At 61.8% G+C, this 56,863-nt stretch carries 52 protein-coding genes and 1 other RNA gene (2 of these 53 only partly in view); 34 read left to right on the top strand and 19 right to left on the bottom strand.

Features of this window, described 5'->3' with window-relative positions; translation table 11 throughout:
- A protein-coding gene (locus tag WH87_RS16545) for a thymidine kinase (RefSeq protein WP_046140632.1) crosses the window boundary here: on the bottom strand, positions 1–266 show its start. 334 nt of this gene lie to the left of the window's left edge; 266 of the gene's 600 nt are visible here — the first part of the coding sequence; the start codon lies at positions 264–266; its stop codon lies off the left edge, out of view.
- A gap of 110 nt (positions 267–376) precedes the next feature.
- Between WH87_RS16545 and WH87_RS19145 the strand changes: the two genes are divergently transcribed.
- The 3 genes from WH87_RS19145 (at position 377) to WH87_RS16530 (ending at position 1,864) form a co-directional block, all read left to right on the top strand.
- Positions 377–832 (top strand): GNAT family N-acetyltransferase, encoded by a 456-nt coding sequence (locus tag WH87_RS19145; RefSeq protein ID WP_052726621.1) that lies wholly within the window; start codon positions 377–379, stop codon positions 830–832.
- Between the two features lie 256 nt (positions 833–1,088).
- Positions 1,089–1,478 carry a DUF2147 domain-containing protein gene (locus WH87_RS16535; protein ID WP_156458266.1) on the top strand — a complete coding sequence of 130 codons (390 nt, stop codon included), beginning with the start codon at positions 1,089–1,091 and terminating at the stop codon, positions 1,476–1,478.
- Positions 1,478–1,864 (top strand): DUF2147 domain-containing protein, encoded by a 387-nt coding sequence (locus tag WH87_RS16530; protein ID WP_046140464.1) that lies wholly within the window; start codon positions 1,478–1,480, stop codon positions 1,862–1,864. Before WH87_RS16535 ends, WH87_RS16530 begins: the two co-directional genes overlap by 1 nt.
- A gap of 3 nt (positions 1,865–1,867) precedes the next feature.
- Here the strand turns inward: WH87_RS16530 and WH87_RS16525 are convergent, their stop codons facing one another.
- From WH87_RS16525 to WH87_RS19140, 3 genes are all read right to left on the bottom strand, one after another.
- On the bottom strand, positions 1,868–2,773 hold the full coding sequence (locus WH87_RS16525; protein WP_046140634.1) for a DMT family transporter: 906 nt from the start codon (positions 2,771–2,773) through the stop codon (positions 1,868–1,870).
- A gap of 161 nt (positions 2,774–2,934) precedes the next feature.
- Complete coding sequence (locus WH87_RS16520) at positions 2,935–4,167, bottom strand: aminotransferase class V-fold PLP-dependent enzyme (protein ID WP_156458265.1); 1,233 nt, start codon at positions 4,165–4,167, stop codon at positions 2,935–2,937.
- A 162-nt stretch (positions 4,168–4,329) separates the two neighbouring features.
- Positions 4,330–5,028 carry a Spy/CpxP family protein refolding chaperone gene (locus tag WH87_RS19140; protein WP_052726623.1) on the bottom strand — a complete coding sequence of 233 codons (699 nt, stop codon included), beginning with the start codon at positions 5,026–5,028 and terminating at the stop codon, positions 4,330–4,332.
- A gap of 120 nt (positions 5,029–5,148) precedes the next feature.
- Between WH87_RS19140 and WH87_RS16500 the strand changes: the two genes are divergently transcribed.
- Complete coding sequence (locus WH87_RS16500; protein WP_046140468.1) at positions 5,149–5,535, top strand: GNAT family N-acetyltransferase; 387 nt, start codon at positions 5,149–5,151, stop codon at positions 5,533–5,535.
- Here WH87_RS16500 and WH87_RS16495 read toward each other — a convergent pair.
- From WH87_RS16495 to WH87_RS16485, 3 genes are all read right to left on the bottom strand, one after another.
- Positions 5,532–5,987, bottom strand: a complete 456-nt coding sequence (locus WH87_RS16495) for a CBS domain-containing protein (protein ID WP_046140469.1) — start codon at positions 5,985–5,987, stop codon at positions 5,532–5,534. The two genes, WH87_RS16500 and WH87_RS16495, sit on opposite strands and share 4 nt — an antisense overlap.
- 99 nt (positions 5,988–6,086) lie before the next feature.
- Entirely contained in the window at positions 6,087–6,386 is a 300-nt protein-coding gene (locus tag WH87_RS16490) for a hypothetical protein (protein ID WP_046140470.1), read from the bottom strand.
- 180 nt (positions 6,387–6,566) lie between these two features.
- Positions 6,567–6,752, bottom strand: a complete 186-nt coding sequence (locus tag WH87_RS16485) for a hypothetical protein (RefSeq protein WP_046140471.1) — start codon at positions 6,750–6,752, stop codon at positions 6,567–6,569.
- Between the two features lie 137 nt (positions 6,753–6,889).
- Between WH87_RS16485 and WH87_RS16480 the strand changes: the two genes are divergently transcribed.
- Positions 6,890–7,951 (top strand): LacI family DNA-binding transcriptional regulator, encoded by a 1,062-nt coding sequence (locus WH87_RS16480; protein ID WP_245622457.1) that lies wholly within the window; start codon positions 6,890–6,892, stop codon positions 7,949–7,951.
- A gap of 57 nt (positions 7,952–8,008) precedes the next feature.
- The gene (locus WH87_RS16475) at positions 8,009–9,211 is read left to right on the top strand and encodes a pyridoxal phosphate-dependent aminotransferase (RefSeq protein WP_046140473.1); all 1,203 of its coding nucleotides are present in this window, start codon (positions 8,009–8,011) and stop codon (positions 9,209–9,211) included.
- Between the two features lie 604 nt (positions 9,212–9,815).
- Here the strand turns inward: WH87_RS16475 and WH87_RS16470 are convergent.
- The 7 genes from WH87_RS16470 to greA form a co-directional block, all read right to left on the bottom strand.
- Positions 9,816–10,916, bottom strand: coding sequence for a hypothetical protein (locus WH87_RS16470; RefSeq protein WP_046140474.1), 1,101 nt, complete (start codon positions 10,914–10,916; stop codon positions 9,816–9,818).
- 770 nt (positions 10,917–11,686) lie between these two features.
- A complete protein-coding gene (locus WH87_RS19885; protein WP_197410834.1) occupies positions 11,687–11,854 on the bottom strand; it encodes a Thivi_2564 family membrane protein in 168 nt (55 codons plus the stop codon).
- A gap of 673 nt (positions 11,855–12,527) precedes the next feature.
- Positions 12,528–13,520 carry a magnesium transporter CorA family protein gene (locus WH87_RS16465; RefSeq protein ID WP_046140475.1) on the bottom strand — a complete coding sequence of 331 codons (993 nt, stop codon included), beginning with the start codon at positions 13,518–13,520 and terminating at the stop codon, positions 12,528–12,530.
- Positions 13,521–13,693: 173 nt separating this feature from the next.
- Positions 13,694–14,194, bottom strand: a complete 501-nt coding sequence (locus WH87_RS16460; RefSeq protein WP_046140476.1) for a hypothetical protein — start codon at positions 14,192–14,194, stop codon at positions 13,694–13,696.
- A 17-nt stretch (positions 14,195–14,211) separates the two neighbouring features.
- Positions 14,212–15,105, bottom strand: a complete 894-nt coding sequence (locus WH87_RS16455) for a LysR family transcriptional regulator (RefSeq protein WP_046140477.1) — start codon at positions 15,103–15,105, stop codon at positions 14,212–14,214.
- 115 nt (positions 15,106–15,220) lie between these two features.
- The gene (gene trxB, locus WH87_RS16450; protein WP_046140478.1) at positions 15,221–16,171 is read right to left on the bottom strand and encodes a thioredoxin-disulfide reductase; all 951 of its coding nucleotides are present in this window, start codon (positions 16,169–16,171) and stop codon (positions 15,221–15,223) included.
- 154 nt (positions 16,172–16,325) lie between these two features.
- Positions 16,326–16,799 carry a transcription elongation factor GreA gene (greA, locus tag WH87_RS16445; RefSeq protein ID WP_046140636.1) on the bottom strand — a complete coding sequence of 158 codons (474 nt, stop codon included), beginning with the start codon at positions 16,797–16,799 and terminating at the stop codon, positions 16,326–16,328.
- Positions 16,800–17,002: 203 nt separating this feature from the next.
- Here greA and WH87_RS16440 point away from each other — a divergent pair, with 203 nt between their 5' ends.
- The 4 genes from WH87_RS16440 to WH87_RS16425 all read left to right on the top strand — a co-directional run bounded on the left by WH87_RS16440 (position 17,003) and on the right by WH87_RS16425 (position 23,432).
- Positions 17,003–18,142 (top strand): PQQ-dependent sugar dehydrogenase, encoded by a 1,140-nt coding sequence (locus WH87_RS16440; RefSeq protein ID WP_046140637.1) that lies wholly within the window; start codon positions 17,003–17,005, stop codon positions 18,140–18,142.
- Between the two features lie 213 nt (positions 18,143–18,355).
- On the top strand, positions 18,356–19,270 hold the full coding sequence (ppk2, locus tag WH87_RS16435; RefSeq protein ID WP_046140479.1) for a polyphosphate kinase 2: 915 nt from the start codon (positions 18,356–18,358) through the stop codon (positions 19,268–19,270).
- Positions 19,271–19,522: 252 nt separating this feature from the next.
- Complete coding sequence (locus WH87_RS16430) at positions 19,523–21,724, top strand: FdhF/YdeP family oxidoreductase (RefSeq protein WP_046140480.1); 2,202 nt, start codon at positions 19,523–19,525, stop codon at positions 21,722–21,724.
- Between the two features lie 139 nt (positions 21,725–21,863).
- A complete protein-coding gene (locus WH87_RS16425) occupies positions 21,864–23,432 on the top strand; it encodes a tetratricopeptide repeat-containing diguanylate cyclase (RefSeq protein WP_197410833.1) in 1,569 nt (522 codons plus the stop codon).
- On the opposite strand, the gene WH87_RS16420 is transcribed toward WH87_RS16425, so the two are convergent.
- Both WH87_RS16420 and WH87_RS16415 read right to left on the bottom strand, forming a co-directional pair.
- Positions 23,377–24,750, bottom strand: coding sequence for a M16 family metallopeptidase (locus tag WH87_RS16420; RefSeq protein ID WP_046140482.1), 1,374 nt, complete (start codon positions 24,748–24,750; stop codon positions 23,377–23,379). The two genes, WH87_RS16425 and WH87_RS16420, sit on opposite strands and share 56 nt — an antisense overlap.
- A 4-nt stretch (positions 24,751–24,754) precedes the next feature.
- Positions 24,755–26,110 carry a M16 family metallopeptidase gene (locus tag WH87_RS16415; protein ID WP_052726624.1) on the bottom strand — a complete coding sequence of 452 codons (1,356 nt, stop codon included), beginning with the start codon at positions 26,108–26,110 and terminating at the stop codon, positions 24,755–24,757.
- Positions 26,111–26,419: 309 nt separating this feature from the next.
- Here WH87_RS16415 and ettA point away from each other — a divergent pair, with 309 nt between their 5' ends.
- The 3 genes from ettA to WH87_RS16400 are packed head-to-tail and all read left to right on the top strand — an operon-like array spanning position 26,420 to position 29,336.
- On the top strand, positions 26,420–28,075 hold the full coding sequence (gene ettA / locus WH87_RS16410) for an energy-dependent translational throttle protein EttA (RefSeq protein ID WP_046140484.1): 1,656 nt from the start codon (positions 26,420–26,422) through the stop codon (positions 28,073–28,075).
- Between the two features lie 48 nt (positions 28,076–28,123).
- The gene (locus tag WH87_RS19685; protein WP_046140485.1) at positions 28,124–28,450 is read left to right on the top strand and encodes a hypothetical protein; all 327 of its coding nucleotides are present in this window, start codon (positions 28,124–28,126) and stop codon (positions 28,448–28,450) included.
- Positions 28,451–28,481: 31 nt separating this feature from the next.
- A complete protein-coding gene (locus WH87_RS16400; RefSeq protein WP_046140486.1) occupies positions 28,482–29,336 on the top strand; it encodes an alpha/beta fold hydrolase in 855 nt (284 codons plus the stop codon).
- Positions 29,337–29,473: 137 nt separating this feature from the next.
- Here WH87_RS16400 and WH87_RS16395 read toward each other — a convergent pair whose 3' ends face one another.
- Positions 29,474–29,923, bottom strand: a complete 450-nt coding sequence (locus WH87_RS16395; protein WP_046140638.1) for a host attachment protein — start codon at positions 29,921–29,923, stop codon at positions 29,474–29,476.
- Between the two features lie 187 nt (positions 29,924–30,110).
- Between WH87_RS16395 and rarD the strand changes: the two genes are divergently transcribed.
- Positions 30,111–31,058: an EamA family transporter RarD gene (gene rarD / locus WH87_RS16390; protein WP_052952334.1), complete on the top strand. Its 948-nt coding sequence runs from the start codon at positions 30,111–30,113 to the stop codon at positions 31,056–31,058.
- Here the strand turns inward: rarD and WH87_RS16385 are convergent.
- Complete coding sequence (locus WH87_RS16385; protein ID WP_046140487.1) at positions 31,018–31,926, bottom strand: hydrogen peroxide-inducible genes activator; 909 nt, start codon at positions 31,924–31,926, stop codon at positions 31,018–31,020. The genes rarD and WH87_RS16385 overlap by 41 nt on opposite strands.
- 104 nt (positions 31,927–32,030) lie before the next feature.
- Between WH87_RS16385 and katG the strand changes: the two genes are divergently transcribed.
- From katG to rnpB, 8 genes are all read left to right on the top strand, one after another.
- A complete protein-coding gene (katG, locus tag WH87_RS16380; protein ID WP_046140488.1) occupies positions 32,031–34,244 on the top strand; it encodes a catalase/peroxidase HPI in 2,214 nt (737 codons plus the stop codon).
- A 184-nt stretch (positions 34,245–34,428) separates the two neighbouring features.
- A complete protein-coding gene (locus tag WH87_RS19135) occupies positions 34,429–35,559 on the top strand; it encodes a DUF2336 domain-containing protein (protein ID WP_197410832.1) in 1,131 nt (376 codons plus the stop codon).
- Between the two features lie 436 nt (positions 35,560–35,995).
- A complete protein-coding gene (locus WH87_RS16370) occupies positions 35,996–36,925 on the top strand; it encodes an ArsR/SmtB family transcription factor (protein ID WP_046140641.1) in 930 nt (309 codons plus the stop codon).
- Positions 36,926–36,937: 12 nt separating this feature from the next.
- Positions 36,938–37,843: a methylenetetrahydrofolate reductase [NAD(P)H] gene (gene metF, locus WH87_RS16365; protein WP_046140489.1), complete on the top strand. Its 906-nt coding sequence runs from the start codon at positions 36,938–36,940 to the stop codon at positions 37,841–37,843.
- Positions 37,844–37,845: 2 nt separating this feature from the next.
- Positions 37,846–38,202 (top strand): GFA family protein, encoded by a 357-nt coding sequence (locus WH87_RS16360; protein ID WP_046140490.1) that lies wholly within the window; start codon positions 37,846–37,848, stop codon positions 38,200–38,202.
- Positions 38,203–38,388: 186 nt separating this feature from the next.
- Positions 38,389–39,180 (top strand): hypothetical protein, encoded by a 792-nt coding sequence (locus tag WH87_RS16355; RefSeq protein ID WP_156458264.1) that lies wholly within the window; start codon positions 38,389–38,391, stop codon positions 39,178–39,180.
- 159 nt (positions 39,181–39,339) lie between these two features.
- Positions 39,340–40,035: a J domain-containing protein gene (locus WH87_RS16350; RefSeq protein WP_245622455.1), complete on the top strand. Its 696-nt coding sequence runs from the start codon at positions 39,340–39,342 to the stop codon at positions 40,033–40,035.
- Positions 40,036–40,068: 33 nt separating this feature from the next.
- Positions 40,069–40,454: RNase P RNA component class A (gene rnpB / locus WH87_RS19160), an RNA gene on the top strand.
- 645 nt (positions 40,455–41,099) lie between these two features.
- Here the strand turns inward: rnpB and WH87_RS16345 are convergent.
- Positions 41,100–42,026, bottom strand: coding sequence for an ABC transporter substrate-binding protein (locus WH87_RS16345; RefSeq protein WP_046140492.1), 927 nt, complete (start codon positions 42,024–42,026; stop codon positions 41,100–41,102).
- A 184-nt stretch (positions 42,027–42,210) separates the two neighbouring features.
- Between WH87_RS16345 and rsmH the strand changes: the two genes are divergently transcribed.
- The 12 genes from rsmH to ftsA form a co-directional block, all read left to right on the top strand.
- Positions 42,211–43,212, top strand: a complete 1,002-nt coding sequence (rsmH, locus tag WH87_RS16340; protein ID WP_245622453.1) for a 16S rRNA (cytosine(1402)-N(4))-methyltransferase RsmH — start codon at positions 42,211–42,213, stop codon at positions 43,210–43,212.
- A complete protein-coding gene (ftsL, locus tag WH87_RS16335) occupies positions 43,209–43,592 on the top strand; it encodes a cell division protein FtsL (protein WP_046140493.1) in 384 nt (127 codons plus the stop codon). Before rsmH ends, ftsL begins: the two co-directional genes overlap by 4 nt.
- The gene (locus WH87_RS16330) at positions 43,592–45,307 is read left to right on the top strand and encodes a peptidoglycan D,D-transpeptidase FtsI family protein (RefSeq protein ID WP_046140494.1); all 1,716 of its coding nucleotides are present in this window, start codon (positions 43,592–43,594) and stop codon (positions 45,305–45,307) included. Before ftsL ends, WH87_RS16330 begins: the two co-directional genes overlap by 1 nt.
- 24 nt (positions 45,308–45,331) lie before the next feature.
- Entirely contained in the window at positions 45,332–46,777 is a 1,446-nt protein-coding gene (locus tag WH87_RS16325; RefSeq protein WP_046140495.1) for a UDP-N-acetylmuramoyl-L-alanyl-D-glutamate--2,6-diaminopimelate ligase, read from the top strand.
- Entirely contained in the window at positions 46,777–48,165 is a 1,389-nt protein-coding gene (locus tag WH87_RS16320) for a UDP-N-acetylmuramoyl-tripeptide--D-alanyl-D-alanine ligase (protein WP_046140496.1), read from the top strand. Before WH87_RS16325 ends, WH87_RS16320 begins: the two co-directional genes overlap by 1 nt.
- 27 nt (positions 48,166–48,192) lie before the next feature.
- On the top strand, positions 48,193–49,278 hold the full coding sequence (gene mraY / locus WH87_RS16315; protein ID WP_046140497.1) for a phospho-N-acetylmuramoyl-pentapeptide-transferase: 1,086 nt from the start codon (positions 48,193–48,195) through the stop codon (positions 49,276–49,278).
- A 583-nt stretch (positions 49,279–49,861) separates the two neighbouring features.
- Positions 49,862–51,031, top strand: a complete 1,170-nt coding sequence (locus WH87_RS16310) for an FtsW/RodA/SpoVE family cell cycle protein (protein WP_046140644.1) — start codon at positions 49,862–49,864, stop codon at positions 51,029–51,031.
- A complete protein-coding gene (gene murG, locus WH87_RS16305) occupies positions 51,028–52,137 on the top strand; it encodes an undecaprenyldiphospho-muramoylpentapeptide beta-N-acetylglucosaminyltransferase (protein WP_046140498.1) in 1,110 nt (369 codons plus the stop codon). The genes WH87_RS16310 and murG overlap by 4 nt, the downstream gene beginning before the upstream one ends.
- Positions 52,134–53,552 (top strand): UDP-N-acetylmuramate--L-alanine ligase, encoded by a 1,419-nt coding sequence (gene murC / locus WH87_RS16300; RefSeq protein WP_046140499.1) that lies wholly within the window; start codon positions 52,134–52,136, stop codon positions 53,550–53,552. Before murG ends, murC begins: the two co-directional genes overlap by 4 nt.
- Positions 53,553–53,718: 166 nt before the next feature.
- On the top strand, positions 53,719–54,639 hold the full coding sequence (locus WH87_RS16295; protein ID WP_046140500.1) for a D-alanine--D-alanine ligase: 921 nt from the start codon (positions 53,719–53,721) through the stop codon (positions 54,637–54,639).
- Entirely contained in the window at positions 54,627–55,622 is a 996-nt protein-coding gene (locus tag WH87_RS19130) for a cell division protein FtsQ/DivIB (RefSeq protein WP_052952333.1), read from the top strand. Before WH87_RS16295 ends, WH87_RS19130 begins: the two co-directional genes overlap by 13 nt.
- A gap of 11 nt (positions 55,623–55,633) precedes the next feature.
- Positions 55,634–56,863 carry the 5' portion of a cell division protein FtsA gene (gene ftsA, locus WH87_RS16285; RefSeq protein ID WP_245622451.1) on the top strand. 69 nt of this gene lie beyond the right edge of the window, so 1,230 of the gene's 1,299 nt are visible here — the first part of the coding sequence; it begins with the start codon at positions 55,634–55,636; the stop codon falls past the right edge of the window.

Genomic DNA, 56,863 nt, shown 5'->3' with positions numbered 1-56,863 from the left:
GCTTCATCGACGAAGACGCAATCAACCTTACCCACCTCGGTCTGCTCGTGAATGGAGTGGTAGAGATCGTCCTCGGCGGAGTAGAGATCGGCGGCCTCGGAAATGCCGATGCGCGAGGAAATCAGCCCGACGCCGTTTTCGACATAGAGCGAGGACGTGTAGAGCAGGGGGCGCATGCCCCGCTCGCGGTAATTGTAGGCGGCCTGCAGCAGCAGGGTGGACTTGCCCGCGTTCATGGCGGCATAGGAAAAGTAAAGCTTGGCCATGATCTGCGCTTTCGCGTTTGCGGCAATGCGGGTGAACAAGCCAATAGACCTTGCGGCGGTGAGCTTGAAGCGCTGCCGCGCTGACATCAACAGTTCATTGCGGGATCGCCATGTCTGACATCATCATTCGCAGGGCCGAGGCCACCGACGTTGTGCCACTGGGCAATTTGCTCGAGGCGTCATGGTTCACCCATTGGGGCCCCCATGTCAGTGCGGAGTCACGGGCGCGGTTTGTGCGGGAACATCCCGCGCGCGGCTATGCCGAGGCGTGCTGGCCCGACCTGATGGTGGCCGAGCAGGATGGCGCCGTGGTGGGTATGTATCACCGCGATGGCGAGTTCCTGCATTCGATCCATGTGGCGGTAGATCATATCGGCAGCGGCGTTGGGCGCGCGCTGATGGATCATGCCGAGGGACAGGGCGCGCGGCGGCTTGAGGTGCGGGCGTTCAATGAGCGGGCGCGGCACTTTTATGAGCGGCGCGGCTGGCAGGCGATCGGCCAGAAGCACGACAGCGAAATGGGCACGCCGGTGGTGACCGTTCAAATGGCGCTGGCCGAGGCCTAAAAAAATGGCCGCCCCGAAGGGCGGCCTAATTGTTGCCGGGAAGCGGCAGGAAAATCGGTGTTGGCGGCCGATCTTCCAAGTGGCCGGGCGCGACGTGGGGACGTGGGGCGCGGCAGTGCCGACCTGGGGTTGGCCAGCACATGAGCGAGGCTAGCGGCCTTGTGTGACGCGCGCGTGACGGGCGCTGTTCAGGCAGCGTTCAGCCTTGGATGGCCATGTTTGGATCAACCTCAATGCTTCTGGAGATCGATAAGTGATGCGTAACATTCTCGGTGGAGCAGCTGGTTTGCTGATGTTGGCAGCGGGTATGGGCGTGGCCCATGCATCGCCCAATGGCGTATGGGAGCTGGATTCCCGCGACACCCGCATCAAGCTCGAATTGTGCGGCGATGGCACCCAGCTGTGCGGCACCCTGGTGTGGCTGTCGGACGCTGACTACAACAAGCAATACGAGCAGTTTTTGAACCAGCCCGTGGCCAACAAGATTTCCCAGAATGGGGCTAACCGCTGGAAGGGCGCGATGCGTCTGTTCGGCCAGAACATCACCGGCACCGTTACCCAGCGCAGCGACACGCAGATGACACTGCAGGGCTGCGCACTGCTGGTGCTGTGCAAGTCCTATGAAATGTTCAAGGTTTCCAAGTGATGCGGCGCGTAGCGCTCGCGCTGCTGGGCACGCTGCTGCTGGTGCCGATGGCGCAGGCGGCGTCGCCTGCGGGTACCTGGGAAATCGAAATGCGGGATTCCCGCTACAAGGTGGAGCTGTGCGGCGATAGCGGTACGGCGCTGTGTGGCACGCTGATCTGGCTGGGCAATGGCGCGGACTCGCCGGAAAACCTGCCCTATCTCAACACGCTGATGATCGACCATGCGGCGCAGACTGCGCCAAACGAATGGCGCGGCACGCTGCACCTTTATGGGCAGTCAGCGGGTGGAACGATCACGCAGGTCAGCGACAACCAGATCACCCTCAAAGGGTGCCTGCTGGGGATATTCTGCAAGACCTACCAGCTGTACCGCTACAATCCTTAAGCGCTAATTGGTGGTGCGGGGCACATGCACGCGCCGCCGTGACCACAGGGGCGGCACGGCCTCGACCGCGAGAATGGCCACAAACATCAGCGCAGCCCCGGCATAGCCCACCAGCGGCAAGCGTTCGCCCAGCAGCAGTGCGCCACCGATGGCCGCGAAGAGGCTTTCGGCAGACAGGATGATCGCGGCATTGGCGGGCGGCACATATTGCTGGCCGATGGCCTGGAAGGTGAAGGCCACAGCAGTCGAGAAAATGCCCGCATAGGCGATTTCGAGCCAGCCGCCCATGATGCCGTCAATGGTCGGGGTTTCGAGCACGAAGCCGAGGGCCAGCGCGACGGCACCAACGAGCAGGAAGCTGATGGCCGACACGAAGATCGGCATGCCGGTGGCGCGCGAAATCTGGCCGAGCAGGATCACGTGCATGGCCCAGAACACGGCGCTGGAGACGACCAGGCCATCGCCGCTGTTGAAGCTGTCGAGGCCGCCGCCATTGAGATAATACATGCCGACCAGCGCCAGCGGCACGCAGGCATAGATGATCGGGTGTGGGCGGCTGCGGAAAATGATGAAGCCGAGCACGGGCACGAAGAAGACGTAAAGCCCGGTCAGGAAACCGGCATTGGTCGCGGTGGTGGACATCAGGCCCACCTGTTGCAGCCAGGAGCCGGTGAAAAACGCGGCGCTCATCAGCACGACCAGCGCCCAGTGCTTGGACGAGAGCGGAGTGGGGCGGCGGCGCTTTTCCCAGAGCGCCAGCGGCAGAACCAGAATGCCGCCGAGCAGGAAACGCACGCCGGTAAAGGTGAGTGGCCCCATGCTGTCCATGGCCGACTTCTGCGCGATGAAGGCAAGGCCCCAGAGCATGGTGCAGAGCAGAAGCAGGAGCGTGGCGACGGGGCGGGACATGACGTGGTCTTCTTGTGTTGTTGGCGGCCACGACGTCGGGCCCCGCAATGCGGAGCGCATGGTGTCGGCACGGGGAAAGTCCCGGCTGCACGGACATGACGCGGTGATGCACGCCCTATGCGATGGAATCCATGGGTTCGGCAAGCGTGGTTTTGGCTGATCTATCGCAGTTCGACGTCGAGCGCGGCGATAAGCTGGTCGATTTCGGCCGGGGTGGTGTAGTGGACGAAGGACAGCCGCAAGACGCCATGATTGGGATCGATCCCCACCGCCTCCAGCAGGCGCCAGGCGTAGAAATTGCCGCCGCTGGCCATGATGCCATGCTTGGCCAAACGCTGTGCGACGACTGCGCCGGGCTCGGACAGCGCCAGCGAAATTGTGGGCGCGCGCAGATTGGCGTCATCCGGGCCGATCAGGCGGACGCTGTTTTTGCCCTTGAGATAATCCAGTAGCGGCGTCGCCAGGGCGATCTCCTGCGCGCGCATGGCGGCGTGGGCGCGGCGGTAGGGATCGGCACCGGTTACATTGTCACCGGCGATGGCGGCGACGGTTTCGAGGTAGTCCACAATGCCCGAGGAGGCTGCGATCTGGGCGTGATCGGGACCTGCGGGCGTCAGGCGATAACGCGGTTTGCTGTCATTGAAGAAATGGCCCTGATTGGGCAGTTCCATCGCGAGGGACGGGCGCACGGCCATGATGCCCTGATGGGGGCCGTAGACCTTGTAGGCCGAGAAAATGTAGATGTCGGCACCCAGCGCTGCGAGGTCGGGCAGGCCGTGGGGCGCATAGCTGACGCCGTCGATGGCGGTGACGGCACCAACGGATTTGGCGCGGGCGGCAATGTCGGCAATCGGGTTGATTTCGCCTGCGACGTTGGAGCAGTGCGGCGCGGTAATGAGGCGGACCTTGGTGTCGAGCAGGGCGTCGAGGGCGTCGAGGGATAGCCGCCCGGTCTGGCTATCGACGCGCCATTCGCGGACCTCGATGCCCAGCTTGGCGAGTTTGCGCCAGGAGCCGGTATTGGCCTCATGATCCTGATTGGTGACGACGATGGCATCGCCGGGCTTGAGCCATTCGCCGAAGGCCTTGCCCAGCACATAGGTGTTGGCTGACGCAGACGGGCCGAAATGAATCCAGTCGGCTGTGACGTTGAGCGCCTGCGCAATGCGCTCATAACTCAGGTTCATCGCTTCGCCCGCCGCGATGGACGCGGGATAAACGCCGTAGGGCTGCACTTTGGTGGCGCGGTAATAGTGGTCGAGCTTGGCCAGAACCTGCCGCGATGTGTAGGAGCCGCCAGCATTTTCAAAGAAGGCCTGACCTTGCAGGGACGGCTCATCGAAGGCGGGGAATTCGGCGCGAATACGGGCAGGATCCAGCGGCAGCTTGGTCATGGGCGCTCCAAAAGTTTGATCAATTGGTACGGGATGAGCAAACAAAAGCAACCCCGACCGTTGAGGGCCGGGGTTGCGACAGCGTCCACCGGGGGGACGGACTGAAGACGCTGTTGGACTGGCTTCGCTATCGCCGAAGGTGTGACAGCGAAGCCGAGTTTGTTAGCCGTTGGTGGCTGGAGCCGGAGCGGCTGCAGGAGCAGGCGGTGCCGCTGGGGCTTCGCCCGCAGCTGGAGCTGCGCCGGGGCCGCCATGGCGTGGCCCCCCCTTACCCCACTGGCCCTGACCACCAACGCGTTCAGGACGCTGTGGGGAGAGCTGGGTTTTCTGCTCATCGGTCAGGCTATCGAAGAACGCGGTCAGCGATGGCTGAACGGACTTGAGAGCGTCGAGCTGAGCGGTTTGCAGAGCAATGCGGTTGGCAAGCTGCTCGGACACGGTTGGCGGCGTTGGCCGGGTCGCGGTGGCTGCGGCCGATGCGTCGGGACGCTGTGGGCGCAGGGTCTCAACCGCCTTTTCAAACGTGCTGGCAGCAGAGAGCGCGGCGGTCTTGTAGTCATTGAGCAGGGTAGTCTGTGCATCGGTCAGGGTGAGGCGATGGCTGAGCTGCACGATGGCAATCTCGATGCCTTCGCCGCCACGATTGAAATCGAGCAGGCCGCCGAGACCACCGGCACGGCCTGGACCGCTCTGGCCTGGGCCCTTGTTGTCGTGCTGGCGGAAATTGCCCTGCTTACCGCTCTGGGTCTGATGCTGGCCGTGAGGAGCCGCGTTGTCTCGAGCGAAAGCGGGCGCGATCGCGGAAAGGCCAAGAGTGGCAGTCATGAGAGCCACAATCGCCGTGGTGGAAATCGTCTTCATGGGGTCGTCCTTTGCATGGGGGCCGTTGTTCGGCTTGGGCTCAACCTACAGCGGGCAACATATTGTGGACCTTGCGGGCGTATGAAGACTTGGTCAGGTTGGTAAGGCTGAGAGGGCCGCATGATCCACATCACCACTGATCCATTTCCCGACGATGCCGCCATGGCGCGGCTGTGGCAGGCCTCATGGGGCGATGCGGGGCCACTCAGTTTCCAGCCGATCCTGCAGCGCAGTCTTGGCCATGTCGGCGCCTATGACGGGAAGACGCTGATCGGCTTCGTCAATGTGGCGTGGGATGGGGGCATTCATGCCTTCATCCTCGATACCTGCGTGGATAAGGCCTATCAGCGGCGGGGGCTGGCGATCCGGCTTGTGCGGCAAGCGGCCAGCCTGGCCAAAGCGCGCGGGGCGCACTGGCTGCATGTTGATTTCGAGCCGCGGCTGGAGCCGTTTTATCGCAAGTGCGGCTTCAGGCCGACGACGGCGGGGCTGATGCGCCTCGCCTAGTGTGCGCGATCGGTGCGGGCATTGTCCCCGGCGATGTAGCCGCGCAGGTCTTCCGCTTCGCGTTCGGCCTGCTCGATCTTGAACTTGACGACGTCGCCAATCGAGACAATGCCAAGCAGCCGACCGTTTTCGGTGATGGGCATGTGGCGGACGCGGAATTGCGTCATCCGCTCCATGACCTCGCCGATTTCGGTGTCGCGGGCACAGGTCTGCACATCGCGCGTCATGGCGTCGGCGATCGGCAGATCGAGAATGCTTGCGGCACCCTGCCCAAGACGCCGCACAATGTCGCGCTCGGAGAGAATGCCAACGATGGCTCCGGCTGGATCGGTAATGACCAGCGCGCCGATATTGTGGGTGTTGAGGGCGTTGATGGCAGCGGCAAGCGTTGCAGTTTCGGGCATGGTATGGACCAGGCTGCCCTTGGTATGAAGGATAGTGTCGACAAACATCGTTCAGTCCTCCTCACCTCGATTTTGAACCTGTCTGACCCAAAAGAAAAGAGCTGGCCTTTGGGGGCCAGCTCAGTCGGGAGGCTTGGGAGAGAGAAGCTAGTTTTCGAGCTGGCCGGGGGACCAGTAGGCACGGATCTGGCGTGGTGCAGGCGCTTCGACAGGTAAAGCGCCGCGCAGGACAACCCGGGTGACTTCAAACAGGATCGCCAGCATGAGTATGGTCAGGGGCACCATAAACACGGCGATCTGCGTATCGACCTGGTGAGCCAGGGACGCTGCAGTTGCCGGTGTGACGCCAGCAAAGAGTGCCCCGGCTGCGCCGAGAGCCAGTACCATCGTGGAGGCGAGGGCGTAAAGCTTGAGGGATTTACGCTTGGAGGACGAAGATTTTTGCATGGGATCGACGACGTGCCTCGGCTTCACAATGGTTATAATAAACCATGCGAATGCGGTTCGAGTTTGTGTCGAATTTGGTCTGTTGCGTACCATTTAGGGGCGAAACTGAGGCATGGTTAACGCCCGCCGCAGCGCGGATTTGCTCAGTTTTGCGACGGGCGGGCGCTTAAAGTGTTGAGTCTATTCATAGACATGCCGCGCGTTCTGGCGGGCAAGGCGGAACGTGAGCGCCGAGCGAATGCGGCGTAGCGTGCCGGAGATGAAATGGTCGTCATTTTTCGGCGGGACGACTTCTGATGGGATCGGGTCGGGTTCCAGCCAGTGCTGGCGATAGACGTCTTTGAAGAGATAGCTTGCGGGGATCATGGATGTTGAATCGGTTCAATTGGCGAGTGCGATGCGTCGTGAATCGGTTCAATGTATGCCTCATGTGCAGGGCGTCAAGGAAAATTGAACCGGTACAATCGTTGTGTTAGGCTGGTTGGGCAGCAATGGGAGTGGGCGTGGCTAAGGGCAGCGAAGCAAGCGTCAAGCTGAAGGATGTGGCCAAGGCGGCGGGCGTGTCGCAGGGCACGGCGTCAAATGTGTTCAGCCGCCCCGACGTGGTGCGCGAGGAAGTGCGCGAACGCGTGCTGAAAACCGCCAAGGAACTCGGCTATGCCGGGCCGAGCCTGACCGGACGGCTGCTGCGGGCCGGCAAGGTCAATGCTATCGGCGTCGCGACCGTCGAGCCGATGAAGTATTTCTTCGAAGATCCATTCGCACGGGCGCTGATGGCGGGGATTGCCGAAGCCTGCGACGCCAATGGGGCAGGGCTGTCGCTGGTATCGGCAGGGAACCCCGAAAAGCTGGCCTGGAATATCCAGAGCGCGCTGGTCGATGGCTTTGTGCTGCTGTGCGTTGATGGCGGCGAGCGCTTGGTGGAGCTAACACGCGAGCGGCAATTGCCGTTCATGGCACTGTCGCTGGGCACCGATGATGCCTCGATCCCGGCGCTTGTGGTCGACAATATCGGCGGGGCGGCTGCTGCGGCGCGCCATCTGGTGGAGCTTGGGCATCGCCAGATTGCCGTGCTCAGCACGGAATACAGCGAGCGTCACTATGGGCGGGTGACTGCCGCGCAAGCCGATGCCTCGCTCTACAGCACCTCGCATGATCGTATCACCGGCTATTGGCAGGTGCTGGAGGCGGCGGGGATATCGCGCGACGCCATGGCCATATTCGAGACCCGCAACAACGAGGAAAGCGTCGCCGCTTGCCTCGAAGACCTGTTTGCCAATGGGCCGCGCCCGACGGCAATTCTGGCCATGTCGGACCGTATCGCGTTGATCGCGATGGACTGGTTGCAGCGGCGCGGCATCGCTGTGCCGGGCGAGGTGTCCATCGTGGGGTTCGATGGCGTGCCCGAGGCCGCCGCGTCTGTTCCGCCACTAACCACCATCGCCCAGCCGATTGCCGAGCTGGGACGGCGGGCGGTGCTGGCCATCCTCAATGAGGGGCCGCAGGGGCGGGAAATGCTGCCGGTGGAGCTGGTGGTGCGCGGGAGTACCGCTGCGCCGTCATAAGCCTTGCCCGGCGCGCGGCCTCGCTCTATCAAACCTGCGCACTAAAAGGAGGCGGTGATGGGGTTCTTGTCTGAGGCTTTGGGTCGTGTGGCGCCGTCGGCGACAGTGGCGATCAGCCAGAAGGCGCGCCAGATGGCGCAGGAAGGGCGCGATATCATTGCGCTGTCGGCAGGCGAACCCGATTTCAATACCCCAGAAAACGTACGCGACGCCGCCAAGGCCGCGATGGACGCGGGCAAGACGCGTTACACCAATGTCGATGGCATTGCCGAGCTGAAGGAAGCCGTGGCCGCCAAGTTCCGCCGCGACAACGGGCTCGATGTGACGGCCGCTGATTGCTTTGTCTCCTCGGGCGGCAAGCAGATCATTTTCAACGCGCTGATGGCGACGCTAAACCCCGGCGACGAAGTCGTGGTGCCGGTGCCCTATTGGGTGAGCTATCCCGAAATCGTGCGGCTATGCGGCGCCGAGCCGGTGTTTGCGGTGGCTGATGCTTCGACGGGCTTCAAGCTCAGCCCCGATGTTCTGGAAGCGGCGATCACCCCCAAGACCAAGTGGCTGCTGCTTAACACCCCATCCAACCCGACCGGCGCGGCTTATACCGCCGCCGAATTGCGCGGATTGGCCGATGTGCTGCTGCGCCATCCACATGTGCACATCCTCACCGATGATATCTATGAAGTGCTGGTCTATGACGGCGGCACCTTTGCCACCATCGCGCAGGTCGAACCGAAGCTGCAGCCGCGCACGCTGACCATGAATGGCGTCTCCAAGTCGCACGCCATGACCGGCTGGCGCATCGGCTACTGCACGGGCCCACGCCCGCTGCTGGCCGCCATGACCAAGCTGCAGGGGCAGTCGACCACCAATCCAAGCTCGATCTCGCAATGGGCGGCGGTGGAAGCGCTGAACGGCCCGCAGGATTTCCTGGCCGAATGGCGTCAGGTGTTCCAGCAGCGCCGCGACATGGTCGTGGCTGGGCTCAATGCCAATACCGGGCTCGATTGCCTGACGCCCGAAGGCGCGTTCTACGTGTTCCCATCCTGCAAGCGTCTGCTGGGCAAGACCAGCGCCGGTGGCGCCAAGCTCGAGACCGACGAGGACTTCGTCATGGCGCTATTGGAAGAAACCGGCGTGGCGCTGGTGCACGGCACTGCCTTCGGTCTTCCGGGGCATTTCCGCCTGAGCTATGCCGCCAGCAATGCGGAACTGGAAGAAGCGGTGCGGCGGATTCAGGGGTTTTGTGCGGGGATTGTTTGACGGTAGAAGTACTGGGTGCTTCGAAGTGTTGTGACGTCCTTACTTTCTTGTGTAGCATGGAAAATGTTACTTAGGGGGAGTGATGAGCGCATTTGGAAGGTGGAGGGAAATTGGCGTCCCCAAGAAGGGTTGGGACTGTGTTGGTGTCTATGACTCTTGTGAAGATGGCGAAGAACTACATCTGACCTGTGAGATGTGTGACAGTCGCCAGATTCGGTACGTGCATCTTATGCGCCACCCCGGCTACCCTACTGACTTAGCTTGCGGATGCACTTGCGCAGAGCGAATGGCTGAGAGCTACGTAGATGCGCGAAGTAGAGAAGCCGCTCTGAAAAATGCAGCCCGCCGTGCCAAGACCGCTGCGCGGACTGCGAATGCGGATCTACATGTTCTAGGTGGTTGGGCTAAGGGTGGCCATAGGTGGCGCAAGTCAGGTTCATTTGGCCGAGTAACTGTGTTTCCTAGCGGTGATTTTTTCCGTGTGCGGATACACGAGCATGGAGCTGCCCCCCGATTTGGTTCTCGAGATCATGTTACTGCTGAGGCAGCTATGTCAGCAGTAGACCGATACCTCGCAACACCCAAAGCATAGAGCCCCTTTGGCCTACTTGCCCATCCAGCTCATGAAGCCGGTGGTTTCGCCGCCGGCTTCGGCGAACATTTGAGTGAGTTTGTTGGTGGATTGGTAGCTCTCGACGGCGGCCTGGTAGAATTTGTCGGTCCAGCCGGCGGCCTGGCGTTCTTCGGGGCTCAGCGAGGCGAATAGTGAGATGATGTTCTGGCTGAAGGCGCTGGGGTCACTGGATTTGGCAGCGCTGTTGAAGCCGGCGAGCAGGGCAGCGCCGCTCTTGCCGTGAAGCGTCGACTTGGCGGTACGCACTTCTTCAGGGCTGAACTGATTTGTCGTGTCGAGCACGATGGACGATAGGCTGCGGCTGTCGAGCTTGGACATATCGATGAAGGTGCCGACCGTGGTCTGCTTGTTGAAGGTCGGTGCTTTGCCATTGGCGATGGCGTCGGCATAGAGCTTGTCCAGCGTCTTGCGCGTACTGGTGGCCACATCGGTGATGCTGGTTGGTTGGGTGGTCTGTCCCGCTGCGGCCAGCGCCAGATAGAGCGCTACGGGATCATCGCTGGAGGTTTTGGGCAGGGTCTTGGGATCGGCCTGCAACTGCTTGAGGCCCTCGGTGACGGCGGCACGGCCAGCAATCCAGTCAGCGCCGGCTTTTTCCTCGCTGCCCAGGCTATCGAGATATTCGGCGGCAGCCTTGTAGAGGCCCAGGTAGTTGCCGCTGACCTTGGCGACGGCAGCGGGGCCGGCAAGGGCGGCTTCGAAGCGACGCTGCATTTCGAGGTCGGCAGCCTTGAGTTCGTCGGCGCTGAAGGCCTTGTCGGTGGACATGGCGTAGAGTTCGCGGGCGTCAAGACTGCCTAAATTCAGTGCCAGCTTGCCGCCTTCAAGCGGCGAGGTGCGCTCAGCTTCGGTCAGGAGCGTCTTGAGCTTTGCCAGCGCTTCGGTGACGACGGTGGCGAAGTCCTTGACGCTGATCGCGGCTTTGGCGGCGTCTGACAGGGTGACATTGGTTGCGGCGCTATCGGAGCTGCCCGTGGCGGGAGCGGCCGGCGAGTCGCTCGTGTTCCTGGCGGCATAAGCCGTGCTGTGGTTCACATAATTCGTGCTGTAGGCCGTGTTGATACCAACCATGATTGGCTCCTGCGCTGTCAGGCATGACTATGCAAGGGCCATGCCGAGGCGGAGCGCAGTAAAATCAAGGCGTTGCCGCGCGCGCCTGCGGACAGGGCGGCAGAAAATGCCGGGATGGCGGCAGAATTGGCTGGGAAAAGAAAAGACCCTGCCCGAGGGGATGGGCAGGGTCTAAGGGTCATCAGCCGAAGCAGTTGACCTTGGAGGAGCGGCAGCCACGACCTGCCGCAATTTATGGTGGCACTATCTGCCGAAGGCGCCCTCCGCACAAACGCGTAGTTGGAAATGCTGCCATGCAGCAGCTGCGCGCAAAGGATTTGCGTGCGCGGAATCCAGGGCAAAAAAAGAGGCTCCAACCGAAGTTGGAGCCCAATGATAGGGCCGAAGCCAAATCGAAAGTAAGGGCCCAACGCAAGGGAGGAGGAGATGCGTCAGACCGGTTGGACCCAGGTCGAGGGAGGAGGATACGACCTAAATCCAGTGTCGCAAGAAGCGGGTCCGAGGGAGGAGGATACGGAGCGGCTTCACCAGCGACAAAGCCAATATAGGTTTTGACCTTTTGGTCAGCAATGCGGGTAGCGACATGTCAGCTATGCGGTATGCACAGCGACAAGTTGTCAGTTCCGGGGTGGCGCAGGCCTCATAAATCTACCCCTACGATCGCACTAAGGTATTGATATTCAATAAAAAGACCCGGAGCTTTTGCTCCGAGCCTGGAAGAATGCCCGTTTATCCGCGCGGCGACCCATGCAGCCAGCGCGGATGCTGGGTCAGAACACTGCCAGATACTTCAGCAGCGAGATGATGCCGATCACGATCACGACGATCTGTAGAATCTGGCGAATCCGCGCTTCGATCGGCAGGCGTTGCACCAGCCAGAGAATGAGGACCACTACCAGGAAGGTAATGAGAATGCTGATCAGAACAGATGTGCCCACGTCGATCTCTCCAAAATGCGCTTTGTGCGCTTGGGTTTAACGCGGGTTCACGCCGTTTTGTTGCATGGCCGATGATTTTGTCTTGTGGGGCAGGGCACGAAAAAAAGGCCCCATCCGAAGATGGGGCCTGATGACTGGGCCGAAGCCAAATCGAAAGTGGGGCAGAGAGCAAGGGAGGAGGATATGCGCTCTGCCAGTGGACCCGGGATCAAGGGAGGAGGATATGATCCGAAGTCCGGTGTCGCGATACAGCGTCCGAGGGAGGAGGATACGGAGCGCGTCTCAGCGACGGTCTCAATATGAACTCTACTAAGTCGGTCGGCAATAAGGGGTTATACAAGGCTGCCATGCATTTAGTGCAGGGGGCCGGAAAAAATGTGGCCCTGCTCGAGGGGAGAGCAGAGCCACAAAGCTGCAGGAACGAGTTCCCGCAAGGAGGGAACGCAGCAGGCCGCAAGGGAGGAGGGAGAAGGGCCCGCTGTGCTGACGGGGATATATGCCTTGAGCATGTGCCCAACAATCGGGCAGACGACATATTAGCTATGCACGCCCCGCATGCTGCTTGGAATAAGTCAATCGAATCAAGGACAAATGGAATGGTGTCGCAGCAGGGTGCCGCAGAAATATTGAGCGGAGTGGGCAGAGTTTCAGCACTGCCCACTCGCGCAGGGCCTTAGAGCCAGCCGCGTTTCTTGAAGAACAGGTAAGGCAGCACGGCCGAGGCGACCATGGCGCCGAGCGCCAGCGGGTAGCCATAGGGCAGGGCCAGCTCGGGCATGGCCTCGAAGTTCATGCCGTAGATCGATGCGACCAGCGTTGGTGGCAGGAAGACGACGGCGGCCACCGAGAAAATCTTGATGATGGCGTTCTGTTCGAGGTTGATCAGCCCCAGAGTCGCGTCGAGCAGGAAGTTCACCTTGTTGGAGAGGAAGCCGGCGTGATCGCCGAGAGCCTCGGCGTCGCGCTGCAGCACTTTCAGCTCCTGACGCAGCTCGCGGGCGGTCTTGGCGGTCGACATGTCACGGGCCTGATGAAAGGTCGTCAGGCGCTGGATGCTGACTAGGCTTTCCCGCACCAGCGTCAGCATATCGCCCTTGTTGCCGATTTTTTCGATCAGGCCCTCAAGGTTGCGCGCCTTGCGCACGGCGTTCTTGGCGGTCGAGCGGAAGACGCCACGGGAAATGCCGTCGAGCTCGTCGCCGGCCCATTCCAGCACCTGTGCAAGCCGGTCGATCAGCGCCTCGAGCAGGCCAACCATGACAAGCTCGCCCGTGACGTAGGCGCGGCCATTGGGGCGCTGCGCTGCGGCCTGGAAGGTGGCAAACGGGGTGGGCTCGGAATAGCGCAGCGTTACCAGCACCTTGTCGCGCAGGATGAAGGTGACAGGGGCTTTGACGGGGTCATGCTCGTGCATGTGGGACAGGGTGGTCACCGTCATGAACTCGGCGCCGGATTCGGCGTAGAGACGGGCGGATGGCTCAATGTCCTGCATTTCGTCGCGCGTCGGCACAGCGATGCCAAGGCAGCGTTCAACAAGCAGTTCTTCGTCGCGGGTGGGATTGAACAGATCGTACCAGATGGCGTCGGCGTAGCTTTCGGGGGCCGATTGGCCTTCGATGGTCGCGGCGACGAGGTGTTGTCCGTTGTGCGTGAAAATGCGCAGCATGGCGGCTTCCTTACAGGCTAGAGCATCGCTCCGGCCCATCGAGGTTAAGCCGTGCGACGTAACTTTTTGGTTGTAGATCGACTTCGAGAGTCGGGGTTCACGGGTCGGGTCCTATGAGTTGGGTTCGACAAGGTCCGCAATGCGCCTAAGTGGCTGCTGCGTCAAGGCAAGAATCACTGATCGAAAATTGACACCAGAAGCGACTGGAGCGAGCCGCCGTCGCCATAGAGCACGTTGTCCACGCGGCGCAGGGAGCCATAGCCGTAGGGTCCGGGCGCAGAGCCCAGTTCCAGCTTGTCGTCATAGGTGACGTTGGGATCGTCGGGGAAGGCATAGTGGATGGGGACGTAGACGATGCCGTCTTTGGTCTCGATCTCGCCGACCGTGCAGATGGATGCATAGTCGGGGGCGAGCATCCAGGGTACTCCGTCGCCGAGGGGCGGCTTGTCATCGGGGTTAGCGCGGGCGATCGCGTCATTGCGCGCGACGGCATGGGCCACGGCAGTCGCGAGCACCGGCGTCGAGATGGCCAGAGCGAGATCTTCGTCGCCACTCAGATAGGCCATGCAAAACACTTCGCCGAGCTGGGTCGGCGACAGGCCGCGCATCTCTTCGGCTCCGCTGGCGAGAGGCGTCAATACGACCATAGCCAGGGCGAGAACCAGAGATTTCATGGTCGGTCTTTCTGAGGCTAGAAGCTCCACTCGCGGGCTTTGCCGACAAGGAAATCGCGGAACACGCCGACGCGCTTGGAATTCTTGAGCGCAGGCGGATACACGAAATAGGCTTCGTAGGCGGGCAGCTCGATCTCGGGCAGCACCTGCACCAGCGTGTCTTCCTTTTCGGTGACATAGGCGGGCAGCATGGCAATGCCGGTGCCGGCGCGGGCAGCCTGCATCATGCCATAGATGGCGTTGACCTTGAGCGTGGCGCGGCGCGGGCTGGAATCCGGGCGGCCAAGGCGTTCCAGATAGTTGATATCGCCCAGATAGGACGGCACCGGCTCACCAAAGCTGATGATGCGGTGATCATCCAGACCCTCGACAGAGTTGGGCATGCCATGCTCTTCGATGTAGGAATTGGACGCGTAGAAATGGTTGTGCACGGTGAACAGCTTGCGCTGGATCATCTCGGACTGGTTTGGTCGGTGCAGACGGATCGCCACGTCGGCCTCACGCATCGCCAGATCGAGCTCGGCGTCGTTGAGGCGGATTTCCAGCTGGATCAGCGGGTAAAGCTTGAGGAACTCGTCAAGCCGCGAGGACAGCCAGGTCGAGCCGATACCCACGGTGGTGGTGACGATAAGCGGGCCGGTGGGGACGTCCTGACTTTCGGACATCTGGGTTTCGACCTGCTGCAGCTCCCAATGCATGCGATGGGCGGTGCGGAACAGCTGTTCGCCGACTTCGGTGAGCACCAGACCGCGTGCGTGACGGATGAAGAGCTTGAGCCCCAGATCGTCTTCCAGCGCTGAAATCTGACGGCTGACCGCCGACTGGCTCATGCCCAGCTTTTCAGCCGCATGAGTGAAACTGCCCGACTCGGCGGCGGTATGGAAAATCCGGAGCTTGTCCCAGTCGAGCATTTTGAACGCTTTCTAGTTTCCCGTCAGCCGGGGTGCGGAACTTTGCCCGCCATGACGGCAAGGGCAGGGTAGATTGTGGCGCGGCGATGGATTTTTGCAAACATATCCAACAAACCTACTCCGCAGCCTCGGCCATTTCATGTTCGGCAAGGTAACGCTCGGCCTCGAGCGCTGCCATGCAGCCCATGCCGGCCGCCGTAATAGCCTGACGGTACACGTCATCGGTGACGTCGCCAGCGGCAAAAACACCAGGGATGTTGGTTTCGGTGGTGCCGGCCTTCACCTGAAGGTAGCCGCCGGGCTTCATGTCGAGCTTGCCAGCAAAGATCGAGGTTGCCGGTGCGTGACCGATGGCAACGAACACGCCGTCCACGGCCTGATCATAGGTATTGCCATTGTTCAGGTCGCGCAGGGTGACAGAATTGACCGACGGCGGCATGGCCGAGCCGCCGATTTCAGCGATTTCGGTGTTCCAGCGCACTTCGATCTTGGGGTTCTTGAACAGGCGATCCTGCAGGATGCGCTCGGCGCGGAACTCGTCGCGGCGGTGCACAAGAATGACCTTGGAGGCGAAATTGGTGAGGAACAGCGCTTCTTCGACTGCGGTATTGCCGCCGCCGACCACAAGCACTTCCTTGTTGCGATAGAAAAAACCATCGCAGGTGGCGCAGGCCGACACGCCAAAGCCCTGGAACTTCTGCTCGGATGGCAGACCCAGCCACTTGGCCTGTGCGCCCGTCGCAATGATCAGGCTGTCGGCGGTGTAAATGTCGCCGCTGTCGCCGGTGAGCACGAAGGGGCGCTTGTCGAAGTCGACATTGACGATGATGTCGTTGACGATCTTGGTGCCGACATGCTCGGCCTGTGCCTTCATCTGGTCCATCAGCCATGGGCCCTGGATGACGTCAGCGAAGCCGGGATAGTTCTCGACATCGGTGGTGATGGTCAGCTGCCCACCAGGCTGCAGACCCTGAATCATCACAGGTTCCAGCATGGCACGTGCCGCATAGATGGCGGCAGTGTAGCCGGCTGGACCGGAACCAATAATGATGACCTTCGCGTGCATCGCGACGCTCTCCGAAAATACGAGTAACCCCTCGCCCTTAGTTAAGGGGCGAAGGGTCACTCTTTCAAGGCTAACTCGCTGTAGGCGTTACACGCGGCTGTGGAACGAGCCGAAATGTCACACCCCAATTGGGCAAATGCCCAATAGGCGGGCTCTACTTGTACAAAATCTTGACGATCTCATAGCTGCGGGCGCCGCCCGGAGCTGAAACTTCAAACGAATCGCCTTCGCTCTTGCCGATCATGGCGCGGGCGATGGGCGAGGAAATTGAGATGCGGCCAGCCGAAGCGTCGGCTTCTGGATCGCCCACGACCTGATAGGTCTTCTCTTCCTCGGTGTCTTCGTCGAGGTAAGTCACGGTCGCGCCGAACTTGACCGAGGTGCCGGACAGCTTGCTGACATCGATGATGTCGGCAAGCGCCAGGATCGTCTCGAGTTCCTTGATGCGACCTTCGTTGAGGCTCTGCTGTTCCTTGGCTGCCGAGTACTCGGCATTTTCGGACAGGTCCCCATGGGCGCGCGCTTCCGCGATCGCGTCGATGATGCGACGGCGCTCGGTTGCAGTGCGGTGCTCAAATTCGGCGGTCAAGGCCTTATGGCCACCAACCGTCATTGGAATCTTGTCCATTTTCGTCGCCTCCATCGGCACGGCAGATAAAGTAAACTCCCAGCCAAAGTTACGTTCGGCATCAGCGTCACGATAAATTTGTCGGGGAGATCAATGCAAACTGCCCGGACGCCACGTTGTGGTCAAGCCAGTGCAGCAATGAAGATGGGTATGTTCACACTTGCATTCAAGAAATGACGCCTCAGTGCTGAAAGGAATTGCCTGTGCGCCAGTTGCTTAGTTTTACCGTCCCAGCCTTGGCCGCGCTTATTGTCGCTCTGCCAGTTTCTGCCCAGACGATTGAATCCAGTGGCGGAAAACTCACCGCGACAGTGATCACCGAAGGGTTGAGCCACCCATGGTCGCTCGGCTTCCTGCCCGATGGGCGCATGTTGGTGACCGAACGCAGCGGGCAATTGCGCATTGTGGATAAGGGGGTGCTCGGCGCGCCCATTTCCGGTGTTCCGAACGTCTATAATGAAGGGCAGGGTGGCCTGCTCGATATCGCCATTGCGCCAGACTTTGCCACAAGCGGCCAGATTTACCTCACCTTCTCCGAACGTGCAGCAGATGCCGGGCTGCAGCGCGGGCAAGGCACTGCGGTGCTGTCGGCCAAGCTGGTGCTGGATGGAGATAGCGGCCAGCTGGACGATCAGAAAGTGATCTTCCGCATGAACAAGTTCACCACCACCAACCGCCATTTCGGCTCGCGGGTGGTGATCGGCGCGGACGGCAATCTGTTCGTGACGCTGGGCGAGCGTGGCGAGCAGGACAGGGCGCAGGATGTGTCCGATCTGGCCGGGGCCGTGGTGCGGATCACGCCCGATGGTTCAGTGCCCGCTGACAACCCCAAGCTGGAAGGCTGGGCGCCGGAGCTGTGGAGCAAGGGTCACCGCAATCCGCAGGGCGCGGCTGTGCGCCCGGATGGGCAGCTGTTCACGGTCGAACATGGCGCGCGCGGCGGTGATGAGCTCAACAATCCGCAACCGGGCCGCAATTATGGCTGGCCGGTCATCACCTATGGCGTCGATTATTCCGGCGTCAGCATCGGCGAAGGCACAGAGAAAACCGGGATGGAGCAGCCACTGTTCTATTGGGACCCGTCCATCTCCCCATCCGGTCTGGTGTTCTACGAGGCGGACCTCATTCCCGGCTGGAAGGGCGATCTGCTGACCGGGGGCCTTAGCGGACAGGTGCTGGTGCATCTCAAGATGGATGGCGACACGGTGGTGACCGAGGAGCGCCTGTTTCAGGGCGAGCTTGGCCGCGTGCGTGATGTGCGCGTCGGGCCGGACGGCGCGATTTATGTGCTGACCGACGAGGACAATGGGCGGTTGATCCGCGTGGCGCCTGAGGGGGAGTGAGGGCTTTCTCACCTCTCCCTTGGGGGAGAGGTCGGCGCGCAGCGCCGGGTGAGGGGGCCTTTACTGGGTGTGGTGCATGGGATGGCCCCCTCACCCGCCCCGAAGACGGGTCGACCTCTCCCCCAAGGGAGAGGTGAAGTGGCGGCGCCCTTCATCGACCGTCACAAAAGTGCAATCTGGGTGTGAACAGTGGCGGCGCACCTGGAGGCACGTATGTCCAACAAAGAATTGCAGGCTGAACTCGATCGCATTCGCGCGGAAATTGCTGACTCGTTTGATGAAGAGCTGGAACTACAGTTCGAGGACGATCAGCTTGAAATGCTAGCCGATGGGTCGGGGAGACCCGGTGGTGAGACGCTGGATCGGCGGATTTACTTCCGCGAACTGTTCCGCTTGCAGCATGAGCTGGTGCGCCTGCAGGACTGGATTGCGCATAACAAGCTCAAGGTCGCGGTGATTTTTGAAGGCCGCGACTCGGCGGGCAAGGGCGGTGCGATCAAGCGCATCACCCAGCGGCTCAATCCGCGCGTGTGTCGCGTTGTGGCGCTGCCCGCGCCCAATGATCGCGAAAAGACCCAGTGGTATTTCCAGCGCTATGTGCCCCACCTGCCAGCGGCGGGCGAAATGGTGCTGTTTGATCGCTCCTGGTACAATCGCGCCGGGGTCGAGCGCGTGATGGGCTTTTGCACGCCCGATGAGCTGGAAGAATTCTTCCGCTCGGTGCCCGAGTTTGAAAAGATGCTGGTGCGCTCGGGCATCATCCTGATCAAGTTCTGGTTCTCCATCTCCAACGAGGAGCAGGAGTTCCGCTTCAAGATGCGCATCGATGATCCGCTCAAGCAGTGGAAACTGTCGCCGATGGACATGGAATCCCGCCGCCATTGGGAGGATTATACCAAGGCCAAGGAAGACATGCTGCAGCGCACGCATATTCCTGAATCGCCATGGTGGGTGGTGGACGCCGACGACAAGAAGCGTGCACGCCTCAACACCATCGCCCATCTGCTGAGCGCCATCCCCTATGGCGATGTGCCCAAGCCGACGGTCGTGTTGCCCGACCGCATTCGTCACCCGGACTACGCCCGTGGCCCGGTCCCGGCAGAGATGCATGTGAAGTCGGTGTACTGAGGGTTCCACATCACCACGTCATCCCCGCGAAAGCGGGGATCTCCCTTTTTAGGTTAAGGGGGATTCCCGCTTTCGCGGGAATGACGCGGTTCATGTGTGATCTCCCATCAGACCTCATTCTGAGCTGGTCGAAGGGCGAGGTCGTGGCACCGAAATCTCCACTCGCGCGACCTTGTGGTTCGACGGGCTCACCATGAGGTCTTTGGGGCTTGCGTTTTTGCAGGCTTGCCATGGTGGCGTGAGGCGTCAACAATGCTCCCCAAGCAAGGGCGGAGCAGTGCAGTGGGCGATACCAGCCAGATCGTGGGCGGCGGGCCCAAAAAGGTTCTTTATACGCTGGCGACCATCGGCAAGATGGGCGTGGGCAAGGCCGCAAAAGCCCTGACGGCCAAGAATGCCTGCAAGGCCTGTGCCTATGGCATGGGCGGCCAGCGCGGCGGCATGACCAATGAACTCGATGAGTTTCCTTCGGTCTGCAACAAGAGCGTGCAGGCGCAGTCTACTGATATTCAGCCCGCCATTCCCCATGCCATTTTTGAGCATCCGATTGCCGATATGCAGGAGCTAACCGGCAAGGAGATGGAGCATCTCGGGCGCCTGGGCACGCCACTGTTCAAGGCCGCGGGCTCTGACCGATTTGCGCCGGTTGATTGGGACTTTGCCCTTAACCACGCCACCAAAAAGCTGCGCGCGACCGATCCGCAGCGGAGCTTTTTCTATTCGTCCGGGCGTTCGTCCAACGAGGCCGGGTTTATCTTCCAGCTGCTGGCGCGCGCCTATGGCACCAACAACGTCAACAACTGCTCGTATTATTGCCATCAGGCGACGAGCGAGGGGCTGGCGACCACCATCGGCAAGGGCACGGCCAGTGTCGAGCTGGAGGACTTGACCGGCACCGACATGATCTTCGTGATCGGCGCCAACCCGTCGTCCAACCATCCGCGCTTCATTCACATGCTGAAGAACTGCCGCGAGCGGGGCGGGGAGGTCATCGTGATCAATCCGGCCAAGGAGCCGGGGCTGGTCAAGTTTGCCGTGCCGAAATCGCCCAGCTCCATGCTCAAGGGCGGGAGCGAGATTGCTTCGCTCTATGTGCAGCCGCGCATTGGCTCGGACGTGGCGCTGCTCAAGGGCATTGCCAAGGTGGTGCTAGAAATGGGCCAGCAGGATGTTTCGTTCATCGACAAGCACAGTTCGGGCTTTGATGCCTTCCGCGCCGACCTTGAGGCACTGAGCTGGGACGAGATCGTGGGTGCCTGTGGTATCGCGCGGGACGAGATCGAGGAAGTCGCGGTGCGCTACGCCGAGGCCGAGAACGCGGTGTTTGCCTGGGGTATGGGCATGACGCACCACATTCATGGCGTCGAAAATGTCGAGGCCATCGCTAATCTCGCCACCTTGCGCGGCATGGTGGGCAAGCGCTTTGCCGGGCTTTTGCCGCTGCGCGGGCATTCCAATGTGCAGGGCATTGGCACCATCGGGGTCAAGCCGGTGTTGGCCAAGGATGTGCTGGCGAAAATGGAAGCCGAATTCGGGGTCAAATTCCCCGAGGAGAAGGGCTACGACACCATGGCGTGTCTCAAGGCCGCCGAAGCGGGTGAGGTGGATAGCGCCGTGATCATGGGCGGCAATCTCTGGGGGGCGACGCCCGACCGTGCCTTTGCCAGCCGCGCCATGGAGGCCATTGGCTTCAAGCTGTTCCTCACCACCACGCTCAATATGGGGCATGTGAACGGGCTCGGGGATGGCGAGGTGCTCATCCTGCCGGTGACGGCGCGCGACGAGGAATGGGAGCCCACCACCCAGGAATCCATGTTCAACTATGTGCGTCTCAGCGATGGCGGCATTTGCCGGCTGGACTATGTGAAGCCGGAGAGCTGGATTCTTGCGACCCTGGCGGAGGGGCTGCTGCCGCCGGACTATCCCATCGACTTCACGGCCTTCCGGTCGCATTCGAAAATACGCGATGCCATCGCCGCCATCGTGCCCGGCATGGAGGAATTGGCCGATATCGACGTGGCTAAGCGCGAATTCCATATCAAGAGCCGCGTCATGCACACGCCTGAGTTCGGCACGCCCGATGGCAAGGCGCATTTCGTGGTGACGCCCATTCCCGCTTTGCAGCGTGAGCGGCTGACACTGGCGACCATGCGCAGCGAGGGGCAGTTCAACACCATCATTTATGAGGAAAAGGACAGCTATCGCGGCGGCGCGGGGCGCTTTGCGGTGTTCCTCAATGCCAACGATATGACCCGGCTCGGCGTTGCCGAGGGGCAGAACGTCACCGTTGCGTCCGACACCGGCCGCATGTCGGCCATTGCTACCGCGTTCGATCTGCCCGAGGGCAGCGCCATGGCCTATTATCCAGAAGCCAATGTGCTGGTGGGAACAGCGGTCGATCCACGCAGCAAGACGCCCGCGTTTAAATCGGTGCCGATCTGGATCGAACATTAGTTCAAAAAGAATGGCGCGACATAAGTTTGCGTAATATTCATAGATTTATGAGGTCAATATACTGGGCTAAACAGCTATGGGTCCGGCCGTGTCTGACGGTGATCAGCAAGACCTGAATACATCCCTTGCAGAAGGGTGGGTGAAAGCGCGTACTGGTCAGTGGCAAAATGGCCTGGCTGACGCGCAGCGGCTGTTTGTTATTGCTCAGGAGCAGCTGGACGATTGGGCGCTTGCTGAGTCCATGCTGCTGATTGCCTGGTTTAGCCTGCAAATGGGGCATGCCAGCGACGGCATCGAAAGCGCTGACGGCGCCAAACGCCTCTACCTGCGCTGTGGCGATCGCGCCAAGCATGCGTTTTCCGCCTCCGTGCAGGCCTGGCTGCTGATGGAAATCGGGCTCATCGATGAGGGCTTTGCCGAAAGCCAGACGGCCCTGACGCTGGCCGAGGCTGCCGGCGACGCGAAAACCCTTGCCTTTGCGCTGCACACCAAGGCCATTGCACTGACCCTGACGCGGCAGCACGAGTTGGCGCTGCCGGTGCTGAAGCGTGCATTGGAGGCCGCAGAACGCGCCGAAGATCTCGCGACCATGTCGCTGATCAACAACAGCTTTGGGTATTCTTACGGCGCCAAGGGCGACGTTATGCTCGATAGCGGCTTGGCTGAGGAGAGTCGGCCGCTGATCGATACTTCCATTGCCTACTTCATCACTGCCGCAGAGCAGGCGCAGGCCTGCGGCGACATCGGCTATTTCGTCACCTCCGTCATTAATCGCGCCGAAAGCGAGACACTGCTCGATCAGGTTCCGCGCGCTCTGGAGCTTCTGGACACGGTATCCCATCTGCCGCCGTCGCTGGGGCCGCGCAGCGAGGCGCACTACATCTATACGCGGGCGCAGGCCCAGCTGCGTCTTGGCCAGACCGAGGAAGCACTGGGCCTGTGCGAGCGGGCACTCGAACTGGCGCAGCGCGCCAATCACCTCGACAATCAGGTCAATGCCTTCCGGCGTCTGTCTGAGGTCTATGAGATGATGGGCAATTACGAGCTGGCGCTGCACAATCACCGCAAACTCTATGCGGCCTATCACCAGCAAATGGGTGTGTTGACCCAGCGGCGGGCGCAGATGAGCGAAATGCGGCTGGAGAACGCGCGCTTGCGCACGGTGGCCGAGCAGTTCGAGCAGTTGGCGACGCATGATGCGCTGACCGATCTGCCCAACCGGCGCAGTTTTGACGCCATACTCGCTGGCATGGTGGGCAGCACCTTCGCCATCGGCATTCTCGACCTCGATCATTTCAAGCTGGTCAATGATCGCCACTCACACGGGGTGGGCGACGATGTGCTGCGCCGCACCGGGGCGCTGCTGGCCGCGCAGGGTGAGCATCTGACGGCCTTCCGGCTCGGTGGCGAGGAGTTCGCGCTGGTGTTTGCGCATGGTGATGTCGAGCAGGCCTGGCAAAGCTGCGAGCAGGTCCGCACCGTGCTGCAAAGCTTCGACTGGAACCAGGTGGCCAAGGGACTGCATGTCACCTGCAGCATCGGTCTGGCGGTGGGCGAGGCGCCCGACGAGATCATGCCCGCAGCGGACAGGCGGCTCTATCGGGCCAAGGCGGCCGGGCGCAATCAGGTGGTCGCGCACGACCTTGAGATGGTCAGTTCACCGATGGCGTCGCTGGCTCCGCTGGAGCGGGGTTCTCCGCCGTCGTGAGCGGCGGCCCGATCAGCAGGATGGTCGGCTTGACGCTCAGCAGCTTGGCTGCAACCGCCTTCACATCCTCGATGGTCACGGCATTGAGCAGGTCCGCGCGCTCGTTGATGTAGTCGATATCCAGACCACGCAATTGCAGCCCCACCAGCGTATTGGCGATAGAGCCCGATGAACTCAGCTCGTTGATGGCATAGGAGCCTATGGCGTATTTCTTGGCCGATGCCAGCTCTTCCGGCGTCGGGCCATCCTTGGCCATTCTGGCGATAACATCTTCCGTGACGGTCAGGGTTTCGGCGGCTCGGTCGGAGCGGGTGGAGGTGTTCACCAGCAGCACATTGGAGTGCTTGAGGGTCATCATCGATGAGCTGATGCCATAGGTCAGACCGCGCTTTTCACGCACCTCATCGGTCAGGCGCGAGGAGAAGCCGCCGCCGCCCAGGATCTGGTTCATCAGCGAGGCTGCGTAGAAGTCGGGGGCCTCACGCTTCAGGCTTGGAAAGGCCATGTAGATCGCGGTCTGGGGCAGGTTGTAGTCGACGAACAGGTCTTTGCCGAAGGTTGGCTGAATGTCGGGGACATCAACCAGGTCGGGCTTTTCGGGCAGGTCGCCAAACAGCATGTCCAGCGTTTCGCCCGCCGTCTTGGCGTCGATGGCGCCGACAATGCCGACATGCAGGTTCGAGCGCGCGAAATTGGCGGTCTTGAACGCGCGCAGGTCATCAGCGGTAATGCTGGCGAGCGAGACTTCGGTGCCCTGGCTCTGGCGCGCATAGGGGTGATCGCCAAACAGCGCCTTGGCCCATTGCTCTCGCGCAGCGGTGCCGGGGTCTTTTGCCGAGGCGATGATCCCGGCGACGATCTGGGCGCGCATGCGGTCGATCGGGTTCTGATCGAAGCGCGGTTCCTGGATGGCCAGCTTGAGCAAGCCAAAGGCCTCCTCCCGCTTGTCGGCCAGCATGCGCATCGAGCCATAGACCGCGTCCTGATCGGCCGCGAAGCCCATTTCAGCGCCGTCATCGTCGAGCTTGGTCTGGAAGGCGTCGCTGTCGAGATCGCCGGCGCCTTCATCGAACAGGGCGGTCAGCAGGTTGGCGGTGCCTTCCTTGCCGATGGCGTCCTGTGTGGAGCCGCCTTCAAAGGCGAAGCGGATGGTGATGATGGGAACCGAGTAATCCTCAACCAGCCAGGCATTGATGCCCTTGGGCGAGGTCACATCCTGAAACACCACTTCAGCATAGGCCGGAACGGCCAGCACGAGGGCGGAGAGGACGGTGACAAGGCCAGCGATACGGCGGGGGAACGCGAACAGATTAGTCATGGGCTTATTGCGCTCCGGTTGTTTCGGGCGGCAGCAGATAGCTGGTCACGGAAATTGCGGGGTTGAGGTATTTGGCGGCGACGGCCTGCACCTGCTCGGCAGTGACGGCGCGGATGCGGTCAGGCCATTCGGTGATGTCCTTGATGGTGCCCCCGCTGGCGAGGCGGCTGCCATAGAGGTTGGCCATGCTGGCCTGAGCGTCATGGGCAAAGATCATCGAGCGGACATAGCGGGCCTTGGCGCTGTTGAGTTCAGCCTCGGTGACGCCGTCTTTGATCAAGAGGGCCACCTGCGCATCGACGGCAGCTTCCACCTCGGGCAGGGTGTGGCCGGGCTGGGGCGCGCCATAAATGGTGAAGCCGCTCGGATCATAAGCGCCGCCATCATAGCTGGCGCCGGCGGATGCGCCGATGCCGTCCTTGACGATGACCTGCTGATAGAGACGGCTGCGGCTGCCGCCGCCGAGTATCTCGGACAGCAGGTCAATCGCCTCGGCCTCGCCGGGCTCTGCGGTGCGATAGGTCGGGACGATCCAGGTGCGCGAAAAACTTGGAATGCCGATCCGCGCGTCGGACAGGCTGACGGTGCGCTTGGTATCCTGCACCGGCTCGGATGGACGAACGCGCGCTGGCAGATCGGGACCGCGCGGCACCTTGCCATAGGTTTCCTCGGCCAGCGTGCGGACCGCTGCAGGCTCCACATCGCCCGCAATCACCAGCACGGCGTTGTTTGGGGCATAATACTGGTCATAGAACGCCACGGCGTCGGCGCGGTTGAGTTGCTCGATCTCCTGCATCCAGCCAATGGTGGGGATGCGATAGGGGTGGTTCTGGAACAGGGTGGCGGTGGTTTCTTCCTGCAACAGCGCCTGCGGACTGCCGTCGACGCGCATACGGCGCTCTTCAAGCACCACGTCGCGCTCAGAGCCAATGACATCATCGGTGAGCACGAGACCGCGCATGCGGTCGGCTTCGATGTCCATCATGGTGGCGAGCGCGTCGGCCGGCACTGTCTGGAAATAGGTGGTGAAATCGCTTGTGGTGACGGCATTACCATTGCCACCGATCTCGGTGACGAGGCGATCCAGCTCACCGGCCGGATGCTTGACGGTGCCCTTGAACATCAGGTGTTCGAGGAAGTGGGCAATGCCCGACTTGCCGGGAGCCTCGTCGGCGCTGCCCACCTTGTACCACACCATATGGGTGACAATGGGCGCACGGTGATCGGGGATCACCACAACCTCAAGGCCGTTATCGAGGGTGAAATTCTGGATGGCGGTATCCGGGGCTGTGTCTTCTGCCATGGCGGGCAGGGACAGGACGGTGACCAGCGCAAGGGCCAGTCCGTGTTTCAAGATCATCGACGGCTCCGGGAAAGTCATACGGTGGCAATGGAGTAGACGAGGCGACGCCAGTGCGTGAAGCAATTGTTTGTCATCGGGGGCAAAGGCAAGCGGTTGGAAAGTCCTTTTGACGCAGCGAGACCATAAACGGCGCGGGTTTTCGGCCTAGCAGCATGATTGGCAAGGCTATTCGGGTCATTGGCTTACGGGGTGTCCGCATCCCGCCATCCCTAACGCCAATTGTGGTGGCATAGGGGCGTGTTGCCCTTATCGGAGCCATCGCCTACATACGGGCCCAAATTCTTCCATTGCGGGGACCAAAGCCGAATGGCTCGCCAGTTTATTTATCACATGCACGGAATGTCCAAGTCTTATGCCGGTGGCAAGAAGGTGCTGGATAACATCCACCTCAGCTTCTACCCCGACGCCAAGATCGGCGTTCTGGGCCCGAACGGTTCGGGTAAGTCGACGCTGCTCAAGATCATGGCTGGCGTGGATACCGAGTTCCAGGGCGAAGCGTGGGCCGACAAGGGCGCTAAGGTGGGCTATCTGAGCCAGGAGCCCGAGCTTGATCCGGCACTGAACGTGCTCGGCAACGTCATGACCGGCGTCAAAGAAAAGAAGGCCGTCATCGATCGTTACAACGAGCTGATGATGGAATACTCGGACGAGACCGCCGACGAAGCCGCCAAGCTGCAGGACCAGATCGACGCCGAGAACCTGTGGGATCTCGAATCGCAGGTCGAAGTGGCCATGGAAGCGCTGGGCTGCCCTCCGGGCGATGCCGACGTGACCAAGCTGTCGGGTGGTGAGCGTCGCCGCGTCGCGCTGTGCGCGCTGCTGCTCTCCAAGCCAGATCTGCTGCTGCTCGACGAACCGACCAACCATCTGGACGCTGAGACGACCGCATGGCTGGAGCGTCACCTGCGTGAATTTGCGGGCGCCGTGCTGATCATCACCCACGATCGCTACTTCCTCGACAACGTCACCGGCTGGATTCTCGAGCTCGACCGTGGTCGTGGCGTTGCCTATGAAGGCAATTACTCGGCTTACCTCGGTGCCAAGGCCAAGCGCTTTGCCCAGGAAAAGAGTGAAGATGCTGCGCGCTCCAAGGTTCTGGAACGCGAAAAGGAATGGATGGGCCAGTCGCCTCAGGCGCGTCAGTCCAAGTCCAAGGCGCGTCTCAAGGCCTATGACGAGCTGGTCAAGATCAACGACGCCCGTACGCAGAGCCAGACCGCCCAGATCATCATCCCACCCGGTGAGCGCCTGGGTCACAACGTGATCGACGTGGAAGGCCTGTCCAAGTCGTTCGGCGATCGCCTGCTGATCGACAACCTCACCTTCAAGCTGCCCCCGGGCGGCATTGTGGGCATTATCGGGCCAAACGGCGCGGGCAAGACCACGCTGTTCAAGATGCTGACCGGTCAGGAAGCCCCTGATGCGGGTTCGGTGACCGTCGCCGAGAACGTGCATCTTGGTTATGTCGACCAGAGCCGCGATAGCCTCAACCCAAACAAGACTGTCTGGGAAGAAATCTCGGAAGGCGACGAAATCCTGATGCTGGGTAAGCGCGAAATGAACTCGCGCGCCTATACCTCGACCTTCAACTTCAAGGGCGGGGATCAGCAGCAGAAGGTTGGCAATCTGTCGGGTGGTCAGCGCAACCGCGTTCACCTCGCCAAGATGCTCAAGTCCGGCGCAAACGTGCTGCTGCTTGACGAGCCCACCAACGATCTGGACACCGAAACCCTCGCCGCGCTGGAAGAGGCGCTCGAGGAATTCGCCGGCTGCGCAGTGATCATCAGCCACGATCGTATGTTCCTCGATCGTCTGGCCACCCACATGCTGGCCTTTGAAGGCGACAGCCATGTCGAGTGGTTCGAAGGCAATTTCGCTGACTACGAACAGGACAAGATCCGCCGCCTCGGCGCGGATGCAGTCAATCCAAAGCGCGCGACTTACAAGCCGCTGACGCGTTAATATGATCGGGCGGGCCACGAGCCCGCCCTTTTTGCTGTGGGGGCAGGAATGAAGCTTATGGGGGCGGCCCTGGTCTGGGGCCTGTTGGCGGGAGCGGCTCTGGCCGCGCCGGGGGAATGCACGGTGACGGGCTTTGAGCCCTTTGCCTGTGATGTCGTGCTGGACGGAAATGGCCTGACGTTTGAATTGCCCGATGGGCAATATTTGGCCTTTGCGGCCGGCGAAGCCGATAGCGGTACGGTCTACCTGACCCCCGCAAATGCGGCGCCGGGTCGTGCACCGGTGGACATGGGCCGCTTTGTCAGCGGCGATGCGCCGGGGTGCTGGGTCGGCACGCGTAAGGAATTCGAGTTCTGCGCTCTGGTGCAGCAGTAGATCAATTGTAGTGCGTGGAGTTGCGTGCGTGATGTCGAAGCCGTTTTCGCTGCAGGTTGGCGGGGCCAACCTTTCCGGCCTCAGCGTAGGCGAGGGACTGCCGGTGGTGTTTCTGCATGCCGGGGTCTGCGACAAGCGCATGTGGCAGAGTCAGATGGACGCCGTGGCCGAAGAGGGCTGGCAGGCCATCGCCTATGATCGGCGTGGCTATGGCGAAACCACCAGCGTCGATGAGCCGTTCAGCCATGTGGATGATCTGATCGCTGTCCTCGACGCGCATGACATTCACGCGGCGGTGTTTGTCGGCTGCTCGATGGGTGGTGGTTTGGCGATTGATTTCGCGCTGGCCCATCCCGGTCGCATCATCGGCCTGGTGCTGATCGGCACTTCGGTCACCGGCGCGCCGTGGACGGCAACGCAGGCCGAATCCCAGATCGAGGCGGCCGAGGAAGATGCCTTCGAGCGCGGCGACCTTGATATGCTCAATCGCGTGCAGGCGCATGAGTGGCTCGATGGTCCTCGGGCGCAGAGCGGTCGTGTCGGCGGGGCCGTGCGCGAGCTGTTTCTGGATATGAACCGGCTGGCGCTGAACCAGCCAGGCCTGACGCAGGAAGAGCGCCCTGCATCTGCATGGGACCGCGTATCCGAAGTCGGTGCACCGGCACTGCTCATGGTGGGTGATGAGGATTTCACCGCGTTGATCGAGCGCCACGATCACCTCTCCGAAGAAATGCCGAACGCCTTTGCCGCCGTGCTTGAAGGCGTGGCGCACATCCCCAGCATCGAGCGCCCCGACCTGGTGAACTCGCTGCTGCTCGAATTCCTCGATGCCATTGAAGGCGGCGATGACGATGACGAGGATTTTGAGGATGAATCAGAGGCTTAGACAGGATCGCAGAGGTCTCGTTGGATAGACCTGCCGGATTGATTCAAGTGCCGATCAAACTGAATCCGGCGCGCCGCGCAAAGCATTGATTTGAAAAGTAAAAAGGCCCGCCATGCAGCGGGCCTTTGTCGTCTGCGTCAGGCGGCGAGGATGCCGTCGAAGTGCTTGTCGAGTTGCGCCGAGGGCAGGTTAGTCAGGTCCTTGTTCAGCTCGGCAATGATGGCTTTTTTGACCGCCGGCGAGATCGACTTGCGCAAATCGCCGAGGGCGATTGGAGCCGCGGCGATGACAAGGCGGTCGAAGGCGCCGTTCTGGATCTGATGATCGAGTTCATTGGCGACGGTTTTGACGAACTCGGCTTCGCGGTGCTCGACCGGGTCTGTGCGGGGCTCCATGCCACCGCGACCAAAGCCGCTTGGTGTGCGGTGGGCGCCGGGGCGGTCGCTGACGATATCCTGCGCCTGCAATGGCTCGATGGCCCAGTCCATGCCCTCCACTGGCTTTAGCCCTTTGCCGGGTCCAGTGTTTTCCAGCACGCGTGCCTGTGCGCCATTGGCGATCAGGACCCAGGTGACAGTCTTCTTCATGGTGGGCTCCTCTTTGTGGACAGAACTTGGACGCGTCAGCGTCAGGAGGTGAACTCGCCCCGAGCCAAAAGGTTGGCGCGTCCCATCACCGCAGGCATGCGGGCTGATCACAAACTCTGATTGGTCGCGCTGGAACGCCGCTGCTATCACCGAGCCGTGACGCCCCGTGGTGGGCGCGGAGTTGATCATGTCGCTGCCAGAATCTGCGCCCGAGGCGATTGCCCCTGCGAGCGTTGCCGCGCCAACCAGCGTGGATGTGAACGAGGCGCGCAACGGCGTGTTAGCGGCGCTGCTTGCCTATTCGGCCTGGGGCTTCCTGCCGCTGCTGTTCCGCGAACTGCATTCCGTCAATTCGGTGATGATCGTGGCCGAGCGGACCGTGTGGTCGCTGGTGCTGCTGTCTATCATCCTGATCTTCACCAAGGGCTATGGCGAAGTGCGGGCGCTGTTTGCCGACCGCCGCCGGGCCACCATGACGCTGGTATCGGCCGTGCTGCTCGCTGCCAACTGGCTGCTCTATGTGTGGGCGGTGGAAAGCGGGCAGGTGCTGGAAGCCAGCTTTGGCTATTTCATCAATCCGCTGGTCAATGTGGTCATGGGCATGGTGCTGCTCGGCGAGCGGCAGAACAAGCTGCAGACGATCTCCATCGTGATTGCGACCATTGGCATTGGCATTCAGGCGCTTGGCCTCGGGAACGTGCCCTATGTGGCCCTCGGCCTGGCGCTGACCTTTGGCTTCTATGGCTATTTCCGCAAGACCGCCCAGCTTGGGCCGGCATCGGGGCTGTTCGCTGAAACGGTGATGCTGGCGCCGTTCGCGCTGGCCTATGTGATCTTCAACATCGCCACCACAGGCATTGGCGCGCATGGCGATCCATACCTGATGTTCATGCTGATCCTGACCGGTCCGGCGACGGCCATTCCGCTGCTGCTGTTTGCCTTTGCGGTGCGTCGCCTGCGGCTGACCACGATCGGCATGTTCCAGTATATCGCGCCGTCGATCCAGTTCCTGGTGGCGATCTTCCTGTTCGGCGAGCACCTCAACGGGCTGCGCCTGTTCAGCTTCGCGCTGATCTGGCTGTCGCTGATGGTGTTCAGCTACGATAGCTTCCGGCGTCGGGGCGGGCGCGGATAAGCGCCGCCATCTGCTCGAAGATCGCACCGAACGGCGTGGCTTCGCGCCACACCAGCGACAACATGCGTCCCGCGCCGGGCGACACCAGCGTGTGAATGGCGATGCGCGGGTCGGTGGCCTCCTTGCGCAGCGCAATCTGGGGCAGGAGGGTCACGCCCTGCCCGTTGGCCACGAACTCCACAATGGTCGATAGCGACGTAGCCGCGAAAGTGCGGGCCGATGGATCGCTATCCAGACGGCATGCGGCAATAGTCTGGTCCCGGAAACAGTGGCCCTCGTCGAGCAGCAGGATACGCTCGGGCGCAAGGCTGGTCAGCGAGACCGGCGCTGATGTCAGCTCATTGCGGCTGGTGGCCAAAACGAACTGATCCTCAAACAGAGGGGCACTGACGAGGCGCGGACCATGCTCGGGCAGGTCGGTTCCGATCAGCGCTACATCGAGGCTGCCATCGATCAGCCCGGCCAGCAGCGCATCGGTGCGGTTTTCGCTGACGGTGAAATCAAGGCTGGGCAGGCCCTTGGTCAGCGCCGGGAATATCTCGGGCAACAAATAGGGCGCGACGGTGGGAATCAGCCCGAAGCGGATCGGGCGGTCGGGTTGACCGGCATGGCCCTCGGCAAAGGCTTCCAGCGCATCGACACCATCGAGGACGCGGCGGGCGCGACTGATGAACTCCGTGCCAAACGGGGTCGGGCGCGCCCCACCACGCAGGCGGTCGAACAGGGAGGTGCCGCACTCCTCCTCGATGGCCTGGATTTGCTGGCTGAGCGCGGGTTGGCTGATGTTGCAGGTGGCGGCGGCGCGGCCAAAGTGGCCCGTTTCGGCCACGGCAACGGCATAGCGCATCTGTTTGATGGATAGCTGCATGATAGGCTCACCTTATCATAACAAGAGGATCAATCAATTTGCCTAATCGACATCGCTGCGTCACAACGAAACCTTAGTTTAGAATCGTTCCAGCGGAGTCCATCATGACCGATAATATTACCCCCGATCACCCGGCCGAGGCCGCTGGCGGCAAGTGTCCGGTGGATCACGGTCAGCATGGTGGCGCTGGTCGCAGCAATCGTGATTGGTGGCCAAACCAGCTCGATCTGTCCGTGCTGCACCAGCACTCCGTGGCGGCCAATCCGCTCGGCGAAGCCTTTGATTATGCCGAGGCGTTCAAGTCGCTCGACCTGGCTGCACTCAAGGCGGATATCCGCGCGATGCTGACGGATTCGCAGGATTGGTGGCCCGCCGACTTTGGTCACTATGGCCCGCTCATGGTCCGCATGGCCTGGCACAGCGCCGGCACCTATCGCGTGCAGGATGGTCGTGGCGGCGGTGGTGCCGGTCAGCAGCGCTTTGCGCCGCTCAATTCCTGGCCAGACAACGTCAACCTCGACAAGGCCCGTCGCCTGCTGTGGCCGCTCAAGCGCAAGTATGGCAACAAGATTTCCTGGGCTGACCTGTTCATCCTGACCGGCAACGTGGCCCTGGAATCCATGGGTTTCCAGACTTTCGGCTTTGCCGGTGGCCGCGCTGATACCTGGGAGCCAGAGCTCGACATTTATTGGGGCAAGGAAGGCGAATGGCTGGCCGACAACGAGCGCTACACTGAAGAGCGCCAACTCGACAGCTCGCTGGCTGCGGTGCAGATGGGCCTGATCTACGTCAATCCAGAAGGTCCTGGCGGCAATCCCGACCCCGTCGCTTCGGCACGCGATATCCGCGATACCTTTGCGCGCATGGCCATGAACGACGAAGAAACCGTGGCGCTGATTGCTGGGGGCCACACCTTCGGCAAGACCCATGGTGCTGGCGATGCCGGTCTTGTCGGTGCTGAGCCGGAAGCGGCTGGCATCGAGGCGCAGGGCCTCGGCTGGGAAAACAAGTTTGGCACGGGCAAGGGCGGCGACACCATCGGTTCGGGCCTTGAAGTCACCTGGACCACCACGCCAACCCGCTGGAGCAACAACTTCCTGTGGAATCTGTTCGGCTATGAGTGGGAGTTGACCAAGAGCCCCGCTGGCGCGCATCAGTGGATTCCAAAGCACGGCATGGGCGCAAACACCGTTCCCGATGCGCATGACCCTGAAAAGCGTCATGTGCCCGCCATGCTGACCTCGGACATCGCGCTGCGCGCTGACCCGGCCTATGAAAAGATCGCGCGTCGATTCCTCGAAAACCCAGACCAGTTTGCCGACGCGTTTGCCCGCGCCTGGTTCAAGCTGACTCACCGCGACATGGGCCCACGCAGCCGCTATCTCGGCGCGGAAGTGCCAGCCGAAGAACTGATCTGGCAGGACCCAATCCCGGCGCTCGATCATCCCGTGATCGATGAAGCCGATATCGCAGGTCTCAAGGCCAAGATCCTGGCGACCGGCCTGTCGGTTTCCGAGCTGGTCTCGACCGCCTGGGCATCCGCCTCGACCTATCGCGGCACCGATATGCGCGGTGGTGCCAATGGTGCCCGTGTGCGCCTGGCCCCGCAGAAGGATTGGGAAGCCAACCAACCAGAACAGCTGGCGCGCGTGCTGGCCGCTCTTGAAGCCATTCAGGCTGAGTTCAATGCTGCCCAGACGGGCAACAAGAAGGTCTCTCTGGCCGATCTGATCGTGCTGGCGGGTTCGGTTGCTGTCGAAAAGTCGGCTCGCGACGCCGGTTTTGCCGTCAACGTGCCGTTCACCCCCGGTCGTATGGATGCGTCGGCTGAACAGACCGATGTGGAATCGATTGCCTGGCTGGAGCCAACCTCGGATGGTTTCCGCAACTATCACCGTGGGCCAAACCGCCTGTCGGCTGAGGCTGCGCTGATCGACCGGGCCCAGCTGATCGGCCTGACCGCGCCAGAGCTGACCGTGCTGGTCGGTGGCCTGCGCGTGCTCAAGGCGGGGGTTAGCGAGCATGGTGTGTTCACCGCACGTCCAGAGCAGCTGACCAACGACTTCTTCGTCAACTTGCTCGACATGGCCACGCAGTGGAAGCCTGTCGGCAATGGCATCTATCAGGGCACGGATCGTTCCACCGGCGAAGGCCGCTGGACTGCAACCCGCGCCGACCTGATTTTCGGTTCGCACTCGCAGCTGCGCGCGCTGGCCGAAGTCTATGCGCAGGCCGACAATGGCGAACGTTTCGCCAAGGACTTCGTCGCCGCCTGGGTCAAGGTGATGAACGCCGATCGGTTCGATCTCAGCGCATAAAGCCTGCACAAGGCGGATGTGAAATGGGGTCTCGGAGCATTGCTTCGGGGCCCTTCTTTTTACCCGGGCAGCTGTCAGCTCGATAAAATTTGAATCAAATTTCCGGGCTCCCCTTCAGTGCATGCAAGAGAGTGGGAGAGCATTGTCGCCGTCGATATGTGCCGCAATGGCCGAGGGATTGACGATGAGCGAACTTGACGAAGGCCTACCGGCATTTTCGAGCTTCCGCGTATTGAACGGCGAAGACAACAATTCCGAGCGCGAGCAATTGTTCCGCAACATGGCGCAGTTGTTCAGCTACGTGTCGGATCGCTGCGACGACGATCAGGTCGCCCAGTATGACGAAGTGCTGTGCCGTCTCGCCGCTTTTGTCGAAGTCGAGGCGCGGGCCCATGTCGCTATGCTGCTGGCGCCACTGGATCGGGCACCCGGTACGGTGGTGGTCAAGCTGGCCAATGACGACATCGAAGTTGCCAAACCACTGCTCGAGTTTTCGAGTGTGCTGAGCGACGATGATCTCATCGACATCATCAGCAGCCAGAGCGAAGACCATCGTGTTGCGATCGCCAGCCGCATGAGCGTGGCCGAGCGTGTCGGTGATGCGATTGTTGAGCATGGCGAGACGAGCTCGGTCGTGCGTCTGGTGCGGAACTCAAATGCCGAGTTCGATCAGGCAACGCTGCACAAGCTGGTCAAGCGCGCCACCCGTGATGCCGAAATTGCCGCTGACCTTCGTGGTCGCGCCGACATCGACTGGAAGACGCTGCGCGGCGAAATCGACACCGCCGCGACCAGGGTGCTGGAAGATCTGGGCGGTCCGAACCGTGCCATGGACCCGGTGGCCGCCGGCAAGCTCAATGCTGTCGTGTACAACCGCATGCGCAACCGCGCCGGCTTTTCCGCCACCGAGTGGAAAGTGGCCTACAATCAGGTCAAAGCGCTCAGCGATCGTAAGCAGCTCAATGAGCGCGCGTTGGCTCGCTTCGCCCGCTTCGGCTACGGCCACCATGCGGCTGCAGCGCTGACCGTTATGCTGCGCGTTGGTCCCGAGGTCATCGTCAAGTGGCTGGCGGCGCAGGACTATGTCGCGGTCACGGTTGCCCTCAGCGCCGCAGGCCTAACGCCGGATCTGTTCGAGGCGGTCGTTGCCACGTTGCCCTGGCGAGATCTGCCCACGCAGTCCGAAAAGGACATGGTGCTGGCCCGCTTCAACAATATCGAGAGCGGCGAAGCATCTGCCATCTTCGAACTCTGGCGCGCGCACTCCTTCCGCAAGCGCCCCGCGCACGAAGACCAAATGGCCGTCAGCGCCTAAGCGCTCTCTGGTCCCAGCGGGTCGCCCTATCCCAATCGTCACCCTCGGGCTTGACCCGAGGGTGTTTTCTTTTGTGGGGGAGGGAAGACCCCTCGGGGCGAGCCCAAGGGTGACGAGCGGTGGGTGAGGGAGCTTACGAGTTCGGCGCGCGCCCCAGCAGATCTCATCCTGAGCCTGTCGAAGGACGAGGTCGTGGCACCCGAGCCTCCACTCGCTCGACCCCGTGAGGTCTTTTAGGCGATATGTCTTCCCACCCACCGGGCTGCCCTCGGGCTTGATCCGGGGGGCGCTCACGTCCGAGGACAGCGCGGTATCTGGCGCTACTTGATGCAATCCGGCCCACATTCCAAATTCCCCCTAGACCTCCACCTCAAATCGAATATAAAGATATCTTTATATCTCGTGAGGGTGTGCATTGGCGGATTTGGAGACATTGGTGGGGGTGCTGAAGGCAGCGGGGGAGGATACCCGGCTGCGTCTGCTTGCCTTGCTCGCCGATGGCGACCATTCCGTCAAGGATCTCACTGAAATCCTCAAGCAAAGCCAGCCCCGTGTGTCGCGCCACCTCAAGCTTTTGGCGGATGCGGGACTGATCGAGCGCAAGGCCGAGGGCGCCTGGGCCTATTATGGCCTGCGGCAAGGCGGCGATGGCGCCGCGCTGGCCGAATGGGTCGTCGGGCGTCTGGAAGATTGTGATGCCGATCGCCGCCGCGATATTGAGCGGCAGCAGGCGGTCCGGGCCAGCCAGCAGGCGCTCGCTGCCGAATATTTCGCCAAGGTCGCCGGCAGCTGGGACTTGCAGAAGACATTGCATGTGCCCGAGGAAGCTGTTGAAGCCGCTGTGGTTGCGGCGCTGGGCGATCGGGTCGTGGACCTGCTTATCGATCTTGGCACCGGCACCGGGCGGATGCTCGAATTGCTGGCCGACCATTACAAACGCGGCATTGGCGTTGATGCGAGCCGGGAAATGCTGGCCGTCGCCCGTTCGCGCCTTGCCGCAGCGGCGATTGGGCATGCCCAAGTGCGGCTCGGCGATATTGGTGAGCCCGATATCGCCATCGGACAGGCCGATGTGATCGTGATCCATCAGGTGCTGCACTATTTCGACGACCCCGGCCGCATGCTGGCGCAGGCTCGCCGCCTGCTCAAACCGGGTGGGGAAATGTTGATTGTCGACTTTGCCCCGCACGACCTCGAATTCCTGCGCACAGAACATGCCCATCGGCGGCTTGGCCTATCGCATACCCAAATGAGCGGCTGGGCCGCTGCCGCCGGACTCCAGATGGAGACCGTGCGCGAGTTTCCCGGCGATACCAGCAAACGTGGCTTGACGGTCTGCCTGTGGCGCCTCAGCGACAAGAACTGAACGGACAAGACCATGCTTGATGACAATCTCCGCGCCAGCCGACAGACGGCCGACAAGCGCCCAGACCTGCAGATTTCCTTCGAATTCTTCCCGCCCAAGACAGACGTTATGGAGGAAAAATTCTGGGATAGCGTGCACAAGCTGGCGCCGCTCAAGCCTCGCTTTGTGTCGGTGACCTATGGTGCGGGCGGCTCGACGCGCGAGCGCACGCTGCGCATGGTCAGCCGTATCAAGAAGGATACCGGGGTCGATGCGGCAGCGCATCTGACCTGCGTTGGCGCGACCCGCGATGAGGTCGACGCCGTGGTGCGTGGCTATCAGGATGCGGGTATCAACCGCATCGTGGCGCTGCGCGGTGATCCGCCAGAGGGCGTTGGTCAGCCGTTCACACCGCATCCCGAGGGTTATCAGAACGCCGCCGATCTGGTGGCAGGCATTCGCCGCATCGGCGATTTCGATATTTCCGTCGCGGCCTATCCGGAAAAGCATCCGCAGAGCCCTGATTGGGCCTTCGAGATCGACAATCTCAAGCGCAAGCTCGATGCAGGCGCGACCCGTGCTATCACGCAGATGTTCTTCTCCAACAGTGATTACCTGCGTTACGTCGAGCGCGCCCGCGCCGCTGGCATCACGGCGCCCATCGTGCCGGGCATTCAGCCGATCCATAATTTCAAGCAGATTTCGGGCTTTGCCGGACGCACCGGCGCCTCGATCCCGAGCTGGTTGGCCGAGCGCTTTGATGGGCTCGACGATGAGCCGGAAACTCACGCATTGGTTGCGTCCGCCGTTGCGGCCGAGCAGGTTACCGAGCTGCTTGATGAGGGCGTGACCGAGTTCCACATCTATACGCACAATCGCTCGCCGTTGGCGCTGGCGCTGGCCCGTATTCTGGGCCGCCGCCCAACGCAGGAGTCCTGACTATGAGTGGACCGCATGTCGAGGCATCCTGCCATTGCGGCGCGGTCCGCTTCACGCTCGATGCCGCGCCCGAGGTGGTGACAGATTGCAATTGCTCGATCTGTCGCCGCTATGGCGTGCTCTGGGCCTACTACTCGCCCACCCAGGTGCATTTTGATCCCGCGCCACCTGAGACCGACACTTATGGCTGGGGCCGTCGCGGCATCCTGTTTCATCGCTGCAAGACCTGTGGCTGCATGACCCACTGGTCCTCGGTAGACCCAAAACGCGATCGCATGGGCGTCAATGCGCGCATGCTGGAGCCCCAGGTTCTGGCCGCAGCCAGGGTACGCCTGCTCGATGGGGCCTCGGCCGATTAACCTTGCGTTCACCATGATCTGGTGGCATGTGCACATCGCCTAAGCCTTAGGGGACCGAAAGGCGTCATTCAGGTCCCGTTCAGCTGGCAGGCCGCACTGAGGCGGTTCGGGCCGTTTCATAAAATGGCCACTAACATCCGGCTCCTTCCGACCCAGAGAGGGCGGACCAAATCGGGACGTATGACCATGAAGCTTGACCGCCGCATTACCAATGGCCTTGCTTGGGCAGGTGTTGCCGTCGTCATCGGTGTGCCAACCGCCGACTGGATCGCCGGCCATTTCGCAGGCGACAATTCTGGCGCCGCACCACAAATTGCCGTGATCGAACCCTCCGCTCCTGCGCCTGCCGCAGCGAGCCCGGAAACTGCTGCCGCCGCCAAGCCTGCGGCCACTGACGCGCTCGATAGCTTTGTTCAGTCTGGCCGCAAGCTGCCCAGTTATATCACTGGTGGCGATGACACCCCGCAGGCCGCAATGCCTGCGCCCGCAGCGACGCCAACCCGTCCGGCCGTCACCCCGCCAGCTGTTGCCAATGCGCCTGCCGTGACCCAGCCAACCGCTCCCGTCACGCAGCCTGTGACGACACCTGTTGATGTCGCCGCTGTGCCGCCTGCCAAGGTGGCGCCGGTGCCGCGTCCGCTCTCTATGCGCCCTAAGACCCCCGTTGCCGTGGTCCAGCCCAGCCAGCAACCTCTTATAGTCCAGCCCAATCAACCGCTGATCGTGCAGCCGCAGGCCCCCGTCGTGGTGCAGCCGCCGGTGACCGTCACCGCGCGCGATCTCGATGACTGGGAAACCGGGCCGCTGTCGGAGTTTCTCGCCCAGCGTGAGCGCCAGCAGCAGGGGCAGCGTCAGCCCGCCGCGCCAAACAATGGCTCGAATGGCTTTTTCCTCGACCAAATTCCCAATGATGTTCAGCCCCAAGGCACTTATATCGGCCCCGTGACTGATGGTTTCTACTCACCGTTCACACAATGATGTAGTGCCGCTATGCAGCGGTGAAGGTGGACCAGGCGCTGTTCACCCGATAGATTGCGCAAATCACGCGTGATCGCCTCCCGCGCTCTGCCGACGAAAGGCAAGCCTATGCTCTGCTGCGTGCGCAAAGCCGAAGAAAACAAAGATATCTGGCACAAAATGTCGACCTTCCTCGGCTCGTTCAGCGAGCGCACGGGAGTGGTCGGTTCCTTGGCCAACATGCTTGACCCAGATACCTGGCTGCCGGGTGGGCGCGATGCTGCCTTCACCCTGGCGCTGATTGCGCTTGCCGCCAAGATGGCAGTGGCCGATGGCGCGGTGACGGCGTCCGAAGTGCGTGCTTTCCACGCGACGGTCGAAATCGCCGAGGGACAGGAGTCCCAGGTCGAACGCCTGTTCAATCTGGCCAAGCAGGATGTGGCGGGCTTTGAAAGCTATGCCCGCAAGATCCGCCGCTTTTTTGCGGATAGCCCGGATACGCTGGAGCATGTGCTCGACAGCTTGTTCTTCATCGCCACTGCCGATGGCATGGTGCATGAGGCTGAGCTCGACTATCTCAAGACCATCAGTGACATTTTCGGCTTTGACGATGCGCGCTTCGAGCAGATGGCCAGCCAGCACGTCGTGCTGGATTCCAGCGTTGACCCCTATGTGGTGCTTGGCCTCGCGCACAATGCTTCGCCCGAGGAAGTCCGCCGGGTCTATCGTCTGCTGGTGGCCGAGCATCACCCGGATCGCCTGATTGCGCGCGGCGTGCCCGAGGCACTCATCGATGTGGCGACGGCGCGCATGGCGTCGATCAATCTTGCCTATCAGGCCATTACCAAGCCCCGCCGGCCTGCGCTGCTCACTTGACGGCGAAGCGCGGCTCGCTCACAAGCACGCCTGCCAGTTGACCGGGTGACCGCTGGCGGATGGGTAACTGTCCGCGGGAGGAAAGTCCGGGCTCCTTCGAAACACGGTGCCGGGTAACGCCCGGCGGGGGCGACCCTAGGGAAAGTGCCACAGAAAGCAAACCGCCGGCCTTCGGGCAGGTAAGGGTGAAAGGGTGCGGTAAGAGCGCACCGGGCGACCAGCAATGGAAGCCGCACGGTAAACCCCACCGGGAGCAAGACCAAATAGGGATGACGCGGGACTTCGGTCCCAGCCAGTTTTGAGGCCAGATCATCCGGGTTGGTTGCACGAGCGTCCTGGTAACAGGCGCCATAGATGAATGGTCACCACGTCGCGGCAACGCGGCCCTACAGAACCCGGCTTATAGGTCAACTGGCGTTTACCTTTTCAGCGATGCGGATGCATCTGGGCGCATCGCACACGCACTGCCCGCACCACCGTCATTGCCCGGCTCGTCCGGGCAATCCACTTTGCGGCGCGTCCCAGGGACCACCCGGACAAGCCGGGTGGTGACGATTGGGGAGACGAAGGGGATTCTGACCACTCCCGCTCTCACACCCACAATCGCTTCCCCGGGATCATGTCCGGGGACAGCGCCTGTGTCCGTTGTGAGGGTGCACATCTGCGGCTCTGCCCAACAGATTTCTTGGGGACGCACCGCCCCCACCCCCGTCATTGCCCGGCTCGTCCGGGCAATCCACCTTGCGGTGGGTGCCAATGGACCACCCGGACAAGCCGGGTGGTGACGATTGGGGAGGCGAAGGGGATTCTGACCACTCCGCTCTCATACCCACAATCGCTTCCCCGGGATCATGTCCGGGGACAGCGCCGGTGGCTGTTGTGAGGGTGCACATCTGCGGCACTCCCCGACAGATTTCTTGGGGACGCACCGCCCCCACCCCCGTCATTGCCCGGCTCGTCCGGGCAATCCACCTTGCGGTGCGCCCCATGGACCACCCGGACAAGCCGGGTGGTGACGATCGGGTGAGGGATGGTGCTTCCATTCCCCCCAGCCTCGTGCCCCTCTAAGCAAATAACCCCAGCAGTCCATCAAACGCCTGCGCGACGTGGCGCGAAGTGTAGAACGAGCCAAAGTTTGTGTTACCGGTCATTTCACGCACCTTGCCATTGGCCACGGCGGGCAGGCGCAGCCACAAGGGGTCGTCGGCCAAAAGCGCGAGATCGCCATTGCTGCTGTTGGCGAAGAGAATTCCGTCCGCCTTTTCCAGTGCTGCGCCCATGTTCTCGTAGGACACGAGCCCATATTCACCCAGCAGCGCCGGATCGATCGTGCGCACTGCCAGTTCGGTCATCACTTCGCCCTTGGGATTGTTGTAGTCGCCCTGATCGGGCAGGTGGACGCGGAAGGATTTGTCGTCGGGGAAGTACTGCACCGAGGCGAGCGTTTTGCCAGCCAGCGTCGCGGCGTGGCGGGTTTTGATATCGGTGATGAGAGCGTCGTATTCGGCGATGGCCGCTGCGGCGGGTTCCTGCCGGTCCAAAGCCTCGCCGAGGGCGAGCAGGTTGTTACGCCAATTGGTCTTGAAGCTGGTGGTCAGAACCGGGGCAATCGCGGTCAGGCGCTTGGTGGGCCACCATTCGTCGTCCGGCTCATCGCCCGAACAGATGATCAAGTCTGGGGCCAGGTTCAACACGTGTTCGGCAGTGGTCGGCATGTCGAGGTCTGCCATGCCCTCGGGCACCGGCACCCACGGTCGGTTTGCCCAATAGCCCGAGGCGATTACATCGAGGCCCAGCACCAAGGCGGGCTCGAGATCGGTGCGGTGATCAATGGTCACCACCCGCTGCGGATTGAGCGGCACTTCGGCGGTGCCTAACAGCGTGGTGACAGTCTTGGTCTCAGCTGCAAAAGCGAGGCCTGGGAGGGTGGATGCTGCTGCAAGGGCGGTCGCGCCCAGTGCGAATTGACGACGGGTGACGCGGGTGCTCATCGAATGCTCCGGAAGAACGATTGCACAGCGCTGTAAGATATTATGACTTAAATAGTCAATTATATTGTGTCAGTGCAAAATGCATCACGAGACCCGCATAGGAAACAGAATCTTAAGCGTGTTTGCGCAATGTGGCCCAATGTTTACCAGACCGGCCCCGGCCGGGAGCGGAGTAGTGGCCTATATGGGCAAGCGTTCCATGCCCGAAACCAGTGAAAATGCTGGCCCCCATGTCCCCGTCCTGTTGGATGAGGTTATCGCGGCCCTTTCCCCACTGGACGGCAAGCGTATCGTCGACGGCACCTTTGGAGCAGGGGGATATTCCCGTGCTTTGCTGGAGGCTGGCGCGATTGTGATCGCGATTGATCGCGATCCCAGTGTGCAGCCTTTTGCCGATGCGTTGCTGGCCGAATTTGAAGGCCGCTTTGTCTTTGTGCCGGGCACGTTCTCCGAGCTCGATACCCTCGCCGCCGAGCATGGCCCCATCGATGGCGTCGTGCTCGATATCGGCGTGTCCTCAATGCAGCTCGACCAGGCTGAGCGCGGCTTTTCCTTCATGCGCGAGGGTCCGCTGGACATGCGCATGAGCGGGCAGGGCGAAAGCGCCGCCGATCTGGTCAATACGCTCGATGCAGGGCCGCTGGCCAATCTGCTCTATGCCTTTGGCGAAGAGCGCAAGTCGCGCCGCATCGCGCAGTTCATCGTGGCCGCGCGCGAAACCGCGCCGATCCAGACGACGCTGGAGCTGGCCCGCATCGTGGAAAAGGCCATTGGCCGCAAGCCCGGCGATGCTCATCCGGCCACCCGCACTTTTCAGGCGCTGCGCATTGCGGTGAACGCCGAGTTCGAGCAGCTGGGCGAGGCGCTGTTTGCCGCCGAGCGTCTGCTGAGCGAAGGCGGACGGCTGGCCGTGGTCACCTTCCACTCGCTGGAAGATCGTATCGTCAAACGCTTTTTTGATCCGGATAAGGGCGGTCCTGCCCAGTCGCGCCATCTGCCACAGGTGCAGACCGAAGCGCGGCGTTGGGTCCATGTTGCCAAGGCCGCCAAGGCGGGCGAAGCCGAGCTGTCGCGCAATCCGCGCTCGCGTTCGGCCATCCTGCGCGCCGCCACCCGCTCGGCGGAAGTGGCTCGCCCGGTCAAGTTTGACGGGCTCAGTGTTCCTGTTGTGCGCGGTGCCGAATGATCCGCAATCTCAATATCATCCTGATCTTCACCAGCATTCTGATGCTGTCGGGCGTCTATGCCCTCAAGTTCTCCATTGAACATACCGCCAGCGAGCGCACGGCTCTGGCGGTGCTGATCAACAGCCAGGAGGGCGACCTGTCGCTGCTCAAGGCAGACTGGGCGGTGCTGAACCAGCCCGGCCATATCGACCCCATCGTGCAGCGCCATCAGATCGCGCTGGCCATCGCGCCGGTCAAGCAGGAGCAGTTTGGGGCTTTCGCCAACCTGCCCATGCGGCCCGCCAAGCCAAACAGTTCGGCCATGGATTCCCTGTTTGAGTCCCTCGAAGCCGGTATCGACCCCATTGATGCGATCCTCGAACTCGAGGGAATTGAATAATGGCCATCACCTCCGAAGACGTCGGACCAACCATTTCGCTCGACGGCGCCCGCAAGGTGCGCGGCAACCTCACTCAGGCCCGCATCCGCTGGATGGTGCTGGCTATGGTGCTGGGGTTTGGGCTGGTCGGCGCGCGGTTGGTGCAGTTGGGCATGGTGGAAACGGATTCCACCATCGAAGGGCAGGCCCGCGACGCCATTCAGGCCTCGCGTCCGCCGATCCTTGATCGCAATGGCCTCGAAATGGCCGTCGATATTCGCGTGCCCTCGCTCTATGCCGAGCCGCGCCGCATTATCGACGTTGAAGAAGCCGTGCGCAAAATCCGCACTGTGCTGCCTGATCTGAATGAAAAGTGGCTGCGTGATCGTCTGACCGGGGACAAGGGCTTCGTCTGGGTGCAGCGCGAACTGTCGCCATCGATCCAGGAGCGCATCATGCGCCTGGGTATTCCGGGCATCGACTTCATCACCGAGTCCAAGCGCTTTTATCCCGGCATGACAGAGGCGTCGCACATCCTTGGCTCGACCAATATCGACAATCAGGGCATTGCCGGCATCGAACGTCACATGGACGTTGAAGACCTTGCCCTGCTGCAGGAACTCGGTTTGGCGCGCGGCAATGCGCTGACGCCGGTTGAGCTGTCGGTGGATATGCGCGTTCAGCACGTCATGCACGAACAGCTGCTCGACGCCATGAAGCGCTATCAGGCGATTGCGGCGGCAGGCGTTATGGTCGATGTCCATACCGGCGAAGTCATCGCGCTGGCCTCGGTTCCCGATTTCAACCCGAACGATCCCAAGACCGCGCTGGTCAAGGACACGTTCAACCGCATCACCGCCGGCATTTTCGAGCCCGGCTCGATCTTTAAGACCGTGACGCTGGCTGGTGCGCTCGATAGCGGCGCCGTGCGTGTCACGGACTCGTTCGATGCGCGCTTCGGTGTGCGCTTTGGCCGGTTCACCATTACCGACTTCCACGGCAAAAACCGCATTCTGAGCCTGCCGGAAGTCTACAAGTTCTCGTCCAATATCGGCACGATCCGCGTCATGCAGGCCATGGGCAAGGACAATTTCCGTGCCTTCCTCAGCACGATGGGTTTTGACAAGCGGGTACAATTCGAGCTGCCCGAAATGCGCCTGCCGACCGTGCCCAAGGACTTCTCGGAAGTCGGCGCGGCCACGGCCTCGTTTGGCCACGGCCTGTCGGTATCGCCGCTGCACATGGTTATGGCCTATGCTGCCTTTGTGAACGGCGGCAATTATGTGCCGCCCACGCTCTACAAGCGCGACCTGGCCGACGCCGAGGCGCTCTATACCCGCGTGATCAAGCCGCAGACCAGCGCTGAAATTCGCTACCTGATGCGCCTCAATGCTATTGGCACCGGCGGTTCGGGCTCGCAGATGAACCGTCTGGCGCTGGGCTATCGCGTTGGCGGCAAGACCGGCACCGCCGAAAAGGTGGTCGATGGCCGCTATTCGTCGAGCAAGGTCACCAACTTCTTTGGTTCAGCCTTCCCGCTGGACAATCCGCGTTATGCAATGATCATCATGGTCGACGAGCCCAAGGCGGAAAATCCGCAATCGGGCACGACTGCCGGCTGGAACGCCGGCACGGTCACGGGTCGTATCGTACAGCGGGTTGCGCCAATGCTCGGCATTGCGCCAGACTTCTCCGAAGTGCTTGATACCCAACTCACGCCGCCTGCTCTTAGATAGATTGATCCAGAAGGATTATCGGCCGTGTCACTCAGCGTAACCCAGTTGCTCGAAGGCTCCGGCGCCCGTCCCAAAAAGGGGCTTGGTGCCGTCTTTGGTCTCAATTCCGACAGTCGCCGAATTGAGCCGGGAGACATTTTCTTCGCGCTGCCGGGCGCCAACGTGCATGGCAATGATTTCGTGCCCGACGCTGTCGCGCGTGGTGCTCTGGCTATTGTCAGTGACAAGGCGCCGGTGGGTGATCCGGGCATTCCCGTCATCATCGTCAGCGATGTGCGTGCCGCCTATGCCCGCGCCGCCTCGCGCATTTATGAGCCGCAGCCGGAGATCACCGTCGCGGTGACGGGCACCAATGGCAAGACCTCGGTCGCCTCGTTCGTGCGCCAGATCTGGACCTTTGCCGGCATCCCCGCCGCATCCATTGGTACCCTCGGCGTCGATACCGCCACCCGCCATCTCGATGGCAGCCTCACCACCCCTGACTCCCGGGCGCTGCATCAGAACATGCGGGCGCTCAAGGCGCAGGGCATCAACCATGTGGCGCTGGAAGCCTCCAGCCATGGTCTCGATCAGCGCCGCCTTGACGGCATGCATTTCGAGGCCGTTGCCTTCACCAATCTTACGCGCGATCACCTCGATTACCACGCCGATATGGCAGCCTATCGCGACGCCAAGCTGCGCCTGTTCACCGACCTGCTGGTCGATGGCGGCCCCGCCGTGGTCAATGTCGATGATCCCGAGCATGAGCCCTTCATGTTTGCCGCGCTGGGCAATGGCTCGACGCTGCTGACCGTGGGCCGCGAGGGCGCCTATATCGAAATCCTGTCGATCCAGACCGAGGGTTATGGCCAGCGTGTCGAAGTACGTCACGTCGGCGAAAAGCTCAGCTTTCATCTGCCGCTGACCGGCGAATTTCAGGTGTCCAACGCGCTGATCGCGGCGGCTCTGGCCATGTCGACTGGCGTTGATAAATCCGTCGCTTTTCCAGCGCTGTCCGCACTCGTCGGTGCCAAGGGTCGGCTGGAACTGGTGGCCGAGCACAATGGCGCGGCGATCTTTGTCGACTACTCGCATACGCCCGACGCGCTCAAGACTGCGCTGAACTCGCTGCGTCCCTACGCCACCAATAAACTCAGCGTGGTTTTTGGCTGCGGCGGTGATCGCGACAAGGGCAAGCGCCCCCAAATGGGCGCAATCGCAAGCGAGCTTGCCGACACCATCATCATCACAGACGACAATCCCCGCACCGAGAACGCTCAGGCCATCCGCTCCGAAATCCTGGCTGCCGCCAAGGGCGCCACGGAAATCGCCGACCGCAAAACCGCCATCACAGAGGCCGTAAAAGCCCTGCAACCCGGCGATGTTTTGTTGGTTGCGGGTAAGGGCCACGAGAACTACCAGATCGTGGGAACCACCAAGACTCATTTCTCCGACCACGAAGTGGTGGCGGAGGCAATCAAGGGACTCTGATGCCGGCACTTTATACCCTCGACGCAGTTCTGGCCGCCACACGTGGCCGGGCCGAGGGCGTGACCGCCAGGGAAATCAATTCCATCTCCATCGACTCCCGTGAGATCGGGACCGATGCGCTGTTCGTCGCCATCAAGGGTGATCGGTTCGACGGGCATGATTTTGTCGATACGGCGCTCGCTAATGGGGCTGCTGCCGCTCTCGTTAGTCGAGGCGAGGGGCCCAGTCGCATCGTGGTGGCGGACGCGCTCGATGGTCTCCGCGATATTGCCAAAGCTGCTCGCACGCGCAGTCGCGCATTCATCGTTGGTGTCACCGGCAGCGTCGGCAAGACGACGACCAAGGAAGCCATTCGCACGGTGTTCGAGGCCGCTGGCAAGACCCACGCTTCGATCAAGAGCTTCAACAATCACTGGGGTGTGCCACTGATGCTCGCCCGCTTCCCTGAAGACGCGCAGTTCGGCGTGTTCGAGATGGGCATGAGCGCGCCCGACGAAATCCGCCCGTTGGCCCAGTTGGTGCGCCCGCATGTTGCTGTCATCACCACCATCGCTCCGGCGCATTTCGAGGCCTTCGGCTCGCTCGAAGGCATTGCCCGCGCTAAGGCCGAGATTTTTGAAGGGCTGGAGCCCGGCGGCACCGTGGTGCTCAATGCCGATCACGCCCAGCTCAATGTGCTGCTCGAAGCCGCTGCCGCCGCTGGTGTCAGCCGCATCGTCACCTATGGCGAGGCGCGCGGTGCCGATTGGCAGATCCTTGATTTGCAGCTTGCAGCCGACAAGAGTTTTGCCACCATCGAGCATGATGGCGAACGCCATGCACTGGTGCTGAATGTGCCCGGTCGCCACATGGTCGCCAATGCGGTCGCTGCCATGGCCGTTGCCCACCTCGCGGGGATCGAGCCATCCGTCGTGCTGCGCGCACTGGCGGGGTTCGGCGCGCAGCCGGGCAGGGGGCAAAAGCTGGTGCTTGGTCCCAAGACCAAGCCGCTGGTGCTGACCGATGAAAGCTACAATGCCAACAGCGCCTCGATGACCGCCGCGCTCGAAGTGTTCGGCGGACAGGATGCGCCGGGCGGGCGCAAGATCGCTATTCTGGGCGATATGCTCGAGCTTGGTCCCACCAGCGACCAGCTACACGCTGCGCTCAAGCCAGCCGTGCTCGCCTCTGGGGCTGAGCGGGTTTACCTCGTGGGCAAGTCCATGGCAGCGCTGGCATCAGCGCTCGGGGATAGCCGTGTGGCAGCCCATACACTGACCGCTGCGGACATGGCAGACATCGTGCTGAACGATCTTGCTTATGGCGATGCAGTTATGGTCAAAGGGTCCAACGGCGTTGGGCTGGCGGGTATTGTCGACAAGATCCGCTTGCGGTTCGAACACTCCTGACCCCGGCGAACGAGGAAATCTCCCTACATGCTCTACTTTCTCGGCCAGTTCGGTGACGCGCTCTCCGCGTTCAACGTGTTCCGCTACATCACTTTCCGCACCGCTGGCGCGGTGATCACGGCCCTCTTCTTTGTGTTCCTGTTTGGCCCCGGTATGATCGCGCTGCTGCGCCTCAAGCAGGGCAAGGGCCAGCCAATCCGAGAAGATGGCCCCGCCGGACACCTGCTGACCAAAAAGGGCACGCCCACCATGGGCGGCTTGATGATCCTCTCGGGCGCGGTGATTTCAACGCTCCTCTGGGCAAACCTCAGCAACGGCTATGTCTGGGTGGTCTTGTTCGTCACCTGCGGCTTTGGCGCCATCGGGTTCTACGACGACTATCTCAAGGTCAAGCGCATGAGCCACAAGGGCTTTGGCTCCAAGCAGCGCCTGCTGCTCGAAGCGCTGATCGGCGGCATCGCGGCCTTCGCAATTTCCCAACTGGCGCAGGGTGCCTACGGCACCTCGTTGCTGTTCCCCTTCGTCAAAGACCTCGCGCTGAACCTGGGCTATTTCTACATCCTGTTCGGCGGCTTCGTCGTCGTGGCTGCTGGTAACTCGGTCAACCTCACCGACGGTCTCGATGGTCTCGCCATCGTGCCGGTCATGGTTGCCGCAGCCTGTTTCGCGCTGATTGCCTATCTCGTCGGCAGCGTGAATTTCTCCGATTACCTGCTGCTCAACTACGTGCCCGGCACGGCCGAGCTGTCGGTTGTTTGCGGTGCGCTGATCGGCGCGGGCCTTGGTTTCCTCTGGTTCAACGCACCACCAGCCCAGATTTTCATGGGCGACACCGGCTCGCTGGCCCTCGGCGGCGCACTCGGCTCCATCGCCGTTGCCACTAAGCACGAAATCGTGCTGGCCATCATCGGTGGTCTGTTCGTGCTCGAAACTGTCTCCGTCATCGTCCAAGTCGTCTCGTTCCGCCTCACCGGCAAGCGCGTCTTCCGCATGGCCCCCATTCACCACCACTTCGAGCACCTCGGCTGGACCGAAAGCCAGGTCGTGATCCGCTTCTGGATCATCAGCTTCGTGCTGGCACTGATCGGTTTGAGCAGCCTCAAGCTGCGCTAGGGTTAGCTGCGCACACCAAATCAACACCCTCGGGCCCGCCCTGAGGGTGTTTTTGTTTGTGGAGGCCGATGTTCTCTCCGTCATCACCCAGCCCGTCCGGGTGATCCACCTTTCACCACCGCAAGACTGGATTGCCCGGACAAGCCGGGCAATGACGGCGGGGAGGGGCAGATGATCGCCCCCCCTGGTCGCCACACCCCCGATCGTCACCCTCGGGCCTGACACGAGGGCTCTCTACTTTGCGTGTGTGGAAACACCCTCGGGTCAAGCCCGAGGGTGACGAACGGTGGGCAGGGGGATCGTTTTCGCCAGCTCCCCCTCAACCAATCCCGGTTCGAATCCCCACACTCCCCCCATCGTCATCACCCGGCTTGTCCGGGTGATCCACCCCCCACCACCGCAAGAATGGATTGCCCGGACAAGCCGGGCAATGACGGTGGGGAGGGCAGGTGCTTTCGCAAATGGGCATCTCTCCCCAATTCGCAAAACGCAAATCTGGTTCGGAAATCAGTAACCATCGGCGGGCTACAATTGTAATCGATTTGTATCGAGTAGGAGGCCGGGTCACGCCGGCTGCGCCATGATGTTTTCCCGCGCCGAAAAAACGCCACTTGCCGAATGGTGGTGGTCCATCGATCGCGAACTGCTGGGGGCGCTGATCCTGCTGCTGACCTGCGGGATGGTGCTGAGCTTTGCCGCCAGCCCGCCGGTGGCCGAGCGTATTGGCCTGTCGCCATGGTTTTTCATCATTCGCCACGCCATTTTCTGCCTGTTGGCGCTGCCGGTTCTGCTCATCACGTCGCTGCTCAACCACCGTCACGCGCGCATCGCGGCGCTGGTGACGCTGGTGGTCAGCGTGCTGCTGCTGTGGGCTACGCTGCGTTTTGGTACGGAAGTGAAGGGCGCGCGCCGCTGGGTGACGCTGGCCGGACAGTCCATTCAGCCATCCGAATTCGTCAAGCCGGCCTTCGCCGTGCTGGCGGCGTGGCTGTTCTCGGAGTCGATGATCCATCGCAACGTGCCGGGCAAGATTTTCGCCACGCTGATCATGTTCGCCATTGTTGGTGCGCTGCTGCTGCAGCCCGACATTGGCCAGACAGCGCTGGTCGTCGCCACCTGGGCGTCGCTGCTGTTCCTGTCGGGCATTTCCTGGTTCATCATTTTTGGGCTGGCGGGTGCGGCGGGCGTGCTGCTGTTCGGCGCCTATATGTTCTTCCCCCACGTGTCGCGCCGTATCGATACGTTCCTCAATCCCGATGGCGGCGGCAACACCTACCAGATCGACCGTGCCCTGCAGTCGCTGCAGGAAGGCGGCTGGTTTGGTCGTGGTCCCGGTGAATCCATTGCCAAAAAGCTCATCCCCGACGCGCATGCCGACTATGTGTTCTCGGCGGCGGCTGGCGAGTTCGGCATACTGTTCTGCATCGTGCTGGTGGCGCTGATCGGCTTTATCGTGGTTCGCGCCATGATGGGCGCGCAGCGCCAGACGAGCCTCTTCGCGCGTCTTGCCGCATCAACGCTGGCTATCCAGTTTGCCATGCAATCGGGTATCAACCTGGCAGTGAACCTCAACCTCATTCCGCCCAAAGGCATGACGCTGCCCTTCGTCAGCTATGGCGGCACGTCCATGATCGCGATTGCATTCGGCATGGGGTTGATGCTCGCCTTGACCCGCACCAAACCTGAGGAACGCATGGCCACCGGCATCCCGAGCTACAAGAGCGCGATTGCGCCGTTGGCACCCGCAGAATGAAGAAGTTTATCCTTATGGCGGGTGGCACAGGCGGCCACCTTTTCCCTGCCATGGCTTTGGCGCAGGAGCTGGGTCGGCGCGGCCACGTGGTCGAGCTGATGACCGACCATCGTGTCGAGAGTTATGGCGCCGATTTTCCGGCCAGCGAAATCCACATCGTGCCCTCGGCGACGCCGTCGCTGAGCAATCCGATCAAGTTTCTCTCGGGCGGGTTCAAGATCCTAGGTGGCATTGCCGTGGCCTATGGCATGCTGCGCCGGAGCAAGCCTGATTGCGTGATCGGCTTTGGCGGCTATCCGACATTTCCGCCCTTTATCGCGGCGAACCTGCAAGGCATTCCCGGCATTCTGCATGAGCAGAACGCCGTGATGGGGCGCGCCAACCGTGCGCTGTCCCGCTTCGCTCGCGTTCTGGCGATGAGCTTTCCCAAGACCAAGTTTGCCGACAATCAGACACTGGACAAGGTCGTCACCGGCAATCCGGTGCGCGATCGCGTGCGCGCCGTTTCGACGACACCCTATCCGCCGCTCGACAGCGCTGGTCCGATCCGGCTCGTGGTGTTCGGTGGCAGTCAAGGCGCCAAGGCGCTGTCCGATATTGTCCCGGCTGCCATCGGCCTCGTTCCCGTCGAGCTGCGCCAGCGCCTGCAGATCGTGCAGCAGTGCCGCTCCGAGGACCTAGACCGCGTGGCCGAAAGCTATCGTCAGGCTAAGGTCAATGTTGAGTTGGCCACCTTCTTTGGCGACCTGCCCGAACGCATTGCCAATTGCCATCTGGTGATCGGGCGCTCCGGCGCCTCGACCATTGCCGAGCTGTGCGTCATTGGCCGGCCATCCATTCTGGTGCCGCTGCCCGGCGCGCTCGATGCCGATCAGAAGAACAACGCCCTGGTTGTGGAGGCCGCTGGTGGTGGCTGGGTGGCCGAGCAGGTCACGCTGTCGCCGCAATCGCTAGGCACTCGCCTGACCACTCTGCTGGCCGATCCGGCCACGCTGACCAAGGCCGCCGCCGCCGCCCGCTCCCTGGGCCAGCCGCGCGCCGTCGAAAAGCTTGCCGACCTCGCAGAGATGCTGAGCGTCAGGAACAATATGGAACAAAACTCATGAAAATGCCCCGCAATATCGGCCCGGTCCACTTCATCGGGATCGGCGGCATAGGTATGAGCGGCATTGCCGAAATCCTGCACAATCAGGGTTATACCGTGCAGGGGTCGGATGCCTCGGCCAATCCCAATGTGCAGCGCCTGCGCGACATGGGCATCAAGGTGGCCATCGGGCAGAGCGGCGACAATCTCGGCGCAGCCGAAGTTGTGGTCATTTCCTCGGCGATCAAGAAAGACAATCCGGAGCTGGTCGCGGCCCGCGCTCGTGCGCTGCCTGTGGTACGTCGCGCCGAAATGCTCGCCGAGATTATGCGCTTCAAGACCGCCATCGCCATTGGCGGCACCCATGGCAAGACCACGACGACCACATTGGTCGCGACCCTGCTCGATGCTGGCAATCTTGATCCGACGGTTATCAATGGCGGCATCATCAATGCCTATGGCACCAATGCCCGCCTTGGTGGCGGCGAGTGGATGGTGGTTGAGGCCGACGAGAGCGACGGCACCTTCGTCAAGCTGCCCGCCGACGTGGCCGTGGTCACCAATATCGATCCCGAACACCTCGATCACTATGGTGACTTCGAGGGCGTGCGGAAGGCCTTCCACCAGTTCGTCGAGAATGTGCCCTTCTATGGCTTCGCCGTGATGTGCCTCGACCATCCTGAAGTGCAGGCGCTGGTCGGCGAGATCAAGGATCGCCGCGTCATCACCTATGGCCGCAACCCGCAGGCCGATGTGCGCCTGGTCGATCTGGAGACGATTGATGGCGTCAGCCATTTCGCCGTCGAAATCCGCGACCGTATCCGTCAGACTCAGCTGCGCATCGACGGTCTGCAGCTGCCGATGCCGGGCGTTCATAATGCGCTCAACGCGACGGCTGCCATTGCCGTGGCCGATCAGTTGCATGTGCCCGCCGAGGCGATCCGTAAGGGGCTCAAGGGCTTCACCGGGGTCAAGCGCCGCTTCACCAAGACCGGCGTTGTCGGCGGCATCACCGTCATCGACGACTATGGCCACCACCCGGTCGAAATCGCCGCCGTGCTCAAGGCTGCGCGGTCTTCCACCAAACGCGACGTGATTGCCGTGGTGCAGCCGCACCGCTTCAGCCGCCTGCATGATCTGTTCGACGAATTCGCCGCCTGCTTCAACGATGCTGACACGGTCATCGTCGCGCCGGTCTATGCCGCAGGCGAGCAGCCGATCCCTGGCGTCACCAATGAAGAGCTGGTCAACCGCATCCGGGCGCGTGGCCATCGCGATGCACGCGTGCTGGATACGCCCGAAGAGCTGGCCGAGCTGATCGCGGGCAGGGCGGCCGATGGCGATTATGTCGTGTGCCTGGGCGCCGGCAACATCACCCAATGGGCCGCAGCCCTGCCGGCCGAGCTGGGCGCGCTGCTCGAACAAGACGTGAAGTGAGCTTTCTAATGCCTACGCCGCTCACACCATTAACCGGCGCTGCCCTCGGACTTGATCCGAGGGCCACTCTCCGCGCGGCATGTGTGGGTAATGGTCCTCGGGTCAGGCCCGAGGACAGCAATCGTGTTTTTGACAACATCACATTATCAGTAGATCGGACCTTCCCATGACCAAACACGTCGCCGTTCTGATGGGTGGATGGTCCAATGAGCGTCCGGTTTCGCTGAAGTCGGGTGGTGAATGCGCTGGCGCGCTGCGTCGCGCGGGCTATCGGGTCACCGAGGTTGATGTCGGTCGCGATATCGCTCGGGTGCTTGCAGAGCTCAAGCCAGACGTGGCGTTCAATGCGCTGCATGGCCCGTTCGGCGAAAGCGGCATGATCCAGGGTTTTCTGGAGCTGATCGAGCTGCCCTATACCCATTCGGGCGTTCTGGCGTCGGCCATGGCCATGGACAAGCATCAGGCCAAGATCGTGCTCAAGGCTGCGGGCATCCCCGTCACCGATCACGTTATCGTTCCCCGGGCCGAAGCGGCACGGGCTCATGCCATGGCAACGCCCTATGTGATCAAGCCGATTGCCGACGGCTCCAGCTTTGGCGTCCATATCGTCAGGCAGGGCGCCAATCAGCCACCGCAGGAAATCCTGCGTGAGGACTGGAATTCGGGCGAAGAGGTCATGGTCGAACGCTATATTCCGGGCCGCGAGCTGACATGCGCCGTGATGGGCGACGTGGCGCTTGGCGTGACCGAAATTGTCACCGACCTCAGCTTCTACAATTATGAAGCCAAGTATGCTCAGGGCGGCTCGGTCCACATTATTCCGGCCCAGCTGAAACCGAAAATTTACGACAAAGTGCAAAAGCTAAGTCTTGCCGCGCATGCGGCCTTTGGCTGCCGAGGCGTGACGCGGACGGACTTCCGCTACAACGACGCGGCAGGCGAAGACGGCGAATTGGTCTGCCTGGAAATCAACACCCAACCCGGCATGACCGAGACGTCGCTGGTGCCCGAGCAGGCTAAGCATGCCGGGCATTCGTTCGAAGAATTGGTCTCCTGGATGGTGGAGGACGCGAGTTGCAACAGGTAAAAAGCGAGGCATTTCTCGCTGGGGCGCGTCTGGTCAATCCACGCGCCATGCCTGTACCTGTCCGCCCCTCATCACGCCGCAAACTCACGGGCAATTTTGGCCGCGCCTGGGTGCTCCATCGCAAGAGCATGGTGCGCGGCGTCATGGCCTTCGTGCTGGTTGCCGTGGCGACGGGCCTTTATATCGTGCGCGACCCGATTGCCGTGGGCGCGACCATGCTGGCCGATATCGCCCAGGGCCGCTTTGCCGATGCAGGCTTTGCCATCGGCGAAATCTCCATCACCGGCCAGACGCTCACCTCCGAGCAGGAAATTTTTGACGCGCTGGGTATCGAGCCGCACACCTCTACCGTCAGCTTTGATGTCGAGGCTGCCCGGCAGCGCATCGCTGCGCTGCCTGCTATCGCCTCCGTTAATGTGCGGAAGACCTATCCCGGCGACGTGATCGTCAATCTCGTCGAAAAAGTGCCGGTCGCCCGCTGGCGCGTTGATGGCATTACCTTTGTGGTGGATGCCTCGGGCGAACAGATCGGCGAAGACCGTGGCGCCTATGGCGATCTGCCATTGGTGGTGGGTGATGGCGCCAATGACGATGCGCTGCCAATGATCCGCGCGCTCGATCAATATCCTGATCTCAAGAATGGCCTTGTGGCGTTGTCGCGTATCGCTGACCGCCGCTGGGACATGATCTATGACACTGGCCTACGCGTGCAGTTGCCCGAGCTGGGCACCGCTCAGGCGCTGCGCCACCTGATGAGCTACCAGTCCAATTATCAGCTGCTGGATCGCGACGTGACCGTCATCGATCTGCGCGTCGATGGGCTGGTTGCCGTGCGTCCGACCAAAACCGAAGCGGAAATGGCCAAGGCCGAGGAGGATCGCAAGAAGGCGATCATCGAGCGCGCCAAATCCGGCCAGCCTTATCCAATGCCGCCGCGCAATCTACCCTCCCAAACTCTAGCACAACCGGCCGATCCAGAATGATGACCGATGCCATGACTTCCCGGCTCCGCCCCGTCCAGCCCGGCAAGACCACGCTGGTTGCGGTGCTCGATATCGGTTCCACCAAGATCTGCTGTGTGATCGCGCGCCTTACCCCACGCGCCGAAGGCAAGGCCCTGCGCGGACGCAGCCATCAGGCCGAGGTCATCGGCTTTGGCTATGGCCCATCGGTCGGCGTCAAAAGCGGCGTCGTCACCGATATTGAAAAGGCCGAGCACGCCATCCGCACCGTCGTTGGCATGGCCGAGCGCGCCGCCGGGCTGACGCTTGAATCCGTCATCGTCAACGTCACCGCTGGTCGTTTGGGCTCGGAGACCTTCTCAGCGGCCGTGTCGCTCGATGGTCAGGAAGTCGAAAAGTCCGATATTCACCGCGTCCTGCGCGCCGTCAACGAACGCTCGGTTCGTCCCGAGCGCTCGATCATCCATGCGCTACCAATCGGTTACGCGATTGATGGGCAAAAGGGCATTCGTGACCCCAAGGGCATGGTTGGCGACAAGCTCGGCGTCGACGTTGCCGTGGTCAGCTCCGAAACTCTTGCCATGCGCAACCTCGAGCTGGTGCTGCATCGCTGCCATCTGCAGATCGAAGCGCTTATCGCTACACCTTATGCTTCGGGCCTTGCGACGCTTGTCGATGACGAAGCCCAGCTGGGCGTCGCCTGCATCGACTTTGGCGGCGCGACCACCACTGTGTCGGTCTTCAACGATGGCCATCTGGTTTACGCCGATGCCATCGCCATCGGCGGTCATCACCTGACCCTGGACATTGCCCGCCAGCTCTCGGTCAGTGTCGCCGATGCCGAGCGCCTCAAGACCTTCTATGGTTCGGTGCTGCCCGGTCAGACTGACGAACGCGACATGATCCCGATCCAGCCTGTCGGCGCCACGCATGACGAAGCGCCGGGGCAGGTGGCTCGCTCGGTGCTCACCCGCATCATGCGCCCACGCATCGAGGAAATCCTCACCGCTATCCGCGACCGCATGCAGGCAACCGGCATGATGGACGTTTGCGGCCGCCGCTTTGTGATGACGGGCGGCGCCAGCGAAATGACCGGCCTGCCAGAAGTGGCCCGGCGCACCCTCGCGCGCAACGTCCGCAACGGCCGCCCTATGGGCATTGCCGGCCTGCCTGAAATGGCCAAGGGCGCAGCCTTTGCCACCGTCGCCGGCATGCTGATCTACCCGCAGGTCTGTGCTCAGGAATACGCCGAACCCCGCGGC

Source organism: Devosia epidermidihirudinis (genome assembly GCF_000971295.1).
GTDB lineage: Bacteria > Pseudomonadota > Alphaproteobacteria > Rhizobiales > Devosiaceae > Devosia > Devosia epidermidihirudinis.
Note: the sequence above shows the minus strand (reverse complement) of the source record. Positions and strands in the feature narration are given on the sequence as shown.

Excerpts from the sequence above, each read along its gene's own strand:
- WH87_RS19145 (WP_052726621.1), top strand. The coding sequence starts at position 377 with ATGTCTGACATCATCATTCGCAGGGCCGAGGCCACCGACGTTGTGCCA.
- WH87_RS16535 (WP_156458266.1), top strand. The coding sequence starts at position 1,089 with ATGCGTAACATTCTCGGTGGAGCAGCTGGTTTGCTGATGTTGGCAGCG.
- WH87_RS16530 (WP_046140464.1), top strand. The coding sequence starts at position 1,478 with ATGCGGCGCGTAGCGCTCGCGCTGCTGGGCACGCTGCTGCTGGTGCCG.
- WH87_RS16525 (WP_046140634.1), bottom strand. The coding sequence starts at position 2,773 with ATGTCCCGCCCCGTCGCCACGCTCCTGCTTCTGCTCTGCACCATGCTC.
- WH87_RS16520 (WP_156458265.1), bottom strand. The coding sequence starts at position 4,167 with ATGACCAAGCTGCCGCTGGATCCTGCCCGTATTCGCGCCGAATTCCCC.
- WH87_RS19140 (WP_052726623.1), bottom strand. The coding sequence starts at position 5,028 with ATGAAGACGATTTCCACCACGGCGATTGTGGCTCTCATGACTGCCACT.
- WH87_RS16500 (WP_046140468.1), top strand. The coding sequence starts at position 5,149 with ATGATCCACATCACCACTGATCCATTTCCCGACGATGCCGCCATGGCG.
- WH87_RS16495 (WP_046140469.1), bottom strand. The coding sequence starts at position 5,987 with ATGTTTGTCGACACTATCCTTCATACCAAGGGCAGCCTGGTCCATACC.
- WH87_RS16490 (WP_046140470.1), bottom strand. The coding sequence starts at position 6,386 with ATGCAAAAATCTTCGTCCTCCAAGCGTAAATCCCTCAAGCTTTACGCC.
- WH87_RS16485 (WP_046140471.1), bottom strand. The coding sequence starts at position 6,752 with ATGATCCCCGCAAGCTATCTCTTCAAAGACGTCTATCGCCAGCACTGG.
- WH87_RS16475 (WP_046140473.1), top strand. The coding sequence starts at position 8,009 with ATGGGGTTCTTGTCTGAGGCTTTGGGTCGTGTGGCGCCGTCGGCGACA.
- WH87_RS16470 (WP_046140474.1), bottom strand. The coding sequence starts at position 10,916 with ATGGTTGGTATCAACACGGCCTACAGCACGAATTATGTGAACCACAGC.
- WH87_RS16465 (WP_046140475.1), bottom strand. The coding sequence starts at position 13,520 with ATGCTGCGCATTTTCACGCACAACGGACAACACCTCGTCGCCGCGACC.
- WH87_RS16460 (WP_046140476.1), bottom strand. The coding sequence starts at position 14,194 with ATGAAATCTCTGGTTCTCGCCCTGGCTATGGTCGTATTGACGCCTCTC.
- WH87_RS16455 (WP_046140477.1), bottom strand. The coding sequence starts at position 15,105 with ATGCTCGACTGGGACAAGCTCCGGATTTTCCATACCGCCGCCGAGTCG.
- trxB (WP_046140478.1), bottom strand. The coding sequence starts at position 16,171 with ATGCACGCGAAGGTCATCATTATTGGTTCCGGTCCAGCCGGCTACACT.
- greA (WP_046140636.1), bottom strand. The coding sequence starts at position 16,799 with ATGGACAAGATTCCAATGACGGTTGGTGGCCATAAGGCCTTGACCGCC.
- ppk2 (WP_046140479.1), top strand. The coding sequence starts at position 18,356 with ATGTCCAACAAAGAATTGCAGGCTGAACTCGATCGCATTCGCGCGGAA.
- WH87_RS16430 (WP_046140480.1), top strand. The coding sequence starts at position 19,523 with ATGCTCCCCAAGCAAGGGCGGAGCAGTGCAGTGGGCGATACCAGCCAG.
- WH87_RS16420 (WP_046140482.1), bottom strand. The coding sequence starts at position 24,750 with ATGACTAATCTGTTCGCGTTCCCCCGCCGTATCGCTGGCCTTGTCACC.
- WH87_RS16415 (WP_052726624.1), bottom strand. The coding sequence starts at position 26,110 with ATGATCTTGAAACACGGACTGGCCCTTGCGCTGGTCACCGTCCTGTCC.
- ettA (WP_046140484.1), top strand. The coding sequence starts at position 26,420 with ATGGCTCGCCAGTTTATTTATCACATGCACGGAATGTCCAAGTCTTAT.
- WH87_RS19685 (WP_046140485.1), top strand. The coding sequence starts at position 28,124 with ATGAAGCTTATGGGGGCGGCCCTGGTCTGGGGCCTGTTGGCGGGAGCG.
- WH87_RS16400 (WP_046140486.1), top strand. The coding sequence starts at position 28,482 with ATGTCGAAGCCGTTTTCGCTGCAGGTTGGCGGGGCCAACCTTTCCGGC.
- WH87_RS16395 (WP_046140638.1), bottom strand. The coding sequence starts at position 29,923 with ATGAAGAAGACTGTCACCTGGGTCCTGATCGCCAATGGCGCACAGGCA.
- rarD (WP_052952334.1), top strand. The coding sequence starts at position 30,111 with ATGTCGCTGCCAGAATCTGCGCCCGAGGCGATTGCCCCTGCGAGCGTT.
- WH87_RS16385 (WP_046140487.1), bottom strand. The coding sequence starts at position 31,926 with ATGCAGCTATCCATCAAACAGATGCGCTATGCCGTTGCCGTGGCCGAA.
- katG (WP_046140488.1), top strand. The coding sequence starts at position 32,031 with ATGACCGATAATATTACCCCCGATCACCCGGCCGAGGCCGCTGGCGGC.
- WH87_RS19135 (WP_197410832.1), top strand. The coding sequence starts at position 34,429 with ATGAGCGAACTTGACGAAGGCCTACCGGCATTTTCGAGCTTCCGCGTA.
- metF (WP_046140489.1), top strand. The coding sequence starts at position 36,938 with ATGCTTGATGACAATCTCCGCGCCAGCCGACAGACGGCCGACAAGCGC.
- WH87_RS16360 (WP_046140490.1), top strand. The coding sequence starts at position 37,846 with ATGAGTGGACCGCATGTCGAGGCATCCTGCCATTGCGGCGCGGTCCGC.
- WH87_RS16355 (WP_156458264.1), top strand. The coding sequence starts at position 38,389 with ATGAAGCTTGACCGCCGCATTACCAATGGCCTTGCTTGGGCAGGTGTT.
- WH87_RS16350 (WP_245622455.1), top strand. The coding sequence starts at position 39,340 with ATGTCGACCTTCCTCGGCTCGTTCAGCGAGCGCACGGGAGTGGTCGGT.
- WH87_RS16345 (WP_046140492.1), bottom strand. The coding sequence starts at position 42,026 with ATGAGCACCCGCGTCACCCGTCGTCAATTCGCACTGGGCGCGACCGCC.
- rsmH (WP_245622453.1), top strand. The coding sequence starts at position 42,211 with ATGGGCAAGCGTTCCATGCCCGAAACCAGTGAAAATGCTGGCCCCCAT.
- ftsL (WP_046140493.1), top strand. The coding sequence starts at position 43,209 with ATGATCCGCAATCTCAATATCATCCTGATCTTCACCAGCATTCTGATG.
- WH87_RS16330 (WP_046140494.1), top strand. The coding sequence starts at position 43,592 with ATGGCCATCACCTCCGAAGACGTCGGACCAACCATTTCGCTCGACGGC.
- WH87_RS16320 (WP_046140496.1), top strand. The coding sequence starts at position 46,777 with ATGCCGGCACTTTATACCCTCGACGCAGTTCTGGCCGCCACACGTGGC.
- mraY (WP_046140497.1), top strand. The coding sequence starts at position 48,193 with ATGCTCTACTTTCTCGGCCAGTTCGGTGACGCGCTCTCCGCGTTCAAC.
- WH87_RS16310 (WP_046140644.1), top strand. The coding sequence starts at position 49,862 with ATGTTTTCCCGCGCCGAAAAAACGCCACTTGCCGAATGGTGGTGGTCC.
- murG (WP_046140498.1), top strand. The coding sequence starts at position 51,028 with ATGAAGAAGTTTATCCTTATGGCGGGTGGCACAGGCGGCCACCTTTTC.
- murC (WP_046140499.1), top strand. The coding sequence starts at position 52,134 with ATGAAAATGCCCCGCAATATCGGCCCGGTCCACTTCATCGGGATCGGC.
- WH87_RS16295 (WP_046140500.1), top strand. The coding sequence starts at position 53,719 with ATGACCAAACACGTCGCCGTTCTGATGGGTGGATGGTCCAATGAGCGT.